Genomic DNA, 42,017 nt, shown 5'->3' on the forward strand with positions numbered 1-42,017 from the left:
TCAAGCGGAACGCGGCGTTCGGGCCATAGACGAAGTTGTTGTCGAGCCCCATACCAGGATAATTGCCATAGGCGTTCTGGCCTTGGCGATCATCAACATAGAAATGGATCTGCGCGCCCTGGATGCCGGCGATCTTGTTCATGTCGAGATTGATGCCGAGCGTCGCGTCGCCATCCGAGGTGGTGCCGGTATGGAGACCGCCGCCGACATTATCGCTGGTGATGTTGATGTAGCTGCCGTCGATGTAGATGCCCTGATTGGCGAGCGCCTGGCCGATCGATTTGCCGACCTGGAGGTTGAACAAATAGCCGTCTGATTGCGCCGCGCCTTGAGCGCCGCTGCCAACCGGCGCCTGAGACTGATCCTGCGCGGTCTGCATCGGCTGGTCATTGTCGTTGCGCGCATTCAGGATGGCATTGAGATAGGCGGATTGCGCCTGCGCCTGGTGCGCGGCACCGAGCGCCAGCACCGCGACGGTCACCGCGCCGACCCAAGCCGGTGCGCGCCCACGCATTGTGTTTCGGTTGAACATCTATTCCCCTTCCCTCGGGTTGATCGAGAAACCCCTCCGCGACGATACCGGGTTTACCCTTGCCCTTCGCGTCGCGGAACGATCCGTAGCTGTTATGGTGATAACGCCACCTATCGCACCTGTGATTAGATATCGAACACCGATAAATTTGAAGGGGCAGAAGTCACAAACGCGTGAGAATCGGGGGGATCTGCGGCGAGAAGGTCGCGCCCTGTTGCACAAATGCGACACCCGCCTTGCGGGGCAAGGCGGGTGCTGGGGCGAAACGCCGTCGTTGGTCGGTTAGTTGACGCGGGCCAACGTCGGCAAGCCGAGCAGATCGGGAAGGGTGAGGACGAGCTGGCCGCCAAACTGGGTCGCGTTCTTGACCCGCGCCGTCTCGGGCCCGGCATCGTTCGGGTTGACGATGTATTCGACCACCGGGCCGAGGGTGAGGCCCGGCGCCAGCGCCGCGTTATAGACCACTTCGAACACTTCCATGTCGGCCGCCATGTGCGTGTTGCCGGCGATGATGGTGCCGGTCTGATAATTCACCAGCGCGTTGCCCATTTTGTAGTATTCGCCGATGATGTTGAGATTGTCGTGCGGCCGGCTGGCGAGCGGCCCCTGCCAGACCATGCCAGCGTCGATTTCGTCCTGGATCGGCGTGTAGCCGTTGACCATCGACTCGACCTCACCAAAGAGGGTGATGCCGCGCTTGCTGTCCCTATCCGGGCGCCAGACCATCTGCGCCGCCTGCGCCCAGACGCCTTCGCGCGGCGCATTGGTAGCGATGTTCGCCACTGGCTCGAGCAGGCCGGTCTTGGCGAAAAGCTGGCCGGAGTAATTATAGCCGGTATTGTCGTAGAAGCCGCCAACGTCATACTGGCTCGGATAGGAAGACGACGAGAAATCGGTCTTGTAGCCGACTTCGAGCGGCAAGAAGACGCCGTTGTCATGCGTCATCGCGAGGTTCCAGCCCTCGTTCGCGCGGTTGTAGAAGCCATCGCCGTCCGCCGCTTCCGCCGCGATGCGGAAATAGGTGGTGAGCGTCGGCTTGAAGGTGATGCGCCCGCCCCAGGCCGAGACGGGGGCAGCCGAATTGGCGTCGTTATTGTAGAAAAAGGCGGTATTGGCGCAGGTGAAGTCGGTGAAGTTGCACGCAAAATCAAACGTGTCGAAATCGGGCAGGTCGTTCATGCGGCCGATGATGAAGCGGATATGATCGGCCAACACACTCTGGTCCCAGGTCAGTTCCTGAAGCCGGAAAGCGGCGTTGGGGCCATAGGTCTGATTGGTATCGACGAGACCGGTGCCGGTGTAATCGCCGAAATTCGAGCCTTGACGATCATCCATGTAAAAATGGATCTGCGCCCCCTGAACGCCGGCGATTTTGTTCATGTCGAGATTGATGCCGAACACCGCGTCGCCATTGGGGATGGCGCCGGTGCGCGTGCCGCCGGAGACATTGTCGAGGGTGATGTTGGTATAGCTGCCATCGATATAGATACCCTGATCGGCGAGCGTTTGGCCGAATGATTTGGCGACTTGGAGGTTGAACAGATAGCCCTCCGACGGCGCCGGGTTCGCAACGGCGCTGCTCGTCGGCGCCTGGGAGGTATCGTCCGCCGTCTGCAGCGGTTGATCGTGATCGGCTTGCGCCGCCTCCAGCGCGTGCAGGTACGCGGATTGGGCGCGGACCTCGCGGCTCGCGCCGAGCATGACCCCGGTGATCACGATCGGCGCGACCCAGGCGGCCGCGCCACGGCGCACGATGCTGTGCCAATGATGCATGGATTTGCCTTTTGAGAGATTGTCGAAGCGGGAGAAAAGCGATAAGCAAGGTGACGATAAAGCCCGTCGATATGTTTATGTAGATATTGCCATGACGCGCAAGCGCCGGCGCCGGATAGCGCAAAACGCGCACGCGATTGCCGTCGGCTTGTTGCAAAATCGCCACAGCCGGGCCGGGCTGGCGCGCCCGCTTCGCCCTCTTTCCGGATCCTCAGCGATGCCCAATCCCGCCCCGCCGACACTTCGCGACGCTGCCTCCCTGGTCGCCGCCGGGTTGCTGCCGGCGGGTGCAGAAGCCGCCATCGCCGCTGTCAGCGCCACCTACGCGATCGCCATTCCGCCAACGCTTGCCGCCTTGATCGCGCAGCCGGACGACCCCATCGGCCGCCAATTCGTCCCGAGCGCGGCCGAAGCCGTCACCGCGCCGCATGAGCGGCCCGATCCGATCGGTGATGAAGCGCTGTCACCGCTCAAGGGCATCGTCCATCGCTACCCCGATCGGGTGTTGCTGAAACCGCTTCTCGCCTGCCCGGTCTATTGCCGGTTTTGCTTCCGCCGCGAGCAGGTCGGGCCGGCCGGCGGGGTGCTGAGCGAGGCCGAACTCGCCGCCGCCTTCGCCTGGATCGCAGCCCGCCCAGCGATCCGCGAGGTCATCCTCTCCGGCGGCGAGCCCTTGATGCTCGCGCCGCGCCGATTGCGCGCGATCTTGGCGGGCTTGGCCGCGATCCCGCATGTCGAGACGCTCCGCCTTCATACCCGTTTCCCGATCGCCTGCCCCGAGCGCGTAACCCCGGCGCTGGCTGCGGCGCTGGAGGCCGAAAAACCTCTATTTCTCGTGATCCACGCCAATCACGCGCGCGAATTCGCGGCGAACGCGTGCGCCGCGCTGCGGCGCATCCAGACGCGCGGCATCCCGCTGCTCGGCCAATCGGTGCTGCTGCGCGGCGTCAATGACAGCGCCGACGCCCTGGAAGCGCTGTTTCGCGCCATGCTTGCTGCGCGCATAAAGCCTTATTATCTGCATCAGCTCGACCCGGCGCCGGGGACGGCGCGGTTTCACGTCCCGATCGAGGAGGGGCGGCGTCTGATGGCGGCCTTACGCGGGCGCATCAGCGGCTTGGCGCTGCCGACCTATATCCTCGACATCCCTGGTGGTTTCGGCAAAGTGCCGATCGGGCCCGAATATCTGAGCGGCGAAGACCAGGTGCGCGACCCCTGGGGCAAACCCCATCGCCTTGCCCCCAGCGGCGCTTCGGGCTAGAGAGCCGCCTTCCATGCGCCCCCAGCCAGAGCAATCAGAGATCGAGAGACGATGAAGCAGCAGGCAAACCAGATCCGCGCCGGCCAGGTGATCGAGCATGAAGGCCGGCGCTGGACTGTGCTCAAACAGCAGATCATCACCCCCGGCAAGGGCGGCGCCTTCATCCAGGTCGAAATGCGCGACCTCAAAACCGGCAACAAAACCAACGAGCGCTGGCGTACCGCCGACACCGTCGAGCGCCTGCTGACCGAGGAAAAGGAATACACCTATTCCTATACCGACGGCACCAACCTGGTGCTGATGGATAACGAGTCCTTCGAGCAGGCGATGGTGCCCGCCGATCTCCTCGGCGATGCCGCACCCTTCTTGCAGGACAATATGCCGGTCACCGTCGATCTCGTGGAGGGGGAGCCGGTCGCGATCCACTTGCCGGCCTCCGTCGTGCTTGAGGTCGTCGAGGCCGATCCGGTGGTCAAGGGCCAGACCGCCGCCTCGAGCTACAAGCCGGCGAAACTCTCCAATGGCGTGCGCACCATGGTGCCGCCCTTCATCGAGACCGGCGAGAAAATCGTCGTCCGCACCGAAGACGGCTCCTACGTCGAGCGCGCCAAAAGCTGATGGCGCATGCGCTTTCCCCGCATCTGACGATCATGGCCAACGCCGCCCAGAAGGCGGCGCGGCGCCTGTTGCGGGATTTTAACGAGGTCGAACAGCTTCAGGTCAGCGTCAAGGGCCCCTCCGATTTCGTCTCGCAGGCCGATCTCCGCTCGGAAGCGACCTTGCGCGAGGAACTCGGCCGCGCGCGACCGGGCTATGCCTTCCTGATGGAGGAATCGGGCGCCCATGGCAGCGAGAACTGGGCCTGGCGCTGGGTGGTCGATCCGCTGGACGGGACGACGAATTTCCTCCACGGCATTCCGCAATGGGCGATCAGCATCGGGCTCGAGCATCGCCTGCCCGATGGCAGCTCGGAAATCGCCGCCGGCCTCGTCTATGCCCCGGCGCTGAACGAAATGTTCTGGGCGGAAAAGGGCGGCGGCGCGTTTCTCAATGAGCATCGGCTGCGCGTCTCGGCGCGGCGCGAATTGAAAGACGCGCTGTTCGCGACCGGCATCCCCTTCGCCAAGACCGGCGCCGGCGATCGCCTCGCCTTCGCCCGCGCGCTCGGTGCCCTGATGCCGCACATCGCCGGGATTCGCCGCTTCGGCGCCGCCGCCCTCGACCTCGCCTGGGTCGCGGCCGGGCGGTTCGACGGCTTTTGGGAATTTGGCCTCCATCCCTGGGACATTACCGCCGGCATCCTGCTCGTGCGCGAGGCCGGCGGCTTCGCAACCGACCCCGAGGGCGGCGACCCACGCGCCACCCGCCAAATCGTCGCCGCAAACGCGCATCTCTATCCGATTTTGCGCGACCACGTCGCCGCCGCGCGCAATGCCGGTGGCCGATAGGGTGTGATACAAGGTTAGGGAAAAAGGGGGAAGGAAGGGTCTTCTTTTTCTGAAGAAAAAGAAGCAAAAAGACTTTTGTCCCGAGGGGCAGTGCCGCCGGCGCTGCCCGGCGTAATGGCCAAATGCAAAAAATATCGGCAAGGGGGGAAACCATGTCCGAGAACGAACTCTCTGCGGAAGATCATGCCCGGCAACTGCGCCGCGCGATCGTCGCCAGCACCATCGGCACCACCATCGAGTGGTACGATTTCTTTCTCTACAGCACGGTGACGGGGTTGGTGTTCGCGAAACTCTATTTCCCGCAATCCGACCCTCTGGTCGGCACGCTACAAGCGTTTTTGATCTACGCCGTCGGCTTCGTCGCGCGCCCCGTGGGGGCGGCGATTTTCGGCCATTACGGCGACCGCATCGGCCGGAAATCGACGCTGATCGCAACCTTGTTGCTCATGGGGGTCGCGACCTTCCTGGTCGCCCTGGTGCCAACCTACGCCGAGATCGGCATCTGGGGGGCGATTTTGCTGACCCTGGTGCGGTTCATCCAAGGGGTGGGCGTCGGCGGCGAGTGGGGTGGATCGGTGCTGCTGGCGATGGAGTGGACACGCACCAACGCCCATCGCGGTTTCGCCGCCTCCTGGCCGCAGCTCGGCGTGCCGGCCGGGCTTTTTCTCGCCAATCTCGCCGTTCTGGCCTTCAGCACCCTTTCGGGCGACCAATTCTTGACGTGGGGCTGGCGGGTGCCGTTCCTGCTCAGTATCCTCCTCGTCGGGCTCGGGCTCTGGATCCGGCTCGGCATCCTGGAAACCCCGATCTTCCGCCGCCTGATCGAGGAAAACCGGATCGAACGCGCGCCGATGCTCGAGGTTCTGCGCCGTCATCCCAAGGAAATCCTGCTCAGCGCCTTTGCTCGCATGGCCGAAAACGCGCCGTTTTATGTCTTCACCGCCTTCGTTTTCTCCTATGGCGTCGCGACGCTCAAGGTCTCGCGCGATCTCCTGCTGTTCTCGATGCTCGCGGGATCACTGGTCTCGCTCATCACCGTGCCGCTCTCGGGCCACTTGTCCGATCGTTTCGGCCGGCGGCGGGTCTATATCCTCGGCGCGGTGCTGACCGGGCTTTATGGCTTCCTCTATTTCGCGATGCTCGATACCGTGATGCCGTTCTGGATCTTCATCGCCATCGTCGTCTCCCTGATCCCGCATGACATCATGTACGGGCCGCAAGCGGCGCTGATCGCGGAGAGTTTCACCGGCCGATTGCGTTATAGCGGCGCGTCGCTCGGCTATCAGCTCGCCTCGATCTTCGCCGGCGGCCCAGCCCCGCTGATCGCGACCGCCCTCTTTGCCTCCTACCATTCAGGCTACGCGATCGCCTGGTACATCTTCATCTGCGGCGTGATCTCGGTGGTCGCAACGTTGCTGCTGAAAGACTATACCAACAAAGATATCTCCGCCGACTACCGTCGCTGAGAGCGCGTGACATCGCGGCGCCGTCACACCTCATCGTAATCGACGGTGATGGCGGCGCTGCGTGGGTGGGCTTGGCAGGTGAGGATGAAGCCCGCCGCCAATTCCCATGGCTCCAGCGAATAATTCAAAGCCATGTCGGCCGCGCCGCTGACCAGCCGCGCGCGGCACGAGCAGCACATGCCGCCGCGGCAAGCATAAGGGAGATCAAGCCCGGCGCGGAGCCCGGCCGCGAGTACGCTTTCGCCCTCGGCAACCGGAACCTCGTGGCTGGCCCCGTCGATGATCACCGTCGCTCGGCACGCCGCCGCGCTCTCGGCGGAGGGGGGCACCGGTGAGGGCGCTGGTGCCTCCGTCGAAAACCGCTCGCGCCGGATGCGTTCTTCCGGCACCCCGGCATCCTGCAGCGCCGCCACCACGGTCTCGGCCATCGCCGCGGGGCCGCAGATCAGGGCATGGTCGATGGCTCCGGCCGGGATCGCATGGCGGAGCAGGCGGGCGATTTTATCGGCGTCCAAGCGGCCATGGAGGAGATCGAGATCCTGGCGTTCGCGCGAGAGTACCGGGAAAAACGCAAAACGGTCGGGCGCGCGGTTCTTGAGCGCCAACAACGCGTCACGAAACATCATCTCGGCGCCGCTCGGGGCGCCATAGGCGAGAAAAAATCGGCTCTCCGGCTCTTCGCCCAACACCGCGCGCAGTTGCGAGAGGATCGGGGTTATCCCTGAGCCGGCGGCGAAGGCGGCGAACACGCGCTTTGCGCCGCGCGCCGTGGCAAGGCCGAAGCGGCCGGCGGGCGTTGCGACCTCGATCTCATCGCCGGCGGCAAGGCTGGTATTGGCGAGCGTCGAGAACCGCCCGCCCGGCACGTGTTTGACGGCGATGCGGAGTTCGCCATCGCCGGGGGCGCTGCAAATCGAATAGGAACGCCTGACCTCGACCCCGTCGATGACGTGGCGCAGTGTCAGATACTGCCCCGGCGTGAAGCGGAACGCATCGCTGAGCGCCGGCGGCACCGCGAACGCGAGCGAGACCGCGGACGGGCTCTCACGCCGCACCTCGCGCAGCGTCAGGCGATGAAAGGCGCGGCGGGTCAGTGGCATTTGAAGGCATCAAACGGTTCGCGGCAGGCGGTGCAGCGCCAGAGCGCCTTGCAGGCCGTCGCCCCGAACGCAGAAAGCAGCTCGGTCGCCGGCGAGGCGCAGCGTGGGCAGCGCGGCGGCTGGCGCGTCGGCGGCGCGATTCCGGCCGCGGCGAGTTTTTGGCGCCCTTCGGCACTCACCCAATCCGTCGTCCAGGCCGGCGCGAGCACCGTCCGCACCCGCGCCGGCGCGATCCCGGCCTCAGCCAGGGCCGCGCGGATGGCCGCCGTGATTTCGACCATCGCCGGGCAGCCGGAATAGGTCGGGGTGATCAGCACCTCGACGCCCTCGCCATCGGCGACGACATCACGCAGGATGCCAAGATCGGCGATGGTGAGCGGCGGCAGCTCGGGATCCGTAACCGTCGCCAGGGCCGCCCGCGCCCGTGCCAAAAGATCGGCGCCGCTCACCATTTCGCCCCCGGATGGCTCCGCGCGAGATGCTGCAGTGTCGCAAGGAGATGGCCGAGAGCTTCGGAATGCCGCCCGCGCCGGCCGCCGCTCTGCCAGCCATCACCCGCCGGGCGGGTGAGGCCGGCCTCAGTGAAAACGCGCCCGATGGTCGCCTCCGAGGTCGGGCGCAGGATCGCCGGGTCGATCACGATGCCCGCCGCGATCAGCGGCGCTTCGCCCGCCTCGGCATGGAACATCTCACCCGTGAACGGCCACAGCGTCGCGAGCGCCGATTCGAGCCGGCGGTGGCTTTCCGCCGTGCCGTCACCGAGCCGGATGACCCAGCCCGCGGCATGGCGGAGGTGATAGGCCATTTCCTTCTCGGCTTTTGCGGCGATGGCGGCCAATGTTGCGTCCGCAGACACCGTCATCGCCCGCCAATAGGGATCGGCGAAGGCGGCGTAAAGGAAATGGCGCAGCATCGTCATCGCAAAATCGCCGTTCGGCTGCTCGACGAGGAGGAGATTGCGAAATTGCGGCGGGTCACGGAAATAGGCGAAATCATCCTCGCCGCGGCCGGCGCCCTCGATCACGCCGGCATACTCATAAAGCAGCCGCGCCTGGCCGATCAGATCGAGGGCGAGATTGGCGAGCGCCATTTCCTCCTCCAGGATCGGCGCGTGCCCCGTCCACTCCGAAAGCCGATGGCCGAGGATCAGCGCGTCATCGGCGCGGCCGAGGACGTATGAGAGAAGCGGCGTCTCCGCCAAGGTCACGGCGCTGCCCACCATGCCACCCATCGCCGGCTCACATATGCCCGACATCCTCGGGCACCTCGTAAAATGTCGGGTGGCGGTAGATTTTCGACCCGGTCGGCTCGAACAACATCTCCGCGTCATCGGGGTCGGAGGCGATGATGGCGGCGGCCGGCACCACCCAGAGGGATGCTGCCTCGCCGCGGCGGGTGAAGAGATCGCGCGCCGCCTGTAACGCCATGTCGGCATCGGCGGCGTGGAGCGAGCCGGCATGGCGATGGGAAAGGCCGTTGCGGCTGCGGATGAACACTTCCCAGAGCGGGAAATCAGCGTCGCTCATGCCGCCCGCACCCGCCGCTTTTCGGCGTGCGCCCGCACCGCCTCGCGCACCCAGGCGCCTTCATCATGGGCGCGGCGCCGGGCCGCGAGACGATCGCGGTTGCACGGGCCGCGTCCGGCGAGCACCGCCTCGAACTCCGCCCAGTCGATCGGGCCCGAGCGCCAATGGCCGGTTTCCGGATCGCGGGTAAGGGCGGGGTCGGGAATCGTAAGGCCGAGGAACTGCGCTTGCGGCACGGTCGCGTCGAGGAATTTCTGACGCAATTCATCGTTCGAAAAGCGCTTGATCTTCCAGCGCGCAGAGCGCTCGCTATGGCGGCTTTGCGCGTCAGGCGGGCCGAACATCATCAAAACCGGCCACCACCAGCGATCGAGCGCATCCTGCGCCATCGACTTCTGTGCCGGGGTGCCACGGCAAAGCGTCAGCATGATCTCGAACCCCTGGCGCTGGTGAAAACTCTCCTCCTTGCAAATCCGGATCATCGCCCGCGCGTAAGGGCCATAGGAGCAGCGGCAGAGCGGGATCTGATTCATGATCGCAGCGCCATCGACCAGCCAGCCGATGGCGCCGATATCCGCCCAGGTGAGGGTCGGGTAGTTGAAAATCGAGGAATATTTCGCCTCGCCGCGCAAGAGCTGATCGACCAGCGTCTCGCGCGCGACGCCGAGCGTCTCGGCGGCGGCGTAGAGATAGAGCCCATGCCCGCCCTCATCCTGGACCTTGGCGAGCAACGCCGCCTTGCGCCGCAGCGAGGGCGCGCGGGTGATCCAGTTCCCCTCTGGCAGCATGCCGACGATTTCCGAATGCGCGTGCTGGCTGATCTGGCGGATCAGGGTGCGGCGATAGGCTTCGGGCATGGCATCATTAGGCTCGATCCGCTGTTCGGCATCGATCCGCGCCTGAAACCGCGCCTCGGCGGCGCTATCGACCGGCGCGCCCGGCGCCTCGGCGATGTTCAGAGCCTGGGTATACATCGGAACGCCCTCACCTTACGGAATGGCACCGAGAATATATAACAAAAAACGCTCATTCAAGAATTTTTTGTAACTAAACCCTATCTTCCATCAACACCCGGGCAAGCTTTGTGAATTCGGCGATGCTCAGGGTTTCGGCGCGGCGGGTCGGGTCGATCCCGGCCTTGGCGAGGAACGCCGCGCCGCCAAGTGGCGCGAGCGCCCGGCGCAGCATCTTGCGGCGCTGGCCGAAAGCGTAAGCGCTGACCCGCTCGAGGGCGGCGCGCAGCGCCGGCGGCGGCTGGTTGGTATGTGGGGTCAGCCGGACCACCGCCGAGGCGACGGCGGGCGGCGGCGTGAAGGCGGCTGGCGGCAGGCGGAGCACAAGCTCGGCGCGGCAGGCGAACTGCGCGAGAACCGCGAGCCGGCCATAAGCCGGGCTCCCCGGCGCAGCGCAAATCCGCTCCGCGACCTCGAGTTGAAACATCAGCACCAGGCACGCGAAAGCGTCGGCGGTGCGTAGCCAGCCGATCAGGAGCGGGGTCGCGATATGATAGGGGAGATTGGCGACGATCACCCGTGGCGCCGGCGTTAGCGCCGGATAGTCGAGCCCGAGCGCATCCGCTTCGATCACGGCAAGCCGCGCCCCGGCGGCCGGCTGCAATTCGGCGAGGGCCGCGACCGCGCGGCGGTCGATCTCGATCGCGGTGACGCTAGCGGCCTCGCTCGTGAGCAACGCGCGGGTGAGCCCGCCCGGCCCCGGCCCGATTTCGATCACATGCGCGCCCGCCAGCGGCGCGGCGGCGGCGATGCGGGCGGTGAGGTTGAGATCGAGCAGAAAATGCTGCCCCAGCGCCTTGCGCGCGGCGAGCGCATGGCGGGCGATGACCTCACGAAGGGGCTCGGCGAGCGGATCGCCGGTCAAGAAAGAACCTTCTTTTTCTGAAGAAAAAGAAGAAAAAAGACGTTTGTCTCGGTTTCTAGGAGGGACAACGTCCTTGGCAGGGCAGTGCCCGCGGCACTGCCCAACGGGATAAAAGTTTTTTGGTTCTTTTTTTCAAAAAAGAACATTTCTTGCGCTTTCACACCCCGCCGACCCGCTGATCGATCGAGGCGTGGCGATGGAGATCGCGCATCATCTGGCGCGAGATCAGTTCGATGCGCTGGCTGGAGAGCTGATTGGCGATTTCTTCCTTGGACGGCATGCCGAGATTGCGCTCCTCGCGGGCGCAGACGATGACCACCATGATCCCTTCCTGCGTGACCAGGGGTTCGCTCGGTTTGTTTTCGCTGAGCTTGCCGAGCAGGGTGCGGAGTTCGGGCGGGTTGACGGATTCGAGGCGGACTTCGAGCGGATCGGGCCGCGGCGGATTGCCGGCCGCCTTGTCGGCCGCCGCCATCGCGTCGCAGCTACGGACGTTGGTCGAGATATCCTTCGCGCGGAGCAGCATGTCGTGCTGTTGCTGCGTCGGGTTCTGGGGGTCGAGCGGGGTCGAGAATTTCAAGAAGACCTGGCGGATTTTGAGCAAAGTCGCGGGGTCGTTGCCGATCTGGCGCTTGGCGAGCAGGGTGACGATGGAAAGCCCGCCGGCGACCGGCACCGGGTTGCTGATGGCGCCGACCGGCATTTCGGTGACCAGGTGGGCGACCGGGGATTCGAGCTGGTTTGGCCGCACCCAGCCGAGATCGCCGCCTTGAAGTGCTGTCTGGCTCTGACTGAACTGCGCCGCGACGACGGCGAAGGGCGCGCCGCTGCGCAATTGCTGGATCACGGTTTCGGCGAAACGCTGCGTGTCGGCGGCGCGCGCCGGCTCGTCGATCGGGAGGAAGATCTCTGCAACATGATATTCCATCTGGCCGGTCTCGGCCTTAATCATGCGCAATTGCTCGTCCACGTCCTGCTGGGTGACGCGGTCGGCAACGCCGATCTGTTCGCGCAAGACCCGCGACCAGCCGAGTTGCACCCGAGTCTGATCGTAAAGCGTGTGGATCTCGGCGCCATCGGAGGCGAGGCGGCGCGCCAGAGTCCCGGGCGGCATGTTGTTGCGCTTTTCGAGATTGGCGATGGTCTCGGCGATGTCCTTATTGGTGACGGCGATCTTGCGCCGCTGCACCTCTTGCAGGCGGAGCCGCTCGTCGATCAACTCGCGCACGACCTGCGGTGTCAACCGGTCGAGCACCTCGCGGGTGATCGGAAGCCCGCTCGAGAGGGCAAAGAGACGCCGACGGTTATCGACGTCCTGGGCGCTGATGACATCGCCGTTGACGACCGCAACGATGCGGGATTCTTTTTCCGGATCGATCGTATCGGCCGAGATTTTGCCGCCGTTCGCGGGCGCGCCGGCGGGATGATCGGGGGCATGTTTGTCCGCGGCCGGCGCCGCAGGCGATGCGGCGGCCGGCGGCGGCGTTTGCGCGCCCGCCGGCAGGGCTGCGATCAGCCAGCCCAGGCTCGAGAGCACGGACAAGGCGGGCAGGGAAATTTTCCGCACGATCGGTCGCATCAGGGAAACTCTTTCTCCCAAACTCGGCCCCGGGCCGGCAACCCAGTCACGCCGGGGCATGGTTTGCCAGCCTATAGCACATTTCGCCATGGCGTGCCCCTACATCAACGGGACGCCGAATTGTCCCAGGGTTTTGAAGGTCATATTGATGGTCAAAGCCTGGACATTGCTGATGCCGTTATAGTTCGTGAACAAATCAAAGTAGTTGAGCGCGATGATGAAGCAATCGTCTTCATAGCCGCCATCGAGGCCATAGGCGACCAATTGATTGAGCTGCATGTTGCGCTGGATGTAGCCGCCGGCGCGCCAATTGCCGAATTTCGTCTGCAGGCCGGCCAGAATCTCGTTGCGCGGGAAATTGAGCGCCTGATAGGGGGCGTAAGACGGTGCCGGGATGGTCGGCAGCTGGTTATAAAAATAGAAAGGGTCGAGATTGCTATAGATATAACCGAAATCGACACGGAAATTCGGCGGCCCGACCGTCAAGCGAGTATCATTGAACTCGGTCTCGCCGGTGTCGTGGTTGAGGCGGAACCGATAGGTTACGTTCATCCAGTCCGCCGGCTCATAATAGACCCGCCCGACGATGTCGGAAATATTGCCGCCGAGCCCGGTGCCCGGCCCCCAAAGCTGGTATTCGGTCTGCGAGCGATAGGACTGGCCGATTAAAGCGTCGAAAACATGGCTGCCATCGAACCACGCGAAATGCATCCCGAGATCGGCGCGCAACCCGCCGCCGAGACGGTCGATGCCGGGCAAGCGGTTGATCGAAAACAGGTTGGCGTCGGTGAAGAGCTGATCGAGGCTGTCCTCGTTGGGGATGAGATAGGGTGAGGTGAAGCCGTAGCCGTCGGGGCGGATGACGAACTGGGTGATCGGCTCCAGGACCGTCGTTGCGTCGCCATCGATGCGCGAAAATGGCCAGTTCATCCGCGCCGCCACCACCGGCTCGCCCTGGGCGACATCGGAATGGGTGTAGGGGCTGAAATTCGGGATCTGGTTGAGCCCCTGGGCCTGGTAGCCGGCGGAATAGAAGCGGGCGAGGAAATTCCATTCCTGGCCGAGCGGTCCCATCTCCGGCAAATTATAGGAGAGCGTGCCGTTGATGCGCTGGGTATCGGTGCCGATGAAGCGCAGCACATCGAAACCGCCGCCAGTGAAGGTGAAATAGCCGCCAAGTGAATCCGGGTTTCCGACATAGTCATAAAGATAACGCGGTAGGACGTAGGGCAGCTCCTTGTTGTTCACGATATTGAGCAGACCCTCGTAGAATTGGGTATCGAGCCGTGAATAGGCGCCCTGGCCGAAGCCTTCGAGATAGGCAGTGCTGGAAAGCACGTCGTTACCATAGCCGGAGATGAAGAAATCGCGCATGTAATTGGCGGAACTGGCTTCGTTGATATTGAAGCCATAACGCCAATTTTCATTGTAGGTGAAATCGCCGGAGCCGAAAAACAGCCCTTGCATCGCATTCTCGTCATAGGCGATGGCGGTTTCCAACTTGATCTGGCCGTTATTGAATTTTTGCCGATAGAGCGTGTCAAGCATCGGGTCCATGCCGCTGTCGATCCAGGGCGTGATCGTGATGTCCGAATAATTGTTGATGACATAGTAATAGGGTAGCGCGAAGAAGCTGCCGATGAAGGTGTTGGAGCCGGCATCTGGGGCGAGAAAGCCGCTTTCGCGTTTGACCGAACTGTCGGCGGTGGAAAAATAGGGCATGTAGAAAATCGGCACGCCGAGCAGTTCCACCGTCGCATCCTGGAACTCCATGCGCTTGGCCTGGAGGTCATCGACCGCGGAATAGGCGTCGATCTGCCAGACCGGCGGCTTGGTAGGATCGTCCTTGCACAGGGTGCAGGCGGAATAGACCATGCGGCTGAGCTCGTTATATTGGCCATCGGTGCGGCGCGCGCCGTTGGCGGCGATGCGGGTATTCTCCTCGAGCAGCATACGCATGCCGCGCAGCACCGCTTCGCGCATCCCCTGTGTCAGCTCGGCGTAATCGGCGAACAGAACCTCGCCATCGGGCTCCAGCAGCACGACATGGCCGGTCGCGGCGACGACATTGGTGTTGCGGTCGAAGACGATCTTGTCGGCGCGGAGCACGTGATCGTTCTGCCAGGCCTCGACATGGCCGGTCGCGGTGACGATGCCGTTGTCGCGGTCATAGGCGATCTGATCGGCGGTGAAGGACACGGCTTCGTTCGGCTTGATCGGCTCCTTGTTCAGGCTGGTGCCGTATTGCGGCTTGGTGAACGGGGTGAAGCCGGGAATGGTGGTCTGAGCGAGCGCGGTTGTCGCGAACGTGAACACGATCGCGCCCGCAAGGGTAGCGAGGAGAGCCCCCCAAGCCCGGCGCAGCATCGCTCAGCCGTCTTCCAGATGAAGCAAAAGCGCGATCGCCAGCATCAGCCCGGCCGCCGCCGGCGCCCAGGCGGCGAGGACGATTGGCAAGGCCCCGGAGCCGCCGAATTCCTCGGCAACCTTGGAGACCATGAACAGCGCGAAACCGGCGGAAACCCCGCTCCCGATCATCCGCGCGGTGCCGCCGCGCCGCGTCGGGCGCATCGAGAACCCGGCCGCGACCAGCGTCATCGTCGCCGCCAAGACCGGCAGCGCGAGCAGGCTTTGGAAACGCAGCCGATGGCGGATCGCGGAAAACCCGGAGCGCTCGAGGAGTGCGATGAAGTCTGGCAGCTTCCAAAACGAGAGCGTATCCGGCGAGGCGAAGCTCTCCTCGACGCGGGCGACGGTGAGATCGGTTGGCAGCAGGATCGTCCCCGCCGGTTCGGGCGGCCGATCGGTGGAAACCACCCGCGCCGCTTCCAGCCGCCAGGTGCCGTGATCGAGCACCGCGCGTTGCGCCTCGATGCGCTGCAAAAGCTGGTCATGCGGCGCCAGGCGAAAAACGCTGACCTCGCTTACCGAGAGCACGCGGCGGGTGAGCGCCACTTGCTCGGCGTGGATGATCGAAACCCCCTCCGGCACTAGCGCGTGGTCGGATTGGCGGAGCCAGAGCTGGCCGCCGGAGAGCGACAGCGGCCCGCCGGTCGAGGTGAGATAGAGGTTGTCGAGCGCTTCGGCGCGGGCCAGCATCACCGCCGAAACCGGGGTTACCGCCGCCGTCGCGATGGCGCCGAGCAAGGCCGCGCACAAGGTTGGGCCGGAGAGGAATTGCCACGCCGAAAGCCCGGTTGCCCGCGCAACGATTAGCTCCGACGAGCGGGTCAGGCGCCAGAACGCCGAAATCCCGCCGAGCAGCACGGCAAACGGCAGGATCTGCATCGCCTCCCACGGCAGCCGCAGCGCCGCGATCTCGGAGACGATGCCGAAGGTCGCTTGCGGCCGGGTCGCGGCGCGGCGCAAAAGCTCGATGAAGTCAAACAGTGCGACGAGCCCGGACAGGGCCGCGACCATGGTGAGGACGGCGAAGGTGAACACCCGCGAGATATAGCGGAGGAAGGTCGCGGCGAGGATCATGCCGCCGCCCCGGGGATGAGGGACGAAAGGCGGCCGAGGCGGAGTTCGGGCACGAACAGCATCCAGGCGCAGACCATACCGGGCGCGATGGCATGCACCCAGATCAGCGGGATCAGCGCCGGCACGCGCGCCGCGAGATTGGCGATCATCAGACCGACGGCAAGCAGGCCGACGACGACGAGCACCGCGATGAACGGGCGCAAAAGCCCGCCATGGCGCTGAAACGCGCCGCGCAGCACCGCGACCAGGGCAACCATGGCGAAGGAGGCGGCGGTGAGCGGCGCGGTCAGGCGGCGATGCGCCTCGACGACGAATTTCGGCCGATCGCGCGCCGTGACCACCGCCGGGTCGGGGTGCAGCAATTCGCCGAGCGACATCTCGGTCGCGTCGCGAAAGCGTTGCGCGGTCGATTTGTTGGAGGAAAGCTCGATGACATTCTGCGCGAAAGTGAGAATGTTGAGCCGCCCGGTCTGATGATCGATCTCCTGGCGGGTGCCGTCCAGCAGCAGCACGCGCGGCGCGTCGGTCGAGGGCAGGAAACGGCCGCGGCGGGCGAGGATCGTTGCATGCGCGTTCTTCTGGCGCGCGTCATCGATCATCACGCCATGCAGCGTGCCGTCCGAATCGCGCCGACGGACATAGACCGTCATGTCATCGGAGACCTGCGTGAAGACCCCGTCTTGGAGCATGAAGGCGGCCATGCGGTTGCGGATGCGGAATTGTTCCTCGCGGAACGCCGCCGAGGCCGAAGGCACCACCCAGACATCGAGGACAAAGCAGGTGACGACCGAGATCAGCGCCAACATCATTGCCGGGCGCGAAAGCGCGTAAGCCGAAAGCCCGGCGGCACGCATCACCGTCAGCTCGCGGTCGCTCGCCAGGCGCTGATAGGTGAACTGCACCACGACATAGGTGGTGATCGGCAGGATGACGGCGACGAAGCTCGGGATCAAAAGGCCGGTGAGCTGGAGAAACACCGCCAGCGAGAGACCGCGATTGACCACGAGATCGATGAAGCGGAGCGACTGGGTCAGCCAGATTAGCGCGACCAACCCGCCGGTCGAGGCAACCAGCCCGGCCAGAAGCTGGCCGAGGAGATAGCGGTCGATCTGGCCAAGTCGGAGCGCGGAGAGCATGGCGGCCTGCTTTGCGTCGTCCCAGATGCAACCAGCGAAGTGGGGGTCGCCGGTTTCTGGGCCAGAACTTCGGCGAAAGCAACTGCCGAGCGACTTGGCTGCGTATTTTTGCGCAGGGCGTGACGCCCGCCGGCGCGTGGGCGCGGCGTCACGCCGTTTGGCGGTGCGAGAAAGTGGCGAAAGACAGAAAAAAGCGCTCTTTTTTGAAAAAAAGAGTCAAAAAACGTTTCTCCGTTGGGGTGTGCCTACGGCAAAACCTTTCCCGGGTTCAGGAGGCCGCGCGGGTCGAACGCTGTCTTGAGCGCCCGCATGAGGTCGAGTTCGACCCCGCCGCGCCATTCCGGCATCAGGTAGGTCTTGAGCTGGCCGACTCCGTGCTCGGCCGAGAAGCTGCCGCCCAAGCGGCGCACGACGCCGAGCACGGTGTCCATCACGGCGTGGTCCTGGGCGAGGAAATCCTCGTCCGCCATGCCCTCGGGCGGGCGCAAGTTGAAGTGGATGTTGCCGTCGCCGAGATGGCCGAAGGCAACGACGCGGATCCCCGGCATGAGTGCGGCACAGGCGGCCGGGGCTTCGCGCAGGAAGCGCGGCACCAGCGAGACCGGCACCGAGACGTCGTTCTTGATGCTGGCGCCGGCGCGCTTTTGCGCCTCCGCGTGCTCCTCGCGCAGCCGCCACATCGCCCGCGCCTGCGCCTCGCTCGCCGCCAGCGTCGCGTCCAGCACCTCGCCCGCCGCCATCGCTTGCGCCAGCATCTCCTCGACGCCCTCAGCGAGCCCGGCCGCGCGGCGGGGCGAGGCGAATTCGGCCAAGACGTAATGCCCGGCGGCGGCGATGGGAAGCTGTGTGTCCGGGATGTGGCGGAGCACGAGGTCCATGCCGTCTCCCCCCATATATTCGAAGGCAAGCAGCGCCGAGGGGTCATGACGCTGGCAGCGGGTCAGCAGCGCGAGCGCCGCCTCGGGGCTCGGCAGCGAGGCAAACGCAACCAGGCGCTCGCGCGGCGCCGGCACCAGCTTGAGCACGGCGGCGGTGATGATGCCGAGCGTGCCTTCGGCGCCGAGGAAAATCTGGCGGAGACAATAGCCGGTATTGTCTTTGCGCAACCGCCGGAGCCCCTCCCACACTTGGCCATCGGCGAGCACCACCTCAAGGCCGAGCACGAGGTCGCGGGCATTGCCGAAGCGGAGCGTCATATTGCCGCCGGCGTTGGTCGAGAGCACGCCGCCGATGGTCGCACTCCCTTCCGAGGCGATCGAAAGCGGCAACTGGCAGCCGGCCTCGGCCGCCGCATCCTGGGCCGCCTTGACCGTTGCCCCGGCCTCGATGGTGAGGGTGAGATCGACCGGGTCGATGGCGCGCACGCGGTTGAGCCGCGACAGGGTGAGAACCACCTCGTCGCCGCGCGCGGACGGGGTCGCGCCGCCGACCATGCTGGTATTGCCGCCCTGGGGCACGATGCCGAGCCCAGCCTCGGCGCAGATGCGGACGGCGGCGGCGAGTTCGGCGGTGCTCCTTGGGCGCAACACGGCGGGCGGTCGGCCGCGATAGAGCCGCCGCCAATCCTCGGCATAGGGCGCGATATCGGCGGGGTCGGTGATCAGCCCGCGTGGCCCGAGGCAATCGGCGAGCGCGGCGAGGGCCTCGGCCGCGTTCATGCTGGCTGCCCGGCCTTGTGCGCCCCCAGCGCCATCAGCCGCCGATCACGCCAGGCTTGGCGGGCCGGGTGTTCGGCGAGCGGCAAGGCGGCGCGGCGGGGGGCGGCGAGCCGGGCGACGAGGTCGGGCGTGAGGTCACAGGGCGTCATCTCGCGCTCGATCTGCGTATAAAGCCCGCCATAGCGGGCAACGTAATCGGCGAGCCCGCCCGGCGCGTTGAGGTCGATGGTCTCGAACGGCCCCATGAACGACCAGCGCAGACCAAGCCCGTGCTTGATCGTCGCGTCGAGATCCTCCTCGCTGACGACCCCGTCGCGCACGAGCCGGAACGCCTCGCCGAGCAGCGCCATTTGCAGCCGGTTGAGGACGAAGCCGGTGACCTCCCGGTTCACCGTCGCCGGCACCTGCCCGGCCGCCTCCATCAACGCCCGCGCGCGCGCGACCACCGCGGGATCGGTCCACGGCGCCGGGCAGAGTTCGACCACCGGCACGAGATAAGGCGGATTGACCGGATGCGCGACGAGGCAGCGCCCCCGCCCGGCGAGATTGCCGGTGAACTGGCTCGCCGGGATGCCGGAGGTCGAACTCGCGAGGATGGCGTCAGGGGCGGCGAGGCGGTCCATCTCGGCGAACAGGTCAGCTTTGGCCTCGACCCGCTCGGGGCCGTTTTCCTGGACGTATTCGGCGCCGGCGAGCGCTTCGGCGAGGCTTGGCGCGAGGGTGATGCGCGCCAGCACCTTCGCTGGCGGATCGGCGAGGAGACCGACTTCGGCGAGTTCGGGCAGCCGCGCCGCGATGAACCCGCGCGCCGCCGGGATTGCCGCCGGCACCGCGTCCCATAACGCGACGGCGAATCCGGCGCGAGCGAAGACGATCGCCCAAGAACGTCCGATCAGCCCCGCACCGATCACCGCGACTCGGCGTTGGCTTTTTTCGTCCATCGCTTGCCAGTCCTCTTTCCCCGGTTCACCCTGCCGGCACCTCCCGGCAACCGAGACAAAGAGGAAACCCGATGGCGTCATTGGTCAAGATCGCGGTGCTCGATGACTGGCAGGGCATCGCCCGCGCCAGCGCCGATTGGCGGGCACTCGAGGCCCGCGCGACGGTCGATTTTTTCCCGGCCGCCTTCGCCTCTGAAGACGAGGCGGCTTCCCGCCTCGCGGCCTACGACATCCTGCTCCCGATGCGCGAGCGGACGGCGTTTCCCGCATCCCTCATCGCGCGTCTGCCGCGCCTCAAGCTGATCGCCATGACCGGGCCGCGCGCCGGCACCCTCGATCTCGCCGCCTGCACCAAAGCGGGCGTTTTGGTGTGCAACACCGGGAGCGATGCGTCCGGCGCGGCGACGGCGGAACTGGCGCTCGCCCTGCTGCTCGCCGCCGCGCGCCATGTCCCGGCCGGCGATGCCGCGATCCGTGCCGGGCGCTTCCAGGAAGGGGTCGGGCTGGGCCAAATACTCGCCGGGGCGACGCTCGGCGTTATCGGGCTCGGGCGGATCGGCGCGCGCATGGCCGGCTACGGCCGCGCGCTTGGCATGCGTGTGCTCGCCTGGAGCGCCAACCTGACCCCCGAGCGCGCCGCCGAGGCCGGGGCGGAGTATGCGACGAAAGAGGCGCTGCTTGCGCAGTCGGACGCGATCAGTCTCCATCTCGTGCTCTCCGCCCGCACCCGCGGTGTGCTCGGTGCTGCCGACTTGGCGCGGCTCAAGCCGGGGGCGATCGTCGTCAACACCGCGCGCGGCCCGCTGATCGAGGAGGCGGCGCTGGTCGCGGCGCTCCGCGAGGGACGCATCAGGGCCGCGCTCGATGTTTTTGACACTGAGCCGCTGCCCGCCGACCATCCGCTGCGCACTTTGCCCAACTCCGTGCTCACGCCGCATCTCGGCTTCGGGACGGGCGCGATCTTTCGCCAGTTCTACGGCGAGGCGGTGGAAAACATCGCGGCCTTCCTCGACGGCGCGCCGATCCGCGTGGTCAACCCCGAGGCGGCGTCGGCTTGACGGCTGAGGCGCGGCGTTCTCCCATGTCGGCCAGCGAGAGCTGTAACCGATGTGCAGGAGGAAAACGATGCGCGCCTGGGCCGTAGTGGAAAACGGAGCCCCGCTCAAGGAAATGGAGCTTCCGACCCCGGAGCCGAAAGGGACGGAAGTGCTCCTGGAGACGACGCATTGCGGCGTCTGCCATTCCGATCTCCATATCTGGGAAGGTTTTTATGATCTCGGCGGCGGCAAACGAATGTCGCTCGTCGATCGTGGGGTCGTGCTGCCGCTCGCCATGGGCCATGAAATCGTCGGCCGGGTGGTGAAATTCGGGCCGGAGGCCAAGGGCGTGAAGCCGGGCGATCTCCGCATCGTCTACCCCTGGGTCGGCTGTGGCACCTGCGCCGCCTGTCTCGGAGACGAGGACAATATGTGCCTCAAGCCGAAAAGCCTCGGCGTTTATCAGAACGGCGGCTACGCGACCCACGTTCTAGCGCCGCATCCGCGCCATCTCGTCGATCCCGGCACCCTCGATCCGGCGGTCGCGGCGACCTATGCCTGCTCGGGGATCACCGTCTATTCCGCGATCCAGAAGGTCATGCCGCTGCCGCCCGAGGAGCCGGTGGTGCTGGTCGGTGCCGGCGGGCTGGGGATGAACGCGATCGAGATCCTAAAGGCGCTCGGGCACAAGAATATCGTCGTCGTCGATGTCAGCGCCGAAAAGCGCGAAGCGGCTCGGCGCGAGGGCGCGAGCCAAACCATCGATGGCAGCGGCGAGGGGGTTGCCAAACGCATCATCGAGGCGTGCGGCGGGCCGGTCGCGGCGGTGATCGATCTCGTCAACGGCACGGCGACGGCGCGCTTTGCCTTCGACGCCTTGCGCAAGGGCGGCAAGCTGGTGCAGGTCGGCCTTTTTGGTGGCGAACTCTCTTTGCCGCTGCCCTTGATGCCGATCCGGGCGCTGACCGTTCAGGGAAGCTATGTCGGCACCGTCAAGGATCTCCGCGCCCTGGTGAAGCTCGCTCAGTCGGGGGCCGTCAAGCCGCTGCCGGTGACGGAGGTGCCCCAGCGTGATGCCAACGAGGCTCTGATGCGGCTTCGTGACGGCAAGGTGACGGGGCGCCTCGTGCTCCGGGCGGAGGCCGCGTGATGAGCAAGCGCCAGGTCGTCGTTCTCCGTCGTCGCCCGGTGGGCGCGCCGACGCCGGATATTTTCGCGATCGAGGAAAGCGCGATGCCTGAGCCCGCCGAGGGCCAGGTTCTCACCCGCACCCTCTTTCTCTCGATCGATCCCTATATGCGCGGGCGGCTGTCGGACGCGAAATCCTACGCCGCGCCGGTGCCGATCGGCGGCATGATGGAGGGTGAGACCATCGGCGAGGTGATCGCCTCGCGCGATCCTGGCTTTGCGCCAGGCGATGTCGTGGTCGGCCCGCGCGGCTGGGCGAGCCATCTCGTGGCACCGGCGAAGGCGGTGGTGAAGCTGCCAAAAAACGGCGCGCCGCTCTCCACCTATCTCGGCGTCCTCGGCATGCCCGGCACCACCGCCTATTCCGGGATGACCGATATCGGCCAGCCGAAAGCGGGCGAGACGGTGGTGATCTCGGCGGCTTCGGGTGCGGTCGGCGCGGTCGCCGGCCAACTCGCCAAGCGTGCCGGGGCGCGCGTCGTCGGTGTCGCTGGCGGGCCGGAGAAATGTCTCTTCGTGCAGGAAACGCTCGGCTTCGATGAATGCATCGATCATCGCACCCTCGATCTCAAGGCGGCGTTGAATGACGCTTGCCCGAACGGGATCGATGTCTATTTCGAGAATGTCGGGGGTGATCTGCAGCGCCTGGTGTTCCCCCGGCTCAATGCCTTCGGCCGGGTGGTGATGTGCGGCATGGTCGCCGAATATAACGACACCGAGCCGCGTCCCGGCCCCAATCTGATGATTGTGGTGCGCAACCGGCTACGCATTCAGGGCCTGATCGTCTCCGACAAGCCCGAACGCTTCGCCGAATGGCGCGCCTTGGCAACGCCTTGGGTCTTGGATGGCAGCCTGAAATACCGCGAAGATATCGTCGAGGGGCTCGAAAACGCCCCCGACGCGCTGATCGGCATTCTCGGCGGGCGCAATTTCGGCAAGCTCCTCGTGCGCGTCGGCGCCGCTCCGGCCTGAGCGGCGGTTTTCTCGGAGCGGGCAGTGCCGCAGGCACTGCCCGCTGGGCCAAAGTTTTTTGGTTCTTTTTTTTCAAAAAAGAACATCCTTGCCTTTCCTTGCGAGCGAATAAGGAAACCTTCTCGCACGAACGAGGGGAATTCATTGGCGGCGGCGGGCGCGGCGGGGCAAGATGCGCCGCGTTGAGGAGCGAGATCATGTCCGAACGTGACAATCACCCCCCGGGCGACGCGCATCAGGGGCGGCATTTCCTACAAATTCCCGGCCCCACCAACGTCCCCGACCGCGTCCTGCGCGCCATCGACCGCCCGACCATCGACCATCGCGGCCCGGAATTCGCGGCCCTCGCCCGCCGCGTGCTCGACAATCTGCGCCCGGTGTTCGGCACCGAGGCACCGGTCGTCATCTATCCCGCCTCCGGCACCGGGGCGTGGGAGGCGGCGCTGGTCAATACGCTCTCACCCGGCGATCGCATCCTGATGATCCGCACCGGCTGGTTCGCCACACTCTGGAAGGAAATGGCCGAGCGTCTCGGCCTCGCGCCGCTGGTCTTTGACACCGATTGGCGCCGCGGCGCCGATCCGGCGCTGATCGGCGAAGCGCTCACTGCCGATCGCGACCATGAGATCAAGGCGGTCTGCGTCGTCCATAACGAAACCTCGACCGGCTGCCGCAGCGATATCCAGGCGATCCGCGAGGCGATGGACCGCGCCCAGCATCCCGCCCTGTTGCTCGTCGACACCATCTCCTCACTCGGCTCGATGGAGTATCGCCACGATGAGTGGGGCGTCGATGTCACCATCGCCGGCTCGCAAAAAGGGCTGATGTTGCCGCCAGGTCTTTCTTTCAATGCGATCAGTCGCAAGGCGCTCGCCGCCGCCGAGCATGCCCGCCTTGCCCGCAGCTACTGGGATTGGCGGCCGATGCTCGCTGCCAATGAACGCGGCTTTTTCCCCTACACGCCGGCGACCAACCTGCTCTACGGCTTGGACGCGGCGCTTTCGATGCTGCACGAGATCGGGCTGGACGCGGTCTTTGCCCGCCACGCCCGTCACGCCGAGGCAACCCGGCACGCGGTGCGCGCCTGGGGGCTCGAAATTCAGTGCGCCGAGCCGCGCCATTATTCCGCGAGCCTGACCGCCGTCCGCCTGCCCGAGGGCGAAAGCGCCGATCGTCTCCGCGCCCTCATCCTCGCGCGGTTCAACATGAGCCTCGGCAACGGTCTCGGCCCGCTCGCCGATCGCGTCTTTCGCATCGGCCATCTCGGCCATTTCGGCGATCTCGACTTGATCGGAACGCTGGCCGGGGTGGAAATGGGCCTCGCGGCCGCCGGCATCCCGTTCCGCGCCGGCGGCGTCCAGGCAGCTCTCGACTTCTTGGCGCTGCCGGCGTGACCTGGAAGGGAGAGCGGTTCTTTTTTGAAAAAAGAGAACCAAAAAACTTTTCTCCGTTGGCCAGCGCCTGCGGCGCTGCCCGCTCCGCGCAAGTTGCCACGCCAAGAAACCGGGAGAAAAGTCTTTTTGCTTCTTTTTCTTCAGGAAAAGAAGAATCTTCCTAAGTTCGTACGCAAAGAGAGGTATCACGCATGATCGAAGTTTGGACCTGGCCGACCCCGAATGGTCACAAAGTGCATATCATGCTCGAGGAAATCGGGCTTCCTTATAAAGTCGTGCCGGTGAATATCGGCCAGGGGGAGCAATTCAAGCCCGAATTCCTCGCGATCACCCCCAATCATCGCATTCCGGCGATCATCGATCCCGACGGGCCGGGGGGCCAGCGCTTCGCCTTGTTCGAATCCGGCGCGATCCTGATTTATCTTGCGGAAAAAACCGGGCAATTGATCCCGGCCGAGCCGGCGGCACGCTATCGCTGTCTCCAATGGCTGATGTTCCAGATGGGCGGTGTCGGGCCGATGTTCGGCCAGTATAACCATTTCGCCGCCTACGCCCCGGAAAAGATCCCCTACGCCATCGAGCGCTACACCAACGAGGTCAAGCGCCTGCACCGCGTGCTCGATAAGCGTCTCTCTGAGAGCGAGTATCTTGCCGGCGCCGACTACTCGATCGCCGACATCGCGACCTTCCCCTGGGTGCGCAATCCGTCGCGGCGCGGCATCGACCTCGCCGATTACCCGCATGTTCGCCGCTGGCATGACGCGATCGCCGCCCGCCCCGCCGTGATGCGCGGCGTCGAGGTTCTGAGCGAAAATCAGCGCCGCGGCGCGATGACCGACCAGGAGCGCGAAAATCTGTTCGGCGCCAAGCAGTTCGGCGCGCGCTGAGACGGCGATGGCGGCGCCGGCGTCGCCGTTTCTTGGGGTCGCGGAGGGCGGGCGTTTCGTCCTCGGCCGCCTCGCCCAAAGCCTCGATGGCCGCATCGCAACCCCCTCCGGCGCCTCGCAGTGGATTGGAGGTGAGGAAGATCTCGATCACACCCACCGCCTGCGCGCGAGCGCCGATGCCGTCCTGGTCGGTGCCAGCACCGTCGCCGCCGATGACCCGCGCCTGACTACGCGGCGGGTTCGCGGCCCCTCGCCGGTCAGAGTGGTGCTTGACCCGAGGCGGCGGCTCGGCGTGGAATTTCGTCTCTTTCAGGATGGCGGCGCGACGCTGCTTTGCGTTGCGGCAGAGACCATCGCCGGGGAAACCCGCCACGGCACCGCCGAACTCGTCGGAGTTTCGTGCCGGGATGGTGTTTTCGATCTTCGCCGTTTGCTTGATCAGCTCGCTCTGCGCGGCTTGCGGCGCGTGCTTGTTGAAGGCGGCGGGGTTACGCTGTCGCGGTTTCTCGCCGCCGGCCTGCTCGACCGGTTGCACGTGACCCTCGCGCCGCTCTTGCTCGGCGGTGGCATCCCGGCCTTCGCGCTACCCCCCGCCGCGACCCCGGCCGAGGCGCGGCGGCTCGCCTGGACGGTTCATCCTTTGGGCGGGGATCTCCTGCTCGATATCGTGTTCACCGCGAACGCAAGTGGGCGCGGCGGCGAAGGGCCGCGAGCGCCGTGACCCCAAACCCGAGGAGGCCGAGCGTCGCCGGCTCGGGGACATTGGTGCCGCCGCTGCCGACCAGGGGCGCGATATCATCGAGTGAGTTGATATAGAAATTATTCGAAACGAAGTCGGTGGACGCGCCAATGAGGCCGGTATTGGCGTAATCGATGAACACCAGATTGCCCGTATTATCGGCCCAGTAGAGCTGTCCGTTGCCGGTGACGGCGCCCTGGTCCAGTTCCTGCCCCGGATTGAGGGCGAGAGTCGAGAGAACCGTGCCTGAGGTGCTGACCTGCGCGATCGTGTCGCCGCCGGCGAGGATCAGATCGCCGGTGAACGGGTCATAGACCATGCCGTGCGCGTAAGGGACATTGGTGAGGAGCGCGGTGGTGACGCCGGTCGCGAGATTGATGGTGCCAAAATCGCCGAGCCCGCTATCGGCTCCGTCGGTGTAAAACGCCGTGCCGGGGGCAAGCCCCGGCGCGAAGGTGATATGCGTCACCTCACTGCTCGCGCCCGAGACGGTAACGACCGTCGGCGTGCCGCCGGTCGGGTTGAGCGGCACCTTGGTGATCGTCGAGGCGTTGCCTTCGCTGCCGCCACCCCAAACATGGTTGCCGCTCGGGCCGACGGTGATTTCATACGTGTTCATCCCGGCGGGAAGCGTGACATAATTCCCATTGGTCGGGTTCACCTGGTAGATGCTGCCGGTACCCTGCCCGCCCACCAACAACTGGCCGTTATTGGGGTTCTCGACGATGCCGTCCGCCCCCGGCGTCTGGGCGATTCCGGTCGGCGTGGTAAGGGAGAAGGTGCCATTGCCGGCGTTGCCATTGCCGCTATAGGTCGCGGTGGTACTCCAGATATTTTCGCCGCCGCTATAGGTGGTGAAATAGAGAGTGTCGATGACCGCGCCGGCCCGGGCCGTCGAGGCGAGGCCAGCGAACAGCATTGCCGTCGTGGCCATAAAAATATACCTGCTTGTCGGCCGCACCACGCTCGTCATCCGCCGTCTCCCTGACTGCAGAAACGTCACGTTAAGGTAACGTTAACATATTCGTGATGCGGATTTCAAGGTATTTTTTGAGAGGACACTGAAAGGGCGCTAACGGAATGCAAGCTCGCGCTTTCTGGACCGTCGCGCCGGGGCGCGGCGAGATCCGCACCGAGGCTCTGCCGGCGCCAGCCCCCGGCGAGATCCGGCTGACCACGATCGCGAGCGGCATCTCGCGCGGGACCGAGGCCCTGGTTTTCGAAGGGCGCGTCCCGGCAAGCCAGTTCCAGGCGATGCGGGCGCCGCTGATGGTCGGCGCCTTCCCGTTTCCGGTGAAATACGGCTACAGCGCCGTCGCGCAAGCCGAAAACGGGGCGCGATTCTTCGTTCTTCACCCGCACCAGGACGCGTTCAACGCGCCACAAACCCTCGCCATTCCGGTGCCCGACGCGGTGCCGAGCGCCCGCGCGGTGCTCGCCGCTAACATGGAAACCGCGCTCAACCTGCTCTGGGATGCCGCACCGCTTCCCGGGATGCGGGTTCTGGTGATGGGCGCCGGCGTGCTCGGCCTGCTCGCCGGCGCGCTGGTGGCACGCATTCCCGCGACCACCGTCACCCTGTGCGATCTCGATCCCGCCCGCGCAACGCCTGCGGCCGCGCTCGGCTGCCGTTTCGCGCTGCCCGAGGCCGCTCCCGGCGATCAGGATCTGGTCTTTCACACCTCGGCCTCCGCCGCTGGCCTTGCGCACGCGTTGCGCGCCGCCGGCGACGAAGCGGCGATCATCGAGGCGAGCTGGTATGGCGATGCCGCCCCCGTGGTTCCGCTCGGGGAGGATTTTCATGCCCGCCGCCTGCGGATCATCGCAAGTCAAGTCGGCCGGGTCGCCCCCTTGATGCGTGCCCGCCGCACCCAGCGCGCGCGGCTCGCGCTTGCTCTCGATCTTCTCGGCGATCCGGTGTTTGATATCCTCCTCGAGCCGCCGACTAAATTCGCCGACCTGCCCGCCGCTATGCCGCGTCTGCTCGCTGGCGGCCTCTGCCATGTGATCGATTACGGAGCCTGAGATGTATAGCCTCACCGTTTGCGACCATGTCATGATCGCGCATTCCTTCCAGGGCGCGGTGTTCGGCCCGGCCCAGCGCCTGCACGGCGCGACCTACGCGGTCGAGGCGGAATTCCGCGCGCCGATCCTCGATGCCGATCATCTGGTGGTCGATATCGGCCTCGCCGGCCAGGCCTTGCGCCGCGTGCTCGATACCGTCGATTACCGCAATCTCGACGAGATGGCGGAATTCGCTGGGCGCAACACCACCACCGAATTCCTCGCCGCCCATATCCACGCCCTGCTTGCCGATGCGTGCCGCGAAGGCGCCCTTGGCGAGGGCGGCCGCCGCCTTTCTGGGCTCAAAATCCTGCTCCGCGAAAGCCCGCGCGCGTTTGCCGCTTTCGAGGGGCCGATCGGCGCCGAGGGCGCGGCGTGAGCCGGATCGCGCTTTTCGTTCCCGCCCCTTGGGAGCGGCTCTCCGGCGGCTATGCCTATGACCGCCGTATGGTCGCCGGCCTCCGCCAGGCCGGGCATGAGGTTGCGGTGATCGCGCTCGCCGGGCGTCACCCGCTCGCCGACGCACTGGCCGAGGAGGATGCCGGGCGCAGCCTCGCCGCGCTCGCGCAGGACGTGATCCCGGTGATCGATGGGCTCGCGTTGCCCGCCTTCGCGCCCCATCTCGCCGCCATCACCGGCCGCGCGATCGGCCTCATCCACCACCCGACGGCGCTCGAGACCGGGTTTTCCGAGGCCGACCGCGCCGATCTTCGTGCCCTCGAATGCCGCCTGCTGCCGCGTCTCAAAACCGTCATCGCGACCAGCGCGGAAACCGCTTCACGGTTGGAAAAAGAATTCGGCGTCGCGCCCACGCGCCTTCGCGTCGTCACCCCCGGCACCGATCCCGCGCCGCGGAGCCGGGGCTCGGGTGGGCCGGGAGCGGCGATCCTCTCGGTCGGCGCGCTGATCCCGCGCAAGGGCCATGACGTGCTGCTCCGCGCGCTCGCGCCGCTCTTTGACCTCGAGTTTTCCCTCACCATCGCCGGCGAGACGGCGAGCGATCCGGCTTATGCCGCAAACCTCCGCGCCCTTGCCAGCGACCTCGGGATCGCAGCGAAAGTGACGTTCGCCGGCGAGGTCGATGACGCGGCGCTCGACCGCCTCTGGCAAGGCGCCGATCTGTTCGCGCTCGCGACCTATTGGGAGGGATATGGCATGGCGGTCGCCGAGGCGCTGGCACGCGGCCTGCCGGTCGCCGTCTGCGCCGGCGGCGCCGCTGCCGCCCTGGTGCCTGAGGACGCCGGCGTTTTCGCCAACCCCGGCGATCACGAGCAGCTTTCGAAGGCGCTGCGGCGGCTGATTTTCGATGCCGACCTCCGCGCCACGATGGCCGCGAACGCCTGGCGCGCGGGGCAGGCGCTGCCTGGCTGGGAGACCCAAATCGCCGCCTTCGCGCAAGCGCTCGCGCCAGGATGAGACGCTCACGTTTGGAGGAAACCATGCCGCTGCTCGGCTGCATCGCCGATGATTTCACCGGCGCGACCGATCTCGCCAGCATGCTCGTCGAACACGGCATGCGCACCGTCCAACTCATCGGCGTGCCGGCGCCCGGCCAGCCATTGCCAGAGGCCGACGCCCTGGTGATCGCCCTCAAATCGCGCACCGCGCCGGCCGGCGAAGCCGTGGCCCAAAGCCGTGCCGCCCTTGCCGCGCTGCGCGCCGCCGGCTGCCGGCAGTTTTTCTTTAAATACTGTTCGACCTTCGACAGCACGGACGCTGGCAATATCGGCCCGGTCGCCGATGCGCTGCTTGCCGATCTCGGCGCCGGCTTTGCCCTCGCTTGCCCCGCCTTTCCGGCCAATGCACGCAGCGTCTATCAGGGCCATCTCTTCGTTGGCAGCCGCTTGCTCAATGAAAGCGGCATGGAAAACCATCCCCTGACGCCGATGCGCGACCCCGATCTGGTGCGTGTGCTCGCCCGCCAGACCCGTGGCGAAGTCGGCCTCGTCCCCTACGCCGTCGTCGACCAGGGGGCGGAGGCGATCCGCGCGGCGCTGGCGGCGTGCGCGCGAGAAGGTAAGCGCTACGCCATCATTGACGCGGTGAATGAGCGCCATCTCCATGCGATCGGCGCGGCGGCGGCTGAGCACGCGCTGATCACCGGTGGCTCGGGCGTCGCGATGGGCTTGCCGGCGAATTTCCGGCGCCAGGGCCTGCTTCCCGAGCGCGCCGATCCGGCAGCGCTCGACGATGTGCCGGGTCTTTCGGCGATCCTCGCCGGCTCCTGCTCGCCGGCGACGCTCGGCCAGATCACGCGGGCGCGCGACGTGCTCCCGACGCTCGACCTCGACCCACTCGCGACCCCCGATGCCACCGCGCTCGCTGCCGCCGCGCTGGCCTGGTCGAGGGAGCATCTCGGCGCCTCCGCCGAGGGCCGCCCGCCGCTGATTGCCGCCTCCGCCCCGCCCGAGCGGGTCGCCGCCTTGCAGGCGCGTCTCGGGCGTGCGCAAGCCGGCGCCGTGATCGAGACCGCGCTCGCCACCATTGCCGCCGGCCTTCGTGACCTCGGGGTGCGGCGCCTCGTCGTCGCCGGCGGCGAAACCTCGGGCGCGGTGGTCTCGCGCCTTGGCGTGCGTTCTTTACGCATCGGCGCGCCGATCGACCCGGGCGTGCCCTGGACCCGCGCCGAGGGGGATGGCCCGCCGCTGCTGCTCGCCCTCAAATCCGGCAATTTCGGCGCGCCCGATTTCTTCCTCAAAGCGTTCGAGAGGCTGCCCGCGGCGAAGGCAAGCCGGCCTTGATCCCCCGGTCGGCGCCCTCTATAAGGCGCGCCACGGGGCCATAGCTCAGTTGGGAGAGCGCCTGAATGGCATTCAGGAGGTCAGGGGTTCGACTCCCCTTGGCTCCACCAATCAACGCACGGCGTTAGGGTGTACCGCTGCGGGGTTGTTGCATAGCAAACTGTCCGCGAATCACGGCGGAGCCGCCGGAAGGGTCGAGGGCAATCATATGAAGCGCCGGTCCGAAAGCGCTCCCGCGTTCCCGCGTCCCATCATCATCGATTGCGATCCCGGCACCGATGACGCGATCGCCCTTTGGCTCGCGCTCGCCTCGCCGGAGATCGCGCTCCAGGCGATCACCGTCGTCGGCGGCAATGTCGGGATCGAGCGCACCTTGGCCAATGCCCTGGCGCTGGTCGCGCTCGCCGGGGCCGAGGTTCCGGTCCATGCCGGGGCGGGGCAGCCGATCCGTGGCGAATTCACCTCGGCACCCCGGGCGCATGGCGAAAACGGCCTCGCCGGGATCGTTCTGCCTCCGGGCGGGGCGCCGGCGCCGGGCGTGGCCGCCGATGTCATCCGTGCCCATCTCCGCGCCGCGACCGCCCCGCTCACCCTGGTCGGCATCGGCCCCGCGACCAATCTCGCACGCGCTTTGATGGCCGAGCCGGATTTGGCCGCCAAAATCGGCGAAATCGTGCTGATGAGCGGCGCGTTCGCAGGCGGCAACATCACGCCGGCGGCCGAGTTCAACGCCTGGAGCGACCCCGAGGCGCTATCGGTTCTGCTTGCCGCCGGGCGTCCGCTGACCCTCGCGCCGCTCGATCTCACCCATCAAGCGCTGGTGACAGCTTCGCGTCTTGCGCATCTCCGCGCCGCCGGGGCGGGAACGGCGCTTGCCACCGCCTGCGACATTCTCGCCGCCCTGCCGCCGCACCCGACGCTGCCCGGCCGCCCGCTGCATGACCCCTGCGCCATCGCCTGGCTGCTGCGCCCGGATTTGTTCACCGCCCGCCCGGCCCGCGTCGCCGTCTCCTGCGCCGAGGGGGCGACACGGGGACAGACGACGATCGCGCCCACGCCGGAAGAGACCGCCAATGCCCTGGTTTTGGAGACGCTGGACGCGGAGGGATTTTTCGCGCTCCTCGGCGAGCGGCTTTCCCGCCTGCGGTGAGAAATCCTTCGCCGATCGCGGCTTGGAAAGCCTCTCGCGCCAGCCCAAACAGGACAAGGGGCGCTTGAAAATATTGCTGAAATTCAGGAGGGGTTGAAGGCCAGGGGCTCTGCCCCTGGACCCTGGCAAAGGCAGAGCCTTTGCAATCCATTTCATGATGAGGGTCTGGAGCAGCGCGCCCTGCGGTCAAACTTCCCCCCGCCCAAATTGACTTCGCGGGGCCGCGCGGCTAGCCTCTGGGCCAAGGATTCCCGGCGTTTGTGGCGTTTTATCATGCATCCACGCCGCATCCGGCTCCCAAGATTTTTGGTTCATCGTCAGGCCGTCGAGGTCAGGAGGTTAGTCATGGCATCGCTCAAAAACAGCAAGACCGAGGAAAACCTGAAATACGCGTTCGCGGGAGAGAGCCAAGCCAATCGGCGCTATCTCTATTTCGCCCAGAAAGCCGATGTCGAAGGCTATAATGACGTCGCCGCGGTGTTCCGCTCCACCGCCGAGGGCGAGACCGGGCATGCCCATGGTCATCTCGAATTTCTCGAAGCGGTGGGTGATCCCGCGACCGGCAAGCCGATCGGCAAGACCAGCGATAATCTGCTCTCTGCGATCGCCGGCGAAACCCACGAATATACCGACATGTATCCCGGCATGGCGCGCACCGCCCGCGAGGAAGGGTTCGAGGAGATCGCCGAGTGGTTCGAGACGCTGGCCAAGGCCGAGCGTTCGCACGCCGGACGCTTTCAGCGCGCCTTCGACGAGCTGAAATAAGCCGCCGCGATTGCGTTTGCGAGCCGGGTGCCTGGGGCAGGGTCCTGGGCGCCCGGCTCGGGTCTTTGTCGCCAAGGAAAAATGTGATGCGCGAAGGCGGGCTCGAGGCACCGACACGTCATCCGATCGCGTGGCGGGATGACGAATTCTATGACCCGGACAAACTCGACGCGGAATTGCGCCGGGTGTTCGACATTTGTCATGGCTGCCGGCGCTGCTTCAACCTCTGTGATTCCTTCCCACGCCTTTTTGATCTCATCGATGCGTCGCCGAGCGGCGAACTCGACACCGTCAAAAGCGCTGATTTCGCGCCGGTCGTTGAAGCCTGCACGCTGTGCGACATGTGCTTCATGACCAAATGCCCGTATGTGCCGCCGCACCCCTTCGCGCTCGATTTTCCGCATCTGATGCTGCGCCAGCGTGCGGTTGCCGCGCGCGCCGGCGAGGTCGCCTGGGCCGATCGTGAGCTTGCCAAAACCGATCGCAACGGCCGGCTCGCCACCCTCGCCGCGCCGCTTGCCAATTGGGCGACGAACACCGAAAACCGCCTGGCGCGCCGGTGGCTCGAAGCCGGTGCTGGCCTCCATCGCGAGGCCGAACTGCCGAAATATGCCAGCCACAGCCTCACCATCGCCGCCGCCGCCAACCCGCCCGCGCTCAATCGCGAGGCGCCGGGTTTTGGCCGCAAGGCCGTGCTCTATGCCACCTGCTTTGGCAATTACAACGACACCAGCGTCGGGCTCGCGACGCGCGCCGTGCTCGCGCAAAACGGCGTCGAGACCGAAATCGTCTATCCCCGCTGTTGCGGCATGCCGCTTTTGGAACAAGGATTGCTCGGCGAGGTCGCAGCGCAGGCGCAAGAGGTCGCGGGCGCCCTCGGCCCCTGGATCGCGCGCGGCTACGACGTCATCGCCCTCGTCCCCTCCTGCGCCTTGATGCTGAAATTCGAATGGCCGCTGTTGCTGCCCGAGAACGAGGCGGTGCGGCGCCTCGCCAATGCGACCTACGATGTCAGCGAATATATCGTCGATATCGCGCGCAAAAACGGCCTCGCCCCTGGTTTGCAGCCGGTTGCGGGTGGCGTCACGGTGCATATGGCCTGCCATGCGCGGGCGCAAAACATGGGCCAGAAAGCCGCCGAGATGCTGCGCCTGATCCCCGAGATCGATGTCACCGTGGTCGAACGCTGCTCCGGCCACGGCGGCGCCTGGGGGTTCAAGCGCGAGAATTTTCCGGTCGCCCTCAAGGTCGGCCGCCCGGCCGCGCGCGCGGCAAAAAGTGCCGGCCAGCGCTTTGTCACGTCGGAATGCCCACTCGCTGGCACGCATCTAGGCCAGACCATGGCGCGCGACACGACGAGCGACGGCCCGTTGCCGGAGCTTCTTTCCCATCCCATCCGGCTCCTTGCCCGCAGCTACGGCTTGGATCCCGAAGCCGCCTGATCATCACAGCGGAGATGTCGATGACCCGCAAATACGCGATCACCGAAGCGGATATCCTGCCGCCGGAAATCTACGCCGCCGAGCGAGCCGAGCGCCGGCGCGCGATGGTTGCGCTGAAGCGTGGCCGCCGTGTCGCGGTTGGCCCGTTCGTCACCTTCTTCTTCGAGAATTACGACACGATGTGGTTTCAAATTCACGAAATGCTGCATATCGAAAAAGGCGGCCCCGAACAGATCGCCGACGAACTCGCGGCTTATAATCCCTTGGTGCCAAACGGCGCCGAGCTGGTCGCGACTTTCATGATCGAAATCGACGATCCAGACCGGCGCAAAGCCGAACTCGCGCGTCTTGGCGGGATCGAGGAAACCGCGTTTCTGAGCTTCGCCGGCGAAACCATCGCAAGCCAGCCCGAGACCGATCAGGACCGCACCACCGCCGAGGGCAAGGCCTCCTCGGTGCAGTTCGTGCATTTTCCTTTCACCGCGTCTGCGATCGCCAAATTCAAAACCGCGAACGATATCATGCTCGGCTTCCGCCACCCCAACTACCCACACATGACCACGCTCACGCCGGCTCTCCGCGATACGCTGGCCAGCGATTTCGCCTAAGGGGCGTGCCCCCAAACCCGCATGACATGAACCCGCATTTCAGGACGGTTTCCAAAGGCATTGCCTTTGGTGGAGTCAGGGGCAAAGCCCCTGATCTGATAGCGACGCACGCCGGGATTACGCCAGCGCGATCGCCGTGCTGACATCGTCGCCGGCATCGACCGGCCGCACCCAGAATTGCGCGCCGCCTTCGCCCGCGCCATCTTCCGCAAAGCCGAGACGCGGATAGAGATCGGCGACGACGCCGTTTTTCGCCGTCGGGCGATATTCGCCGCGCAGACGGGCAAACCCGCGCGCGCTGGCGAGCGCGAGCAGATGGCGGAGGATAAACCCCTCGGCGGTGCGCGAAAAAACCCGGCAGCTCATCAACCAGCTCACGATATGGAGCGTCTTCCCCTCCTCCGCCGGCTGCGCGATCAGGGTCGAGACCAGGCCATGATCGCCGAATTTGTCGCGCAGATGAAAGGCGAGCACGATGGCATTGTCATCGGCGAGGAAAGCGCGGATTTCCGCTTCCGAAAACCGCCGCGTGGTGACGTTGAATTGGTTGGTTTTCTGTTCGAGCTGCGCGACGCGGGCGATATCGCCCTCCTCCGGCCGCCAGATCCGCCCGCGCATGGCAAGCCCATCGAGATAGCTCCCGAGATCGGTCGCCCCGCGCGCTTCCGCCGCCGCCGCCTCGCGCGCCGCATAAGCCTCGGCGCGGGCGAGATCTTCGGCGGTGTAGCTCTCGAGATAGAGCCAGCGCGTGGCATCCAGACGCTCGATGAATTTGCCGGGATCGTCGCCGAGCGGCACCACCGCGACCTCGGGCAGCGCGCCGGCGACGAGGTCACATTCGGCGGGGTTGTCGTCGAGAAAAACCAGCGAATCGAGGCCGAGATTGAGCGCTTGCGCGACCCGCTTGATCCCGTCCGCCTTGTTTTCCCAGGAACACTCGAAAGCCGCGAAATTCTCGCGCCGGAGCATGCTCGCAGAATGGGTGAAGCCGGTCGCGGCGATCTCCGGGTCGTTCTTGCTGCACACCGCGAGCACGATGCCGCGGGCGCGGAGGTCGCGAAGATAGCTCTGCCAGTCGGCGAAGGCTTCGCCGGCGGGTGAGCCTGGCCCAAGCGTGATGCCGCCGACCCCGTCATCACCGATGACGCCGCCCCAAAGCGTGTTGTCGAGATCGAGCACCAGCGCCTTCTTGGCCCGGCCGAACGCGGCGCGCCAGGCGGCACGGAAATAGCCGACGTAATCGGGCAAAAAGCGCTGATCGAAGCCGATGCGGGCGGCATAGTAATTGGCCGGGCTCGCAAAGCGCGTGAACCCCGCTTCCGCCGCCAGGCGGTCGGTCTCGATCCAGGAGACGCGCCCGCGCCCGGCGGCCAGCAGCGCCGCGTTGAGGGCAGCGACCTGTCGCTCCGGCGCAGCGTCGGCGAAGCGCTCGGCAGGGCCGCAAAAGCGCATCGGCGGCGGCGCCATCAGGTGCTGGAGAAGGCGGCAATGCCCGCCGCGCGCCAGCGCCGTCCACAGATTTTCGAACAAGGCGACTTTGTCAGCCCGCGCCGAGGCAACCGTCTCGGCGCTGGCGCCGATCGGCAAGGGATCGACGCCGTCGCGCCAATCGGTTGCGACCAGAACGCCATCGGCGGCGAAGCGGTGGAGCGGCGAGCCGGGATCGAGCGCTTCCTGGATCAGCGAGCCAAACGGGGCCTGATAGATTACCGGCCACACCCCTTCGAGAACGAGAGCGCAGGCAACCGCACGGGTGATGAAATCGGTGGTCAGGCTGCCGAGGATGGCGATACGCTGGACCGCGACCCCGGGCGGCGGCTCAGCCGCTGCCAAAATCTCGCCGCCGGCCGCGAAAATCACCGGCAAGGTGAGCGCCTTGGCGCCGAGCCGGGCGCGGAGCGCGGGAAAATCGACAGCCGTCGCGGTCTCATCACGCATGGCGGAGCTCCGTGGGAGGGAGGGGGACGGTCAGAGCGTCACGTCGACCCCGTGCCGGGCCAGCGCGGCCGCGATCTTGGCGACGCTATTGGCCTCGCTGATTTCCTGGGCGCTGAATTCGACGCCGAAACCGCTCTCGATCTCACCCATCAGCACCACTTGGCGCAGACTGTCCCAATTCTTGGTGTTTTCAGCGCTGGACTCGGCATTCAGGCTGGCGCGGTCGAGACTGAGGGTCTCAGCGATCAGGCCAAGCAAATCTTCACTCATGAACCCGTTCCTTCGAAGGATTTTATAACGAAGGAAACTACCCGCAACCGCGCTGCGCCGCAATCTCATTGACGCTGGTGTTGACGCCGCCGGCGCCGTCCGGGCCCGGACGCCGGTTTTTCGCCCCTTCCACCCTTGCCGCTTCGGTGCTAGAGCCCGGCGCGATCATGATCCATCGCCCGGCTTCCCCCCGATGATCGCGCCCGCCGCCGCCGACCTTGCCGCCGGCCCGCTCGTCTTGGCGCTGCCCAAGGGGCGGATCCTTGCCGAATGCGGCGGGTTTCTCGCCCGCGCCGGGGTCCACCCGGCCGCAGATTACACCGATGAGGATAGCCGCCGGCTGCGTTTTCCGACCGATGATCCCGGGCTTGACGTGGTGCGCGTGCGCCCCTTCGATGTCGCGACCTTCGTTGCCTTCGGCGCCGCCGCCCTCGGCATTTGCGGCGCCGACGTGCTGATGGAATTCGATTATCCGGACATTTATGCGCCGCTCGATCTCGCCATCGGCCGCTGCCGCATCGCCGTCGCCGCGCCCGCGGGCGGCGCAGGGTTCGAGACACCGGCCCGGCTGTCGCGGGTGCGGGTCGCGACCAAATACCCGAACGTCACCGCCCGCCATTTCGCGGCGCGCGGCATCCAGGCCGAGATCGTCCATCTCAACGGCGCCATGGAACTGGCGCCCGGGCTCGGGCTCGCGCCGCTGATCGTCGATCTGGTGCAGACCGGCTCGACGCTGAAGGCCAATGGTCTTGCCGAAATCGAAGTGATCGCCGACGTCACCAGCCGCCTCATCGTCAACCGCACGGCGCTCAAGACGCGGCCGGACGTGATCGGGGCTTGGATCGCACGCTTTCGCGCCGCCCTCGCAACCTCGGTCGCAGCGGCCTGATGCGGCGCCTGGCCACCCGCGATCCGGGGTTTGCGGCCGCGTTCGCGGCGCTGCTTGCTGAGACGCGGGCGCAGGCCGAGAATTTGCGCGCGCCGGTCGCCGAGATCATTCACGCGGTGCGCGCGCGCGGTGATGAGGCGCTCGCCGAGTTCACCACCCGCTTCGATGGCTTCACCCCCGGCGCGCCGCCGCTTCGCGTCAGTGAGGACGAGATCGCGGCAGCGCGGGCCAGCCTGAGCCCGGCGCTCGCCGAGGCCCTCGATCTCGCCGCCTCCCGTATCGCCGCGTTCCATGAGCGGCAAAGACCCGCCGATTTCGCGCAAACCGATGCGACCGGGCTCCGCCTTGGTCTGCGCTGGACGGCGCTCGATGCGGTCGGGCTCTATGTGCCGGGCGGGAAAGCCTCTTATCCCTCCTCGGTGCTGATGAACGCGATCCCGGCGCGGATCGCCGGTGTCGCGCGCATCGCGATGTGCGTCCCGGCGCCGGGCGGCGCCCTCAACCCGCTGGTGCTTGCCGCCGCCGCGCGCGCTGGCGTCAGCGAAATCTGGCGGATCGGCGGTGCGCAGGCGATCGCTGCGCTGGCTTACGGCACCGCGAGCATCGCCCCGGTTGATCGCATCGTCGGGCCGGGCAACGCCTATGTCGCCGAAGCCAAGCGGCAAGTGCATGGCGATGTCGGGATCGATGCCATCGCCGGTCCCTCCGAGGTGGTGGTGCTGGCCGACGCCGCCAATGACCCGCGCCATGTCGCGATCGATCTCCTGGCGCAAGCCGAGCATGACGAGGCGGCGCAGGCGATCCTGATCACCGATGACGCCGGGTTCGCCGAGCACGTCATCGCCGCCGTTGCCGAAGCCTTGCCGCATCTGCCGCGCGCCGCGATCGCTGCGGCAAGCTGGCGCGATCATGGCGCGGTGATCGTGGTCGCCGATTGGGTCGAGGCGGCGGCATTGGTCGATCGCCTGGCGCCCGAACATCTCGAACTAATGCTCGCCGAGCCCGAAGCCGTGTTCGCCCGCATCCGCCATGCCGGGGCGGCGTTTCTCGGCCGGTTCTGTCCCGAGGCGCTGGGCGACTACATCGCCGGGCCCAATCACGTGCTGCCGACCTCGCGCAGCGCGCGCTTCGCCTCCGGCCTCTCGGTCTATGATTTTCTCAAGCGCACGACCTGGATTGCCGCCGATGACGCGGCGCCGCTTGCGGCCCTGGCGCCGGCGGCGATCGCGCTTGCCGAGGCCGAGGGGCTTGACGCCCATGCGAGAAGCCTCGCGCTGCGCCTGCCGCGCCGCTCGCTGGCGGGGCGATGAGGCTCATAGCCACCATGGCCTCTGCCGGCGCGAATTGACCGCAAGACGGCGTCGCCCTAGCGTTTTCACCACACGCTGCACGCTCGGTCAGCAACAATGGGGGAAATGTCAGGGCAATGCCTGGCCAGGGTGATTTCGCGCGATGAAGCCGGTGCCTTTCACGTATCGCCGGGCCGTCTCGGTCGCCGAGGCCTGTGCCTGGCGCGCCGAGGATCCAGACGCGGTGCTGATCGCCGGCGGGCAGTCGCTGATGCCGATGCTGGCGATGCGCCTGGTGCGGCCGAGCCAGGTCATCGATATCGGCCGCATCCCGGAACTCGATGCCATTCGCGTCGAAAACGACCATGTGTTCATCGGCGCGACCACCCGCCAAGAAACCGCCGAGCAGAGCTCGATCATCGCCGAGGAAGTGCCGCTGCTGGCGCGTGCCTTGCCCTGGATCGGCCATCCGCCTACGCGCAGGCGCGGCACCATCGGCGGCTCGATCGCCAATGCCGATCCGGCGGCAGAAATCGCGTTGATCGCGGTGACGCTCGGCGCCGAGATCATGATCGCCGGCGCCGCGGATGGGCGTGCCTCGCTCCCGGCGGCGGAATTTTTCCTCGCCCCGATGGTGACCGCCCTTCCCGAGGGTGCGATGGTCACCGGCCTCAGGCTCCCCCGCATGCCGCGGCCGTGCACCGGCAGCGGTTTCGCCGAAATCGCCCGCCGCCACGGCGATTTTGCGCTCGCGGCGGCGGCGGCCATGCTCAGCCTCGATTCTGCCGGCGCCATCGCCGGGATTGCGGTCGCGATCGGTGGCGCGACCCCGGTGCCGACGAAACTCGCGCTCGATCGGCTGATCGGGCTCCGGCCCGAGGATCAGCGGGTTGCGGCGGCGATCGCGCAAGCGCTGGCGCCGCTCGACATGATGACCGACCTGCACGCATCCGCCTCCTATCGCCGGCGCGCCGCCGAACGCCTGGCGGGGACGGTGATCGCGATGGCGGCGGCGGAAGCGGCGGCGCGATGACCGCGCTCCGCCTTGAGGCCAATGGCCGTGCCTGGTGTGTCGAAGTCGAGGATCGCACCTCACTGCTCGATTGTCTGCGCGACGCGCTCAAGCTTTGCGGCACCCATGCCGGTTGCGAGCACGGGGTCTGCGGCACCTGCACCATTCTGCTCGATGGCGCACCGGTGCGTGCCTGCCTAATACTCGCGGCGCAAGCCGAGGGGCACAGGATCACCACGATCGAGGGGATAGCGCCGCGCCCCGGCGAGCTGTCGGTCGTTCAGGACGCGTTTTGCGAGACCCATGCGATGCAATGTGGCTATTGCACGCCGGGGATGGTGCTGACCGCGGAAGCCCTGCTCGCCGCCAACCCGGCGCCGAGCCGGGCCGAGATCATCGCGGCGATCTCGGGCAATCTCCGCCGCTGCACCGGCTAAGGCCAGATCGTCGAGGCGATCGCGCTTGCCGCCGAACGGCGGCGCGGCATCAACACCGCGGCCGTCGCGCAGGATCGGCGAAAGCGGGTAATACGTCCGCGAGGGAAAATTCGCGCTCGCGTGATGGCGACGCGGCGCGCGGGACGGCATCCCCGTGTCCCCAAACCGTGGCAGCTCGGCGTCGCGTCAATCCTGGGTGAGGGCCGCGAGGGCGGTGTCCGGCGCCTTGGCGATGATCCGCAGCAGGGCGCGCGCCGGGCCGCGTGGAAGGCGTTTGCCTTGCTCCCAGTTCCGCACGGTCGCCGCCGGCAAGCCCAGGCGCGCCGCGAAGGCCTCTTGCGACAACCCTACTTTGTGCCGGACGTGGCGCGCCCAGGCGGCGGCATCCTCGCGCGCCTCCGCGTCTTCCTCGGCTTGATGGCGGCCGATATTGGTCTCGCTGGTGGCGTCGATGCGCGGCCAATCCGCTTGCGGCGGCATCGCCGCCTCGCTGCCGTCGGCGAGCAAGTGCGCCACATGGCCATCTTCCCGCAGGCGTGCCTTAACCCTCGTCATGGCGCTTCCTTTCCTTCTCGCTTGCCTTGCGGGCCGAGATGATGCGTCAGCGCCCGGTGCGTGGGGTGTAGACGGCGACAAAGAGGCGCCCCGCCACGTGGCCAAAGAGCTGAAAGCGGGGCTCCCCGTAGTCAAAGCGGTGGTCCGGTTCGACCCGTCGCCCGGGATCGGCGAAAGCGGGCAGCACGTCCGCGAAGGGAAATCCGCGCTCACGCCGGCATTTCTCGCTCTTGGCAGCGTTCCATTCGAACTCCGTCGGCTTATATAGGCCATTGGCGCAGGGATTGCGAGCGTCAGGCGCGCGGCCGCGGCCGGTGTATCCGGTGACCGCAAAGGGTCCAGGCGACGGGTTGCGGACGCGCTGCGGCGCCCCGATGACGTTCGATAGTGTAACGTGATCGGCCGATAGTGTAACGTGATCGAATTCTAAAAACCATTCATTATCAATGTTGTAACGTTGTAACGCGTGTAATGCGGTTTTTTTCGCAAAGTTCGTGGCGCAAAGCGCTTTATGCGATAAACATGGAATTACAGTGAGATAGGGCGGCCCAGGTGCGCGACAGGGCGCCCTTTGGCTCGCAGGGCGCAGCCATCGCGTTACACGCCGCGCGGGCTTCGCGCCGGGCACCGACGACCTCACGCGGGGAGCCTCGAGCGCCTCGCGTGCTTCCCGGGGCGTGCCGCGCGCGCGCATTAGCGCGGGAAAGCGCGCGGCGCCCCTTTGCGTTGGTCCGCCGTTGGTCCACGAAGGCGTTTTTCCGGCGGCCGATCGAGATCTAACCCATTGAAAGTATTGGTCGGGCAGGCGGGATTTGAACCCACGACCCCCAGTCCCCCAGACTGATGCGCTACCAGGCTG

General features: G+C 66.3%; 40 protein-coding genes, 1 tRNA gene and 1 pseudogene. 23 read left to right on the forward strand and 19 right to left on the reverse strand.

The genetic code is table 11. The features are described 5' to 3' along the window. A pseudogene (locus ACP5M5_RS05425) lies at positions 1 to 532 on the reverse strand (hypothetical protein); the annotation flags it as partial. A gap of 282 nt (positions 533 to 814) precedes the next feature. Next, positions 815 to 2,305, reverse strand: a complete 1,491-nt coding sequence (locus ACP5M5_RS05430; RefSeq protein WP_427936041.1) for a carbohydrate porin — start codon at positions 2,303 to 2,305, stop codon at positions 815 to 817. Between the two features lie 217 nt (positions 2,306 to 2,522). Between ACP5M5_RS05430 and ACP5M5_RS05435 the strand changes: the two genes are divergently transcribed. The 4 genes from ACP5M5_RS05435 to ACP5M5_RS05450 all read left to right on the forward strand — a co-directional run bounded on the left by ACP5M5_RS05435 (position 2,523) and on the right by ACP5M5_RS05450 (position 6,480). Further along, positions 2,523 to 3,566, forward strand: a complete 1,044-nt coding sequence (locus ACP5M5_RS05435) for a lysine-2,3-aminomutase-like protein (protein ID WP_427936042.1) — start codon at positions 2,523 to 2,525, stop codon at positions 3,564 to 3,566. A 51-nt stretch (positions 3,567 to 3,617) separates the two neighbouring features. Continuing rightward, entirely contained in the window at positions 3,618 to 4,184 is a 567-nt protein-coding gene (gene efp, locus ACP5M5_RS05440) for an elongation factor P (protein WP_114913197.1), read from the forward strand. Next, positions 4,184 to 5,014 carry an inositol monophosphatase family protein gene (locus tag ACP5M5_RS05445; protein WP_427936043.1) on the forward strand — a complete coding sequence of 277 codons (831 nt, stop codon included), beginning with the start codon at positions 4,184 to 4,186 and terminating at the stop codon, positions 5,012 to 5,014. The genes efp and ACP5M5_RS05445 overlap by 1 nt, the downstream gene beginning before the upstream one ends. Before the next feature lie 152 nt (positions 5,015 to 5,166). Further along, entirely contained in the window at positions 5,167 to 6,480 is a 1,314-nt protein-coding gene (locus tag ACP5M5_RS05450) for an MFS transporter (RefSeq protein ID WP_427936044.1), read from the forward strand. Positions 6,481 to 6,503: 23 nt separating this feature from the next. Here the strand turns inward: ACP5M5_RS05450 and ACP5M5_RS05455 are convergent, their stop codons facing one another. The 12 genes from ACP5M5_RS05455 to ACP5M5_RS05510 form a co-directional block, all read right to left on the reverse strand. Next, complete coding sequence (locus tag ACP5M5_RS05455) at positions 6,504 to 7,580, reverse strand: 2Fe-2S iron-sulfur cluster-binding protein (protein WP_427936045.1); 1,077 nt, start codon at positions 7,578 to 7,580, stop codon at positions 6,504 to 6,506. Then, positions 7,571 to 8,032 carry a 1,2-phenylacetyl-CoA epoxidase subunit PaaD gene (paaD, locus tag ACP5M5_RS05460; protein WP_427936046.1) on the reverse strand — a complete coding sequence of 154 codons (462 nt, stop codon included), beginning with the start codon at positions 8,030 to 8,032 and terminating at the stop codon, positions 7,571 to 7,573. The genes ACP5M5_RS05455 and paaD overlap by 10 nt, the downstream gene beginning before the upstream one ends. Next, positions 8,026 to 8,835 (reverse strand): 1,2-phenylacetyl-CoA epoxidase subunit PaaC, encoded by an 810-nt coding sequence (gene paaC, locus ACP5M5_RS05465; RefSeq protein ID WP_427936047.1) that lies wholly within the window; start codon positions 8,833 to 8,835, stop codon positions 8,026 to 8,028. Before paaC ends, paaD begins: the two co-directional genes overlap by 7 nt. Then, on the reverse strand, positions 8,819 to 9,106 hold the full coding sequence (paaB, locus tag ACP5M5_RS05470; RefSeq protein ID WP_114913202.1) for a 1,2-phenylacetyl-CoA epoxidase subunit PaaB: 288 nt from the start codon (positions 9,104 to 9,106) through the stop codon (positions 8,819 to 8,821). The genes paaC and paaB overlap by 17 nt, the downstream gene beginning before the upstream one ends. Continuing rightward, the gene (paaA, locus tag ACP5M5_RS05475; protein WP_427936048.1) at positions 9,103 to 10,080 is read right to left on the reverse strand and encodes a 1,2-phenylacetyl-CoA epoxidase subunit PaaA; all 978 of its coding nucleotides are present in this window, start codon (positions 10,078 to 10,080) and stop codon (positions 9,103 to 9,105) included. The genes paaB and paaA overlap by 4 nt, the downstream gene beginning before the upstream one ends. 73 nt (positions 10,081 to 10,153) lie before the next feature. Beyond that, entirely contained in the window at positions 10,154 to 10,984 is an 831-nt protein-coding gene (rsmA, locus tag ACP5M5_RS05480) for a 16S rRNA (adenine(1518)-N(6)/adenine(1519)-N(6))-dimethyltransferase RsmA (protein ID WP_427936049.1), read from the reverse strand. Positions 10,985 to 11,141: 157 nt separating this feature from the next. Beyond that, positions 11,142 to 12,563 (reverse strand): peptidylprolyl isomerase, encoded by a 1,422-nt coding sequence (locus ACP5M5_RS05485; protein WP_427936050.1) that lies wholly within the window; start codon positions 12,561 to 12,563, stop codon positions 11,142 to 11,144. A gap of 99 nt (positions 12,564 to 12,662) precedes the next feature. After that, a complete protein-coding gene (locus tag ACP5M5_RS05490) occupies positions 12,663 to 14,930 on the reverse strand; it encodes an LPS-assembly protein LptD (RefSeq protein ID WP_427936052.1) in 2,268 nt (755 codons plus the stop codon). 3 nt (positions 14,931 to 14,933) lie between these two features. After that, a complete protein-coding gene (lptG, locus tag ACP5M5_RS05495) occupies positions 14,934 to 16,046 on the reverse strand; it encodes an LPS export ABC transporter permease LptG (RefSeq protein WP_427936053.1) in 1,113 nt (370 codons plus the stop codon). After that, positions 16,043 to 17,182, reverse strand: coding sequence for an LPS export ABC transporter permease LptF (lptF, locus tag ACP5M5_RS05500; protein WP_427936054.1), 1,140 nt, complete (start codon positions 17,180 to 17,182; stop codon positions 16,043 to 16,045). The genes lptG and lptF overlap by 4 nt, the downstream gene beginning before the upstream one ends. A gap of 245 nt (positions 17,183 to 17,427) precedes the next feature. Next, positions 17,428 to 18,840: an FAD-binding oxidoreductase gene (locus tag ACP5M5_RS05505; RefSeq protein WP_427936056.1), complete on the reverse strand. Its 1,413-nt coding sequence runs from the start codon at positions 18,838 to 18,840 to the stop codon at positions 17,428 to 17,430. Next, the gene (locus ACP5M5_RS05510) at positions 18,837 to 19,781 is read right to left on the reverse strand and encodes a 3-hydroxyacyl-CoA dehydrogenase (RefSeq protein WP_427936057.1); all 945 of its coding nucleotides are present in this window, start codon (positions 19,779 to 19,781) and stop codon (positions 18,837 to 18,839) included. The genes ACP5M5_RS05505 and ACP5M5_RS05510 overlap by 4 nt, the downstream gene beginning before the upstream one ends. Positions 19,782 to 19,852: 71 nt before the next feature. Between ACP5M5_RS05510 and ACP5M5_RS05515 the strand changes: the two genes are divergently transcribed. From ACP5M5_RS05515 to ACP5M5_RS05540, 6 genes are all read left to right on the forward strand, one after another. Next, on the forward strand, positions 19,853 to 20,839 hold the full coding sequence (locus ACP5M5_RS05515; RefSeq protein WP_427936059.1) for a D-2-hydroxyacid dehydrogenase family protein: 987 nt from the start codon (positions 19,853 to 19,855) through the stop codon (positions 20,837 to 20,839). A gap of 67 nt (positions 20,840 to 20,906) precedes the next feature. Continuing rightward, complete coding sequence (locus ACP5M5_RS05520) at positions 20,907 to 21,968, forward strand: alcohol dehydrogenase (RefSeq protein ID WP_427936060.1); 1,062 nt, start codon at positions 20,907 to 20,909, stop codon at positions 21,966 to 21,968. After that, a complete protein-coding gene (locus ACP5M5_RS05525) occupies positions 21,968 to 22,978 on the forward strand; it encodes an NADP-dependent oxidoreductase (RefSeq protein WP_427936061.1) in 1,011 nt (336 codons plus the stop codon). The genes ACP5M5_RS05520 and ACP5M5_RS05525 overlap by 1 nt, the downstream gene beginning before the upstream one ends. Positions 22,979 to 23,175: 197 nt before the next feature. Continuing rightward, complete coding sequence (locus tag ACP5M5_RS05530) at positions 23,176 to 24,372, forward strand: pyridoxal-phosphate-dependent aminotransferase family protein (protein WP_427936062.1); 1,197 nt, start codon at positions 23,176 to 23,178, stop codon at positions 24,370 to 24,372. Between the two features lie 191 nt (positions 24,373 to 24,563). Beyond that, entirely contained in the window at positions 24,564 to 25,259 is a 696-nt protein-coding gene (locus ACP5M5_RS05535) for a glutathione S-transferase N-terminal domain-containing protein (protein WP_427936063.1), read from the forward strand. Between the two features lie 7 nt (positions 25,260 to 25,266). Beyond that, positions 25,267 to 25,980, forward strand: a complete 714-nt coding sequence (locus ACP5M5_RS05540; protein ID WP_427936064.1) for a RibD family protein — start codon at positions 25,267 to 25,269, stop codon at positions 25,978 to 25,980. On the opposite strand, the gene ACP5M5_RS05545 is transcribed toward ACP5M5_RS05540, so the two are convergent. After that, the gene (locus ACP5M5_RS05545; RefSeq protein WP_427936066.1) at positions 25,931 to 26,932 is read right to left on the reverse strand and encodes a PEP-CTERM sorting domain-containing protein; all 1,002 of its coding nucleotides are present in this window, start codon (positions 26,930 to 26,932) and stop codon (positions 25,931 to 25,933) included. The two genes, ACP5M5_RS05540 and ACP5M5_RS05545, sit on opposite strands and share 50 nt — an antisense overlap. Positions 26,933 to 27,078: 146 nt before the next feature. Between ACP5M5_RS05545 and ACP5M5_RS05550 the strand changes: the two genes are divergently transcribed. From ACP5M5_RS05550 to ACP5M5_RS05590, 9 genes are all read left to right on the forward strand, one after another. Next, the gene (locus ACP5M5_RS05550; RefSeq protein WP_427936067.1) at positions 27,079 to 28,023 is read left to right on the forward strand and encodes a zinc-dependent alcohol dehydrogenase; all 945 of its coding nucleotides are present in this window, start codon (positions 27,079 to 27,081) and stop codon (positions 28,021 to 28,023) included. A gap of 1 nt (position 28,024) precedes the next feature. Further along, complete coding sequence (locus tag ACP5M5_RS05555; RefSeq protein WP_427936069.1) at positions 28,025 to 28,441, forward strand: 6-pyruvoyl trahydropterin synthase family protein; 417 nt, start codon at positions 28,025 to 28,027, stop codon at positions 28,439 to 28,441. Then, positions 28,438 to 29,478, forward strand: coding sequence for a glycosyltransferase family 4 protein (locus ACP5M5_RS05560; RefSeq protein WP_427936071.1), 1,041 nt, complete (start codon positions 28,438 to 28,440; stop codon positions 29,476 to 29,478). The genes ACP5M5_RS05555 and ACP5M5_RS05560 overlap by 4 nt, the downstream gene beginning before the upstream one ends. After that, positions 29,475 to 30,803 (forward strand): 3-oxo-tetronate kinase, encoded by a 1,329-nt coding sequence (otnK, locus tag ACP5M5_RS05565; protein WP_427936072.1) that lies wholly within the window; start codon positions 29,475 to 29,477, stop codon positions 30,801 to 30,803. Before ACP5M5_RS05560 ends, otnK begins: the two co-directional genes overlap by 4 nt. Before the next feature lie 34 nt (positions 30,804 to 30,837). After that, a tRNA-Ala gene (locus ACP5M5_RS05570) sits at positions 30,838 to 30,913 on the forward strand. Between the two features lie 98 nt (positions 30,914 to 31,011). After that, positions 31,012 to 31,953: a nucleoside hydrolase gene (locus tag ACP5M5_RS05575; RefSeq protein ID WP_427936073.1), complete on the forward strand. Its 942-nt coding sequence runs from the start codon at positions 31,012 to 31,014 to the stop codon at positions 31,951 to 31,953. A 345-nt stretch (positions 31,954 to 32,298) separates the two neighbouring features. Beyond that, complete coding sequence (locus ACP5M5_RS05580; protein ID WP_114913312.1) at positions 32,299 to 32,718, forward strand: rubrerythrin family protein; 420 nt, start codon at positions 32,299 to 32,301, stop codon at positions 32,716 to 32,718. A gap of 86 nt (positions 32,719 to 32,804) precedes the next feature. After that, positions 32,805 to 34,160: a heterodisulfide reductase-related iron-sulfur binding cluster gene (locus ACP5M5_RS05585; RefSeq protein WP_427936075.1), complete on the forward strand. Its 1,356-nt coding sequence runs from the start codon at positions 32,805 to 32,807 to the stop codon at positions 34,158 to 34,160. 20 nt (positions 34,161 to 34,180) lie between these two features. Continuing rightward, entirely contained in the window at positions 34,181 to 34,768 is a 588-nt protein-coding gene (locus ACP5M5_RS05590) for a DUF3501 family protein (protein ID WP_427936076.1), read from the forward strand. Positions 34,769 to 34,885: 117 nt separating this feature from the next. On the opposite strand, the gene ACP5M5_RS05595 is transcribed toward ACP5M5_RS05590, so the two are convergent. Next, entirely contained in the window at positions 34,886 to 36,706 is a 1,821-nt protein-coding gene (locus ACP5M5_RS05595) for an HAD-IIIC family phosphatase (protein WP_427936077.1), read from the reverse strand. 30 nt (positions 36,707 to 36,736) lie between these two features. After that, on the reverse strand, positions 36,737 to 36,976 hold the full coding sequence (locus ACP5M5_RS05600; RefSeq protein WP_427936079.1) for an acyl carrier protein: 240 nt from the start codon (positions 36,974 to 36,976) through the stop codon (positions 36,737 to 36,739). Positions 36,977 to 37,169: 193 nt separating this feature from the next. On the opposite strand from ACP5M5_RS05600, the gene hisG reads away from it, so the two are divergent. The 4 genes from hisG to ACP5M5_RS05620 all read left to right on the forward strand — a co-directional run bounded on the left by hisG (position 37,170) and on the right by ACP5M5_RS05620 (position 40,603). Next, the gene (hisG, locus tag ACP5M5_RS05605; protein WP_114913317.1) at positions 37,170 to 37,865 is read left to right on the forward strand and encodes an ATP phosphoribosyltransferase; all 696 of its coding nucleotides are present in this window, start codon (positions 37,170 to 37,172) and stop codon (positions 37,863 to 37,865) included. After that, positions 37,865 to 39,175: a histidinol dehydrogenase gene (gene hisD, locus ACP5M5_RS05610; RefSeq protein WP_427936080.1), complete on the forward strand. Its 1,311-nt coding sequence runs from the start codon at positions 37,865 to 37,867 to the stop codon at positions 39,173 to 39,175. The genes hisG and hisD overlap by 1 nt, the downstream gene beginning before the upstream one ends. A gap of 142 nt (positions 39,176 to 39,317) precedes the next feature. After that, complete coding sequence (locus tag ACP5M5_RS05615) at positions 39,318 to 40,187, forward strand: FAD binding domain-containing protein (RefSeq protein WP_427936081.1); 870 nt, start codon at positions 39,318 to 39,320, stop codon at positions 40,185 to 40,187. Next, a complete protein-coding gene (locus tag ACP5M5_RS05620; RefSeq protein WP_427936082.1) occupies positions 40,184 to 40,603 on the forward strand; it encodes a (2Fe-2S)-binding protein in 420 nt (139 codons plus the stop codon). Before ACP5M5_RS05615 ends, ACP5M5_RS05620 begins: the two co-directional genes overlap by 4 nt. 186 nt (positions 40,604 to 40,789) lie before the next feature. Here ACP5M5_RS05620 and ACP5M5_RS05625 read toward each other — a convergent pair whose 3' ends face one another. Both ACP5M5_RS05625 and ACP5M5_RS05630 read right to left on the reverse strand, forming a co-directional pair. Further along, positions 40,790 to 41,158 (reverse strand): helix-turn-helix domain-containing protein, encoded by a 369-nt coding sequence (locus tag ACP5M5_RS05625; RefSeq protein ID WP_427936083.1) that lies wholly within the window; start codon positions 41,156 to 41,158, stop codon positions 40,790 to 40,792. Positions 41,159 to 41,204: 46 nt separating this feature from the next. Then, positions 41,205 to 41,852: a BrnT family toxin gene (locus ACP5M5_RS05630; RefSeq protein WP_427936085.1), complete on the reverse strand. Its 648-nt coding sequence runs from the start codon at positions 41,850 to 41,852 to the stop codon at positions 41,205 to 41,207. Positions 41,853 to 42,017 lie beyond the last annotated feature (165 nt).

The sequence above is a fragment of the Acidibrevibacterium sp. genome (assembly GCF_049965395.1).
Taxonomy (GTDB): domain Bacteria; phylum Pseudomonadota; class Alphaproteobacteria; order Acetobacterales; family Acetobacteraceae; genus Acidibrevibacterium; species Acidibrevibacterium fodinaquatile.

Coding starts and splice junctions, on each gene's coding strand:
- ACP5M5_RS05430 (WP_427936041.1), bottom strand. CDS start 2,305: ATGCATCATTGGCACAGCATCGTGCGCCGTGGCGCGGCCGCCTGGGTC.
- ACP5M5_RS05435 (WP_427936042.1), top strand. CDS start 2,523: ATGCCCAATCCCGCCCCGCCGACACTTCGCGACGCTGCCTCCCTGGTC.
- efp (WP_114913197.1), top strand. CDS start 3,618: ATGAAGCAGCAGGCAAACCAGATCCGCGCCGGCCAGGTGATCGAGCAT.
- ACP5M5_RS05445 (WP_427936043.1), top strand. CDS start 4,184: ATGGCGCATGCGCTTTCCCCGCATCTGACGATCATGGCCAACGCCGCC.
- ACP5M5_RS05450 (WP_427936044.1), top strand. CDS start 5,167: ATGTCCGAGAACGAACTCTCTGCGGAAGATCATGCCCGGCAACTGCGC.
- ACP5M5_RS05455 (WP_427936045.1), bottom strand. CDS start 7,580: ATGCCACTGACCCGCCGCGCCTTTCATCGCCTGACGCTGCGCGAGGTG.
- paaD (WP_427936046.1), bottom strand. CDS start 8,032: ATGGTGAGCGGCGCCGATCTTTTGGCACGGGCGCGGGCGGCCCTGGCG.
- paaC (WP_427936047.1), bottom strand. CDS start 8,835: ATGTCGGGCATATGTGAGCCGGCGATGGGTGGCATGGTGGGCAGCGCC.
- paaB (WP_114913202.1), bottom strand. CDS start 9,106: ATGAGCGACGCTGATTTCCCGCTCTGGGAAGTGTTCATCCGCAGCCGC.
- paaA (WP_427936048.1), bottom strand. CDS start 10,080: ATGTATACCCAGGCTCTGAACATCGCCGAGGCGCCGGGCGCGCCGGTC.
- ACP5M5_RS05485 (WP_427936050.1), bottom strand. CDS start 12,563: ATGCGACCGATCGTGCGGAAAATTTCCCTGCCCGCCTTGTCCGTGCTC.
- ACP5M5_RS05490 (WP_427936052.1), bottom strand. CDS start 14,930: ATGCTGCGCCGGGCTTGGGGGGCTCTCCTCGCTACCCTTGCGGGCGCG.
- lptG (WP_427936053.1), bottom strand. CDS start 16,046: ATGATCCTCGCCGCGACCTTCCTCCGCTATATCTCGCGGGTGTTCACC.
- lptF (WP_427936054.1), bottom strand. CDS start 17,182: ATGCTCTCCGCGCTCCGACTTGGCCAGATCGACCGCTATCTCCTCGGC.
- ACP5M5_RS05505 (WP_427936056.1), bottom strand. CDS start 18,840: ATGAACGCGGCCGAGGCCCTCGCCGCGCTCGCCGATTGCCTCGGGCCA.
- ACP5M5_RS05510 (WP_427936057.1), bottom strand. CDS start 19,781: ATGGACGAAAAAAGCCAACGCCGAGTCGCGGTGATCGGTGCGGGGCTG.
- ACP5M5_RS05515 (WP_427936059.1), top strand. CDS start 19,853: ATGGCGTCATTGGTCAAGATCGCGGTGCTCGATGACTGGCAGGGCATC.
- ACP5M5_RS05520 (WP_427936060.1), top strand. CDS start 20,907: ATGCGCGCCTGGGCCGTAGTGGAAAACGGAGCCCCGCTCAAGGAAATG.
- ACP5M5_RS05525 (WP_427936061.1), top strand. CDS start 21,968: ATGAGCAAGCGCCAGGTCGTCGTTCTCCGTCGTCGCCCGGTGGGCGCG.
- ACP5M5_RS05530 (WP_427936062.1), top strand. CDS start 23,176: ATGTCCGAACGTGACAATCACCCCCCGGGCGACGCGCATCAGGGGCGG.
- ACP5M5_RS05535 (WP_427936063.1), top strand. CDS start 24,564: ATGATCGAAGTTTGGACCTGGCCGACCCCGAATGGTCACAAAGTGCAT.
- ACP5M5_RS05540 (WP_427936064.1), top strand. CDS start 25,267: ATGGCGGCGCCGGCGTCGCCGTTTCTTGGGGTCGCGGAGGGCGGGCGT.
- ACP5M5_RS05545 (WP_427936066.1), bottom strand. CDS start 26,932: ATGGCCACGACGGCAATGCTGTTCGCTGGCCTCGCCTCGACGGCCCGG.
- ACP5M5_RS05550 (WP_427936067.1), top strand. CDS start 27,079: ATGCAAGCTCGCGCTTTCTGGACCGTCGCGCCGGGGCGCGGCGAGATC.
- ACP5M5_RS05555 (WP_427936069.1), top strand. CDS start 28,025: ATGTATAGCCTCACCGTTTGCGACCATGTCATGATCGCGCATTCCTTC.
- otnK (WP_427936072.1), top strand. CDS start 29,475: ATGAGACGCTCACGTTTGGAGGAAACCATGCCGCTGCTCGGCTGCATC.
- ACP5M5_RS05575 (WP_427936073.1), top strand. CDS start 31,012: ATGAAGCGCCGGTCCGAAAGCGCTCCCGCGTTCCCGCGTCCCATCATC.
- ACP5M5_RS05580 (WP_114913312.1), top strand. CDS start 32,299: ATGGCATCGCTCAAAAACAGCAAGACCGAGGAAAACCTGAAATACGCG.
- ACP5M5_RS05585 (WP_427936075.1), top strand. CDS start 32,805: ATGCGCGAAGGCGGGCTCGAGGCACCGACACGTCATCCGATCGCGTGG.
- ACP5M5_RS05590 (WP_427936076.1), top strand. CDS start 34,181: ATGACCCGCAAATACGCGATCACCGAAGCGGATATCCTGCCGCCGGAA.
- ACP5M5_RS05595 (WP_427936077.1), bottom strand. CDS start 36,706: ATGCGTGATGAGACCGCGACGGCTGTCGATTTTCCCGCGCTCCGCGCC.
- ACP5M5_RS05600 (WP_427936079.1), bottom strand. CDS start 36,976: ATGAGTGAAGATTTGCTTGGCCTGATCGCTGAGACCCTCAGTCTCGAC.
- hisG (WP_114913317.1), top strand. CDS start 37,170: ATGATCGCGCCCGCCGCCGCCGACCTTGCCGCCGGCCCGCTCGTCTTG.
- hisD (WP_427936080.1), top strand. CDS start 37,865: ATGCGGCGCCTGGCCACCCGCGATCCGGGGTTTGCGGCCGCGTTCGCG.
- ACP5M5_RS05615 (WP_427936081.1), top strand. CDS start 39,318: ATGAAGCCGGTGCCTTTCACGTATCGCCGGGCCGTCTCGGTCGCCGAG.
- ACP5M5_RS05620 (WP_427936082.1), top strand. CDS start 40,184: ATGACCGCGCTCCGCCTTGAGGCCAATGGCCGTGCCTGGTGTGTCGAA.
- ACP5M5_RS05625 (WP_427936083.1), bottom strand. CDS start 41,158: ATGACGAGGGTTAAGGCACGCCTGCGGGAAGATGGCCATGTGGCGCAC.
- ACP5M5_RS05630 (WP_427936085.1), bottom strand. CDS start 41,852: ATGCGCGCGCGCGGCACGCCCCGGGAAGCACGCGAGGCGCTCGAGGCT.